Below are 57671 nucleotides of genomic sequence, written 5' to 3' on the forward strand. Positions count from 1 at the left end.
CTTCTGCAGGACATCAGTCTGGAAAAATTCGGGCTACATAACTTCTTAGAACACTTAGACCTTTCTTTATACACTTTTAAAGATACCGAGCTGGAAAAGCCGATCCAATCTTTGCGGGACATGACTTCAGAGGACTATCAGCTGACAAAGCAGCTTCTCGATCAGCTGAACGAAGAATTTAAAGGTGGACTTTCCTTTAAGACCTCCGTTCCGACCGATGAAAAAGAAGATATCGACGAACGATTAAAATTAGATACGTATGCCCCGACGGATACTCATTCCGGCAGCTCCGGGCAGTCGACCCCACAGCACAGTAAAAAACGACTCACAGTAGGCAGTTTAAAGTATTAAATTGGAGGGCTAAGACATGGATAAGACAACTTTGTTTGCAGATTCGCCATTAAACAGCAATGAATGGAATGAACTTGACCAGACAGTGTTCGAGCATGCGAAGAAGCAGCTCGTCGGCAGACGGTTTATTGATATTTACGGTCCGCTCGGTGAAGGCGTGCAGTCCTTTCCGACGGATATCTACGAGGCTCCCGGCCGCGGAGGAATGAGTCTGCACGGGGCTGATTCAGAGCTTTCGAACCCGACGAGGCGCATCAATCTTACAGTTCCACTTTTATATAAAGATTTTATCCTCTTCTGGAGAGATATCCAACAGGCGAAAACACTGTCAAGCCCAATTGACTTTTCGGCTTCAGCAAACGCCGCTCAGCAGTGCGCTCTTCTCGAGGATGACCTTATTTTCAACGGTTCAGAAGAATTTGGTTTAAAAGGGATTATGAATATTAAAGGGAAGCTTTCTCACATTCGCAGTGACTGGATGAAATCGGGAAATGCATTTACAGATGTAGTGGAAGCGAGGAATAAATTATTGAAGATGGGCCACACAGGACCATTTGCCTTAGTGCTTTCCCCTGAGCTCTATGCACTTATTCATCGTGTTCACCAGGACACTCATGTACTTGAAATCGAGCATGTGCGTGAGCTTATGACGGCAGGCGTGTTTCAGTCACCAATGATCAGGGGCAGCCGTGGTGTTGTAGTCGATGCCGGAAAACAAAACCTTGACCTTGCGATTGCCAGTGATTTTGATACATCGTTTTTAGATGAAGAAAACATGAACTATCTCTTCAGGGTTTATGAATCAATTGTTTTGCGGATCAAGCGCCCTACCGCAATCTGCACACTTGAGGATTCTGAGGAGTAATAATAAATATTCAAAGCGGTTGAATATCCAGTAACAATGCCGGTTACCAACTTTAATTGGAAAATAACGGATCGTATGTCCTCTGGGATATTCCTCCCTTATAACGCGAAAAGGTCAGGACCCGGTGTGAGTCCTGACCTTTCATCATTAAGCAATCGTATATACTTTTTCTTCGGAATAAATGGCGCTTACGTCCACTTCCTGCTTTACATTTTTTAAGCCTATGTCTTCGATTACCAGCATCGCTTCCTCTAAGAATACAGGGTTGTGGCTGCCGTTGTTCAATTCAAAAAGACGCTTTAAATACTTCTTTTTTTGGTTCATCTTTGTATGTTTAAACGCCTGGTTCTTCAGCTCGTAGATTTTTTTATGTTGCGGCTGGTAGATGATGCTGACTTCTTTTGCATTCACAATTAATTGCTGCCCGTCTTCCGTAACGCATCCTATTGAACACAATGCCGAACCAATCAGCTCGACTTTTGTGATGCAGACATTATTGTATTCATCCCCAGTCGATAAACGGAGATAATCGCTTTCAATGACACCTCCGATTTTTCTTTCATTCGCAAGGACGGTATTCATATCGTCAAAGCCATTAATTTGATTACTCATGATGATTACCTCTCCTTTTCATCATACCCGCTTTGGTGATAACGATTCTCATTATCATCATTGTAATTGATATTTCTCATTCAGTCAAGAATATTTTGAACATAATAATAAATTATTGAAAGGAGACAAATTTTGAAAAAATTAACTATTGGCTCTTTAAAACCAGGCGCTCCCCCTGTGCCTCAGGCAGAAAAGAAAAATTCCACTGCCTCCATTTCTGTACATAAACCATTACAAAATCCTGTAAGGCGTCAGCTTAAAATGGAGCAGAATAATTCTCGATTTACAGTAAATCCTGTGCAGCAGCAGACCGTTCTCGATACAGCCCTTGATCAAAAAATAAATCTTGATTATAAGTGCAAAAAAGGAACATGTGGGAAATGTCAGGTAAAGGTTTGGGAAGGAAAGGCAATGTTGCAGCCTGTTAATAATGCAGAAGAGAAAAGACTCGGCGAAAAAGTGAATGAAAATTACAGGCTGGCCTGTCAGGCGGTCTTTAATTAAGAAATGGTTTCCATCATTGTATGCAGGAAATCTACTCCTCATGCTCCCTCCTGATAAATGAAAAAGCTTCTTTCCGTCTTTAACCCTGGAAAGAAGCTTTTTCAATATTACTCCTGAGTTAGTAGAAATTTTTCCGCTCTAATATTTCTTAAAAAGGGACTAGGTTCGCCGACACTGTAAATGTGCAGGTGATGCATGGCTCTCGTACACGCAGTATAAAACAATCTGCGCAGGCTTTCCTCTCCATATATTTGAGAGGAGGCATTATAAATAATGACAGTATCGAATTCTATCCCTTTTGCCAGGTATGCAGGGATAACAACAACACCCTGTTCATACTCTTCGGTGTTTTTCTTTACGAGTTTAAGACTGCTTATCGCACCAAGAGAATCATAGGCGAAAGAACTTTCTGCAGCTGATTTACAAATTATTGCGATCGTCTTATATCCACTTTTTTGAAAGTATTCTACTTTAGAAAGTATTTTCCCGTTCAATTCAGAATGGCTCGACAACCTGGTAAGTGCCGGCATCTCTCCTTCCCGGTCAACAGCACTTATTTTTTCACCATCCGGAATTAGTTCGCGTGTAAACTCAATTATTTGCTTCGTCGACCTATAACTGCGGTGTAATGTAATACTTTCCGTTTCACTATGCCCAAATAAGCTGGTAAGAGAATGAAAGTCCACCATATTATCGGCGTGAGCAAATATGGCCTGATTAAAGTCCCCCAGCACCGTCATCCTGGCAGCTGGAAATAACCTCTTTAAAAATTCAAATTGAAAAACAGAATAATCCTGGGCTTCATCTATAAGCACGTGTTTAATAGAAGTGTTTGACTGAAAGCCTTGAATGAGCTCCTTTAACAGCAAAAACGGGGTTGCATCCTCTTGCACCAGATTTCCTTCGTCCAGCAACTTTCTTGTCGTAAAGCATATTTCACTCCACTCTGAAGGAATAATGTTCTCATTCCATAACTTAATACTGATAGAATTATCAAAAAGCTGCTTGTATAATTCTTTAATATTTATAAACTGAAGTGCTTCTACTCTCTTACGTAAAGACTTCAACTTCCTTCGTACGATCATACGGGCAAGCAATTCGTGCTCTCTTTCGTAAAACTCAAAGGAATCTTCATTAAATTCATCTGTCTTCTCTAATTGAATATATACCTTCTGAAGATCTTCTTTGCTGAGCAGTTCGATTTCTTCCTGTACCCATGGCTTTTTTAGCTCTATTTTTTCAATTTTATTAATCTCATTCATTAACCATTCTTTCAACTTATCAATTCTATTATGAAAATGAAGTGAAGTATCCTTACTATAAAAAATATCTGTAATTTGTTTAGAGGAAAAGAGCGTCTGTCCGCGAAATTTTATTCCTTTAAAAATCATGCCGGTCAGCTCTAATGATTCCCGATACCTTTTGATACCTTCAAAGAAACTGGATGACGACTTAAATTGTATACCGGCTTTTCGTATTTTATAAGAAGTGTCATCAGTGGCTTTCAGCACATACTCCAACTGTTCATAAGGATCTTCCACATTAAACGAACGACCCAGCCGGTATTCCAGATACTCCTGAAAGGTTTCCTGCTTCATATTCTCTTCTCCAAGTTCGGGAAGCACATGAGATACATAACTACTGAACATATTGTTGGGAGAAAATAAGATGATTTGATTTGCCTTTAGATTTTCCCGATACTTATAGAGAAAATAAGCGATCCTTTGGAGAGCTGCCGAAGTCTTGCCACTCCCCGCTGCCCCCTGGACAATTAATAGTCTCCCTCGAACGTGTCGAATTATTTTATTTTGTTCTCTTTGAATCGTCGCGACTATACTTTGCATATATTTATTAGAACCTTTACCAAGCACTTCCTTCAGGACTTCGTCTCCGATCGTAAGACTAGTATCAAACATTGAATCGATCGCACCATGTCTGATGTTATACTGCCACTTCTTCTCAAGTTCCCCTTGAATAATTCCTCCAGGAGTAGAATATTCCGCCGGTCCAGGAGGGTAATCATAATAGACACTCGAAATCGGAGCTCTCCAATCGTAAATCAGGATGGTTTCGCTTGTTTCATCCGTAAGCGTCGAAATTCCGATATAAATTTTCTCCGGTATACTAGTTCCCTTCTCAACGAAATCGATCCTTCCGAAATAAGGTACGTTCTCTATTCGTTTAAGACTCAAGAGCCTGTTAGAATAATGTCTATGTGTCCCTTGTCTTACTGACAAATCCTGCGCCTGTTGTCTCAGCCCGATAATCGTCTCAAGGTAATCGTCGAACGTATCCATGTTTACTTTAAGATCATCCCAAAAGTGTTTTCGGGTATTCACAACTTCTTCTTTACGCTTGGCAGTATCTGCTTTTACCTCGCTTATTTGCTCAGCAATGGTTCTCATCACCTTATCTAAATATTCCTGCTCTTTTTGAAATTCTTCGTTCAGAAAAACCACTCCTTAAGAAATCGCAAATTTAGGATTGACTTTAGAGAAACTTTGCCTTATAATTTATGATAGGGATTTTTATGATTTAATATTATATTAAAGTTTCTGTTAAAAAATAACACATATTCATTTTTAAAGCAATATGAATATTCGTTGATATAATTTTAATAAGTGTAACGTAATAAAATTTGTATATGTGGTCTTACAAACCAGCTGGATACTGACTCCAGCTGGTTTTTTCATTTTTAATCACAATCTCCTTCCCTCATAAAAAGCATAAAGTTCCGGGAAAGATTATACTCCCATATGACTGTTACCTATGTTAATTTCTTCAACCCTATACCTACTATTCAGTCAAAAAGGAGATTCACAGTTTAGACGCTGCTTCGAGGGGAATAAATTGAATAGAAAGAAATTTGAAATCCAGGAGGTTGAACGATGCCATCAACGGAAGAACTATTAGGGAAAGATGCAGAATCGCTGCTCGGCCATCAATGTGAGACGATTTCTAAAGAAGATCTTTACGTTCCCGGCCCTGATTTCGTCGACAGGGTGTACAAATCCACAGACCGGACCCCGGTGGTGCTTCGAAATCTGCAAAGCATGTTTAATCACGGACGCCTGAACGGGACCGGGTATCTTTCTATTCTTCCAGTCGACCAGGGAATCGAGCATTCGGCCGGGGCTTCCTTTGCCCCCAACCCGATTTATTTTGACCCGGAAAATATTATTAAGCTTGCCATTGAAAGTGAATGTAACGCCGTCGCTTCCACCATCGGCGCGCTCGGATCGGTGGCAAGAGACTATGCCCACAAAATTCCGTTCATCGCAAAGCTTAACCACAATGAATTATTAACGTATCCAAACACTCACGATCAGATCATGTTCGGTTCGGTGGAACAGGCATATAATATGGGCTGTGTGGCGGTGGGAGCGACGATTTATTTCGGCTCCGAGGAAAGCGGCCGCCAGATCCAGGAAGTCAGCCAGGCTTTCGAGCGTGCCCATGAGCTCGGCCTCGGCACAATTCTGTGGGCGTATCTTCGCAATCCAGCCTTTAAAACTGATGATGATGATTTCCATACTGCTTCTGATTTAACCTCGCAGGCCATTCATCTATCAGCAAGTCTGCAGGCAGACATTGTAAAACAGAAACTCCCCACTACTAATCGAGGCTACACTACCGTGAAATTTGGAAAAACACACGATGATGTCTACTCCAATTTAACGACTGACCATCCAATTGATTTAACCCGCTACCAGGTTGCCAACTCCTTTATGGGGAGGGCCGGACTTATTAATTCCGGCGGAGGATCAGCAGAAAGGGATTTAAATGAAGCAGTAAAAACCGCCGTTATCAACAAACGTGCCGGCGGCATGGGTCTAATTATGGGCCGTAAAGCCTTCCAGCGGCCCATGCAGGAAGGTGCAGACATTATCCGGGCTGTGCAGGACGTCTATGCAGATAAGTCGATTACCTTAGCTTAAGAAATAAGTATTGTAGCTTCCATCCCGTCCATTCCTCACACATGGGCGGGTTTTTTTCAATCAGCAAGGAAGGAGTGATAGGGTATGACTGCAAAAGTAACCGTAGTTGGAAGCTTAAACATGGATCTGGTAACCTCTACTGAGAAGTTTCCGCAGTAGGGAGAAACAGTTATTGGCAGAGAGTTTGTCACAATCCCCGGCGGCAAAGGATCGAATCAGGCAGCAGCGGCGGCACGGCTTGGGGCCGAAGTGCGCATGATTGGCTGTGTCGGCTCTGATTCCTTTGGAGACGTCCTATTACAAAGTATGAAAAACGAGAACATTGAACTGGATGGAGTGAGGAGCGTTCCTGACATTTCCACGGGAGTTGCCTCCATTACAGTTTCAAAAGGTGAAAATCAAATTATCGTCGTTCCAGGGGCAAACAACGAAGTAACACCAGAGTACGTACATACACACTCCTCCAGCATTGCAGACGCTGATGTGTTACTCATACAGCTTGAAATCCCTCTTTCCGCCATTCGCGAAGCAATACGCATAGCGAAAGAGAACAATGTCCTGGTAATTCTGAATCCAGCTCCAATTCAGGAGCTCCCGGAAGATATTCTATCTAATGTCGACTGGCTGACTCCGAATGAACTTGAGGCGGACGGTTTATGTAAGCCAACCAACCACTCTATTTTAAACAAATGCATTGTTACACATGGGAAAGATGGCTCTGCTTTTTATGAATATCCGAACAACGTGCAGCATGTGCCTGCCTATTCAGTTCACGTAATAGATACAACAGGAGCAGGCGATACCTTCAACGGAGCCCTTGCCGTTGCCCTGACAGAAAAAATGCCTCTAAAAAAAGCCTGTCAGTTTGCGAATGCCGCAGCTGCTCTTTCTGCCACTCAAATGGGAGCGCAGAGAGGAATGCCTGTCAGAAGTGCGGTTGAAGCACTTTTATTGAGAAATTTTTCAAATTAAATTAAATTTCTCTTCCAGACGTGGTACGATTCATAAAACACTTCCACTGCCTTAGCGGCTTCCCGCGACAATTCAACCGGCCAGCGGCAATAAGAGGACATCGGTATGCCCTGCAGGCTGGCCAGGTGTTTTGCGGTTGCTGGATAAGCGAAACGCTGCACACTGTCGAGCAGTACTAATTGTTGATGCAGTTCACTGGAGTGCCTAGAATCTGGGTTTACTGTCGCTTCTTTCCAAAAGTCCAGTACAGATTCATTAAACGCTGCCGTAATCGTTGCCATAATACCTCCGGCTCCCTGTTTGACCGCATCAAGCAGAAATGGAGTATTCGCCTGGAAAATTGTGGTGTTCCCGGCACTTCTACTAATTTTGTGTTGAATATCCTCCATCGTACACGTTGTATCCTTGATCCCTTTTATGGACGAGATTTCAGAAAGTCTGCCCCACACGTCCGCTTCTATTAGATTTGGTTGATTCTGCGGCCATTCGTATAGAAATACCGGCAGTTCCGAGGATTCGGCAAGCTCCCTTAAATAATTCTCAAGCTGCTGCTGATCCGTCCCCATCTTATCAGGCGGTACAAGAACAATGCCGCTCACACCAGTGTCACTCATTCTTTTAAGCTCCTCTTTATGCCAGTAAGACTGAGGATGAACGTTCGCGGTGGCAAGCACCGGCGTATTACCGGCACGTGCTGCTGCCTGCTTCGCAAGCTTCAGCCTTTCCGAGAGACTGAGCCAGGCCATTTCACTCGATCCGCATACACTGAATAATCCGTGCGGTCCTGCTTCAAGCTGCCAATCTACATACCTGTCGTAGCCGGCCCAATCAATTGCGCCATTTGTATTAAAGGGTGTTAGTAATAACGTAAAAACCCCACTGTATTTTTTATCGTTTACCATTATTGCCCCTCTCTTTAAATTATTCTGAGTATTCAATTTTATTATAAGATCATGCACCTGAAAAACTCTAGTGTTTCTTTCCCCCCGCCCTAATTTATTTGTTCATTTATTTCGGTTATAATCATTAGTAATACAGCGGGAAATTAAAGGGGATACACATTCTATGAAACCGAAAATTCAAGACGTGGCAAAGGTTGCCGGTGTCTCTGCAACTACAGTATCAAGGGTGCTGAACAATCGTGGATACATCAGTGAAGAGATGAAAAAAAAGGTATATGGGGCAATGGAACAGATCAATTATATTCCTAATGACCTGGCACGTTCTTTATATAATAAAAAAACTAATATTATCGGGCTGATCGTACCTACTACCAAAAATCCTTTTTTTGGTGAGCTTACTGCTGAAATAGAAAATTTTTGTTCTGAACAAGGCTACAAAGCTTTGATCTGCAACAGTTTAAACAACATTGATAAAGAAAAGCAGTACTGGGAAATGTTACGAAGAAACCAGGTAGACGGTGTTATTGTTGGCACCTACAATCGAGGTCTGCTGGATTATGATCAGCATAATTTACCTACGGTAGCCATTGATCACTATTTGTCTAAAAATATCCCGGTGGTCGGATCCAATAATTATCAAGGTGGAAAATTAGCTGTAGAGCAGCTGCTTCGGACAGGATGTAAGCGCATTATTCATCTGAACGGTCCCTTTGAGCTTCAAACTCCTGCGAACCTGCGCAGAAAAGCTTATGAGGATGTGATGAAAAAACATAACCTTCCTTATGTGACCTACGAAATTTCTGGAGTATTTGACCAAAAAGAGCAGGATGATGTAATTAATAAAATGTTTGAGGAAAAGCCAGACCTGGATGGAGTATTTGCGAGTGATGATTTATTGGCACTCGCGGTGATAAGAAAAGCGGAAAGAAGAAACATTTCGATACCAAAACAGCTAAAGGTAGTAGGTTATGATGGAACAGATATCATCCGCACCATCTTCCCAAAGCTTACAACAGTGTGCCAGCCCACAAGAAAAATTGCAGAATCGGCAGTAACGCTGCTCCTCCAGCAATTAGAAGACTCCAAACCACTCAGCCATGACGATATAAGGCACGATGTGTACTTCCATGCTGGTCAGACCATTTAAACTAGCTGCATTATCTTGTATCTAAAATTAAAATAAACCGGCTGCTTGTATTGATAGTGCAACAAACAGCCGGTTTTTTTATTATTCTATTACCTTCTTTAAACTCCATACATTCACTTCTTCAACCATGACATTTGTATTTTCCGTATAAATCTGCATCCCGGTATTCACAGGCTCAGGGTAAATGCGGTTTGTAATCCAGGCTCCGCCGTCTCCGGTACATACTTCTAACGAACAGGTATCCATAAAGAGTCGGAGAGAAATAGTATCCTGTACAACCACTTCCGTTTTACTGATATTCGGTTGTGTCGCACCTCCAGAAGCTGTCGAGTCTACTACAAGCTCATTCGTCTCCATATCGTAGTATACCAGGGTTTTTTCTTGTCCGTCGGACGAAGCACGCAGATGAAGTCCAGCCTTCCCTTTATTTTCATTTATTTTAATATCAACCTTTATCTCATAGCTGTGCGCTAACTCACCATCTCCATTAAGATCAAAGCTCTCACCAGCATTTAAAGCTACATCGCTGAATTGCTGCTGGTTACCACGCAGATTCTCTAATTCCCGCACAGGCAACAATTTCACTTTATTCTGCTCATCCAAAACTACTTCCCTTGGAATGGTCATCGCTCCCGCCCATCCCTCGGCCTTCGTAGGAAAATCTGTTTCCCACGTATCCATCCATGCAATTAATATCCATCTTCCCTTTTCATCCTGGAAAGTCTGGGCTGCATAAAAGTCTAAACCATCGTCAATTTCCTTCTGCGACTCCGGTAAAAACTTTCCAGTGCTGTAATCCATATCGCCAATCATCACAATATTTTTTCCATTTTCCATATTCATTGGAGAAAGAACTAATGCATGCTTTTCACCAAGTGGAAATAAATCCGGACACTCCCACATATCCCCCTGCGTTCCGTCACCCTCTAAAGCTATCCCTCTATACTCCCAGGTGTCCAAGTCATTCGATTGAAAGAGAGAAACCGCTCCATTTCCATTGATACTTGAGCCTATTACCACATACCATGTATCGTTATACTTCCATACTTTTGGATCGCGGAAGTCCTCGGATAGTCCGGAAGGAGGTTCTGATATGATAGGATTCTTATTTTTTTTCTCAAAATGAATACCATCCTGTGATACAGCAGCAGCCTGTACCTCCTTCGGTGTTCTTCCGCTTATATGACCTGTGTATATTAAGACAAGCTCTTCCCTGCAGGACACGGCGCTTCCTGAAAAGCAGCCAATATCCTCATTTGCTTCTTCATGATCGTATACTTCAGATGGAGCCAGCGCTGCCGGCTTGTGCTGCCACTCAATTAAATCTGAGCTGACCGCGTGTCCCCAATGCATCGGTCCCCAGTCGGCATTATAAGGGTGATGCTGATAAAACAGGTGATACAATCCGTTATGCTGAATGAGCCCGTTTGGGTCATTGAGCCAGCCGGCCGGAGCCATAAAATGATAGTTTAATCGGTAATGCGCCTTTTCAATGGTTTTTTTTTGTTTTTGTAATGCAAGCATCGCCCGCTCAATTTGTTTGCTGTGGTTTGTATTTGTCATTTTCATCTATTGTCCTCCGAATCATTTATAAGACTTTTATTTTTGTCCTGTTCCTGATGATCCCAGGCCTTGAAGAAGATATTTCTGGGCCAGAATATAAACGATGATCAGCGGAATGGTGGAGATCGTCAATATCGCCATAATCTGATTCGTATACACTGGCTCAGTTGAATTTATATTTGTAATCGCGACCTGCAAAGGAAATTTTTCAGCATCGGTTAATATCATTAATGGCCAGATATAATCATTCCAGCTGACTATGAATGACAGTGTGCCGACGGTAGCAATCGCCGGCTTGGACATAGGCATCATGATTTTCCAGAAAATAGCCCAATTTCCCGCTCCTTCTAATTTGGCTGACTCAATCACTGAATCAGGCACTGCCTTAAAGAAATTTCTAAATAAATAAATGAAAAACGCATTCGCAATTAACGGAATTACTACGGCTAAGCGGTTATTCACCAGGCCGAGGTTATGAATAATCGTAAACTGAGTAATAATGATGGTTTCTACGGGTACAATTAACATCGCGAGCAGCAGGCTGAACAGAAAATTTCTGCCGAAAAATTTAAATTTCGCAAATGCATATCCCGCCATTGCATTTATAACAATCGAACCGATCGTGACAATCGCCGCGTATAAGATACTGTTGAATAAATAATTAAAAATATCAAATCGATCGAACAGCTCCACATAAGAGGTCAGCCATTCACTTACTTGAAACGATGGAAGCAGCGCCTGTACACTATTTAAATCCTGGTAGATGCTTTCCTCAGATTTCAAAGAGGAGGAAATCATCCATAAAAGTGGAAAAATAAAAAATAGAGCCAGTAAAAGCAACAATCCATATTTCACTACTTTTTTTATTCCCGGCATTTACATATCCTCCTTTGCCAATTTGCGCTGAACGAAGGTAACAATGGCAATGAGAACACCGAATACAACCGTCATGGCACTTGAGTAGCCTACGAGCCGGTCTGTAAAACCGGTCTGATAAATGTAATAAATCGGTGTCATTGTAGAGTTTAACGGACCGCCCTGCGTCATAATCATCGGCTGGATGATTAACTTAAACGCTGCGATTAATGTTGTAAAGACAATCAGTGTAGTCGTCGGCCTTAATAACGGCAGTGTAATGTGAAGAAAACTCTTCCATTTATTCGCTCCATCAATTTTTCCTGCTTCATACACTTCCCTGGAAATGTTTTGAAGTCCAGCTAAAAATATAAGCATTTGGTAGCCCGCTCCCTGCCAAGCAGAGACGAAAACAATTGCAAAAATTGCCTGATTCGGACTCGTTAAAAACGGCTGAGCATCTATGCCTATTCCCTGAAGCATAGAGTTAATCAATCCATCCGAAGGATTCAGTAAGTAGAGCCACAATACGGAAATCACCACTAACGACATCACAACGGGTGAAAAGAAGGCCACTTTCAGAAAGATATTTCCTTTTTTCGTATTATTGATCAACAGCGCGAGGCCCAGCGCTGCCCCTACCTGAACAACAATAATACAGACCACAAAAATGGTTATATTCTGAAGGCTTTTAATAAAAACAGGATCGCTGAAAAGCTGGGTAAAATTACTGAAACCAACAAACTGCCTTGAATCAGGTGTAAGCAGATAGTAATCGGTAAATGCATAGTAAATCGTTAATAATGAAGGCAGAAACAAGAAAGTACCTAACAACACTAAGGCAGGAAGCAGAAAATAAAACGGTTGAATGTGAAATTTTATAGTTTCCAGACTGAAGGCTTGTTTTTTTTCCCGATCTGCTAATTTATTGGAGACATCCATTATTGATTCCTCCGATCTATCGCTGTCTGCATTTCTTGGGCCTTCTCATCAAGAAGCTGCTGCAGCTCTTCTTCATCCTCGTAAAAGGACAGGCCGGTAATCGTCTGCTGAAACGCTCTTGTTACCTGCGGATAAGCAGGTATTACTGGACGCGGCTGCCCAGACGCAGTATTTTGCTCAATCAATTTATTCATTTGAGGAGAAACCTGATCCTCCAATTCCTCTGCCGCCGACTTTCTGGCAGGAAGAACCGTATTGCCAAGACTTATATCTACAAGCGCTTCGGTCGTAGTCATGAAATCAATCAGCGCTCCTGCCGCCTCTTTGTTCTCCGCACTCGTCGACATCGCATACTGCCAGCTTCCGGTAGGGGAAACAAGTTCATTTGTGTCCGGAGAAACCGGGTATGGCAAAATATCATAATCAATATCCTGATAGCTCGTTTCCAGCTGCTGAATTGACCAGGAGCCGCTCATCATCATAGGATACCGCCCTGTTTCAAATCCGTTTTCTGCAGGTGAAATCGTGGTATAATTTTTATTCTGCATTTCCTGCAGGAAGGACATAGTTTTTAACCCCTCATCGTTGTTAAAGACATCTACTGCCTGCCCTCCGTCTTCAGACACCACATTTCCACCTTGAGACCAAAGAAAAGGATTAAACGCATACATTAACCATTCACTCTTATCGTCAAGACCCATATCAATTGCCGGCTCCTCAAAGGTTTCCGTCAGCTTTTTGGAGACGGCCATAAATTCGTTCCAGTCCCACGGGTTTTCCACTGTCGGCAGCGTATCTAAATCAATGTCCGCTTCTTCAAACATATCTTTATTGTAAAAAATACCGACTCCTGATTCTGAATAGCCGATCGCATAAAGCTCCCCGTCGTACGTTCCCTGATCTATAATACTCGGCAGAAAATCATCTTTGTTCGACAGATATTCACCGATGGGTGCAATAATATCTGCTTCTGCATAAGCAGCAGTATTCGGACCGTCAAGTGTCAGCACATCCGGCAGTGTCTCAGTGGAGACTGCGGCATTGACTTTATCTTCATAGCCGCCGCCGCCTCCGCTGCGAGGAATGAATTCAATCTCTGCCTCATACGTACCCTCGTATTCTTTATTAAATTGCTGGACCGTTTCATGCATCACTTCCCCTTCTGGACTTTCCTGCGACGTCTGCACCCAGAAACTGATGGTTTCTACTCCTGCAGTACCACTGCTTTCTTCTTCATTACATCCGCTTAAAATAATCAATAATAAAAATAAAACTGCAAAATAAGCAAACTTCATAGCTTTTCCTCCTCTCAGGTGTAACCGATTACTTTTAATGATTTTAACGTTCATTTTTCGATATGTCAACCGGATGACATATTGTTTATAACCGCAGCATTCCATATGATAAAACTATTTTTTTTCTTTCTATATCAGTCATTTCGCCTGTTTTCATGATTGTAATCTTTTATTTTAGACAACAAAATCCTAATTTTTCTCTTTAGTCTAAACAAAAAAAGAGCTGTCCCTCTTTTGGGGACAGCTCTTTTTAGTCTAACTTACACTTCTATTTCCATTTCCAGAAGATGCCAGGATAGTGATTTCCCGTGCGCATCAAAATCTAATGAAGCTGCAACACCCAACGGTCTCGTTTGGTTAATGACGAAATTAAATGCTCCAATTTGCGGGAGGTCATACCTTTCCACGTCTCCATCAGTAATATGAGAAAAATGGGCTTCTATTCTATCTGCTGTGACCTTCTCTTCTGCTTTTTCATACATGCCTTGTTCATAGAAAATTAGACTGATATTTGTTTTCTGACCTTTATCCCCAGATCGGGCGTGGGCGATTTCTTTCAGCTGGATTCGTGCCATTCAATCCCTCATCCTTTGTTATCATATGACTTTCGATACTTTCTCTTGCTATTAATGTAGAATAGGCAGAAATCACTCTTTTAGTGTTTTTCCTTACCCCGCCCGGTCCACCGGGGCCATTCAACCATAAAGATTCTACTTCATTCCCAATTTGTTCCGCCTGATACTTGTCCTCTGCCAATGCTGCCACTCTAAGAAGCACTTCATAAGGCTCTATTCTCTCGTTAGAGCTTGTGCTGCCGTGAAGAGCATTTAAGCCGAGTAATTCATACTTGATATCTGTAAAACGAAGTGATCGCTTTTTTATTCTTTCCTGAATGATTTTTTCAGCCAGCTTACTTCTCTCCAGAGCATGATGCCCAGCGTAGCTTATCATTCCTTCTCCGAGATAGCCTTTATCTACTCCTAACGTCACTTTTAAGGTGTCCGTTCTTTCACGTCCCGAACCGTTCTCTACTCTTATAACGTTTGGTTCTTCCTCTGTAAAATAGACATTCGAAAAATCTGCTGTGACGTCGGGAGTGATATATTCTGAAGGATTCATCACTTCATAGAGTAGCTGTTCTTTACAGGTTTGAACGGTTACATTCCCTCCTGTGCCCGGTGTCTTAGTAATAAAGCCTTCTCCGTCTTCATTAATTTCTACAATAGGCAGGCCAACATTCCATAAGTCATCAATCTGCTTGTAGTAAGTGTCTGCAAAATAACCGCCTGTCACTTGCGCTGCACATTCAAGCAGATGGGAAAAAATCGTCCCTTTCCCCAGCTTATGCCAATCATTCAGCTCCCAGCTGAATTCATATACCATCGCAGCCAGAAAGAGTGACGGATCCGCTACTCTTCCCGTGATAATAATATCCGCTCCTTCTTTTAGAGCCGGAAGAATTTGCTCTACACCTAAATATGCATCAGCCGATATAATATCAAGCTCCGTATCTGACAACTTTTCTTTCGTTTCCCAAATCTTATTATCTGTCGGCAGAATCTGTTCCAGTACATCTGATCCTGTGACAGCTGCGGCTAGTAACGAATCCAGCTTTAATTCTTTTTTTATTCGCTCCACATGCTTCAAAGCTGCTTTCGGATTAGCGGCTCCCAGATTTGTAATGAGGGTGGTGCCCTTTTCTTTGCATAGAGGCAGCAGCTCTTCCATCCGCTCTTCTAAAAAAGCTCCGTATCCTTTATCTGCATCTTCACTTTTTTGAAGTTGAGCAATTGCCGTCGTCCGCTCTGCCAATCCTTCTAAAATAAGATAATCCAGGTTCCCTTTCTTTACTAATTCTTTCGCAGGGTCAATCCTGTCTCCGGCATAGCCTGCTCCACATCCTATTCTTATCGCCTTCAATGTACCAACCCCATTTTCTTGTATTATTTAAATAACTCCTATCATAATGGCCATGATCGCCATTACCACGCTGGTTCCAAAAGCCAGGGGTATTGCTTTTTTCTGAAGATCTCCTATATGCACTCCTGCCAGCCCAACTAATAGCCAGGTAGAACCAGTTAATGGACTAATGGGAAATCCTGTAGTCATTTGGCCAATAATAGCAGCTCTTCCCATTGTAACAGGCTCGATTCCAAAATTTTCTGCAACCCCGGCCAGTACCGGCAGCACACCGAAGTAAAACGAATCCGGGTCAAATAACAAACTCAACGGCATAGCAATAAACGCCAGGATTACAGGGAATGCTCCACCCCAGGAATTCGGCACAAAGTTCACCATGGAACCTGCCATTGCTTCAATCATACCTGTTTCCTGGAGTATTCCTGTAAAGATACCGGCTGAAAATATAATTGAAGCTGTATAGATAGCGCCTTTAGCATGGTTTTCTATGAGCTTCTGCTGGATATTCAGATCTCTGTAGTTTATCAATAATGCAATAGGCACTGCGATAATGAAGGTAATGGCTAACGGGAAAAACTCGGTAACAAGACAAGCTAAAATTAATACGGTGAAAGCAACATTTACGAAAAAGAGTTTTGGTCTTTTTAAGTCCTGCTCTTCTTGATCTATTTCCCTGTTTTTAAGTTCTTCAGGTAGTTCTTTAATAACTCCAATTTTCTTTCTTTCCTGCTTGCCCAACCAATAGCTGCAAAGTAATACCCATGCAAGCCCTACAGCTAACACCGGAAGCATTGGAGAAAACAGTTCCATGACATTAACATTTAAAACAGACGCCGCCCGGAGTGTAGAGCCTCCCCATGGCACCATGTTCATCGTCCCTGCACTTAAAGCGGCAGTAACTGCAAGTGTCAGCGGACTCATTCCCAACGCTCGATAAACAGGAAGCATGGATGAGACGGTGATTAGAAAAGTACTGGAACCGGAGCCGTCTAAATGGGTAACCATTGCGATAACAGCAGTACCCATTGTAATCTTTACCGGATCACCCCCGGCTATTTTAATTACTCCTTTAATAATCGGATCGAATAAACCGGCATCAAACATAATCCCAAAAAATAAAATCGCAAAAGTAATCATAATACCTGTCTGCGCTATATTGCTTAAACCGGTTTCCATAAAACCACTTAATTCCGCTACACTAAACCCTGCAAATAAAGCGACTAGAATAGGAACGACCACCAAGGAAAAATGAATGGATGCTTTCTTTGTAAGCACCAAAAATAACAATATTCCGATAATTAAAAAGCCCGCTATTGCTAAAATAGTTCCCACCACTTTCTCTCCTATGTATTTATTCCATCTTATTAAAAACGCTTACATAAGTAAAATATATAAAAGTTATATATTTATAACTAATAAGAATAAAGTGGTACCATTTTAGACATTAAGCAGCTTCGTTTTTTTTGAAGAAATATGCCAGAAGAAAAGCATTTTCCGCGCAAGTGAAAACCTTCATAATTCCCAGACTGCTTTAAGCAAAGTCATTTACCTGCTCAAAGAAGAAATTGGACTCCGTCTTCTGGATCGCTCCACACATCCATTCTGGAAATAGATGATCATCTTCTTTATTGGCGCCTTGCCATAATCTGACGGAAGGATAGCTATCAGGTCCAGACTGCGCAAGCATGGATACAATTTGTAAAAATAGATTTCTAACTATATCACCTGAAAGTAATTGAGCCTCGGCAAAAAACTCCCTATCATACAAATATAGGAAATGTCAATTTAGTCCATAGCTTGTGGCCAAATGTCAGAGGCATGCCCCTTCACTTTTAAAGCAAGGCAGCGAAAAATTCAGTATTTCCCTCTGCAAATTTTTAAAATACACAATCCTTCAAAACAGAGCCGTCAATATTAGAACCGGTAGCAATAAGTACCGTTTTGTCTGTCAGCGTAACTTGATTTTCCATCACCGCTGCCAGTGCCACGGCACCTGAAGCTTCGACGACCAATTTTCCAGTCAGCACAAATAATTTTATCGCCTCGCGAATGGAGTTCTCTTTAACCTCAACAATATCGTCGACCCATGCATTGATAAAATCGAGCAGGTACGGCTCTGGTTTTTTCATGGAAAGGCCTTCTGCCAGCGTGTTCGTTGACGGCAGTGTCACTATTTTTCCAGACTTGTAGGTTTGGTAATAAGCGGAGGAACCCTCAGCCTGAACGGCAATAATCCGGATAGAAGGATTAATGGCCTTCGCTGCCATCGCTATACCGGAAACTAACCCGCCTCCCCCGAGCGGGACAATAATCTGATCGACGTCCGGCAGCTGTTCGAGAAGCTCGAGCGCCACCGTTCCCTGTCCGGCAACTACATCGGTGTCAGCGACATTATGAACATACATATAGTTTTTTTCCTCTGCCAGCTTACGTGCATAGTCGTAAGCATCATCAAATGTTTTCCCTACAGGATGCACTTCTGCCCCAAGAGCCCGGCAGGTGTTAATTTTGATTTGCGGAGTCGTTTCCGGAACTGCGACAACAGCCGTTACTCCTTTTACTTTAGAAGCGTAGGACACCCCCATCGCATGGTTTCCTGCCGAAGCAGTTACGACAGTGATCGGTTCTTTTTCCGTTTCGACTAAAGATGCAATCTTGTTAAATGCTCCTCTCAGCTTAAAGGAGCCGACCGGAAGAAGTGATTCAGCCTTTATATAGAGAGAAGCTCCCAGCTCCATGTTCAGTAGTTCATTTTGCAGAAGCGGAGTCGGGTGCTGAAGAATTTCATGTAGACGTTTCCTCGCTGTTTTAAAATCATCAAATGTTACTTTATCCAAACGCTGACCGTTCATATTCTCAAGCCCTTTCTCTCTGTCGTAATTTGCACAATATATGTATTATTTTTTACACATCGTCAGCCTCCACTGCTGTTCCTCTTAATTATTCCTAACTTCTTCCTCTTCCATACCAACTGACATTCAGCCAGAGACGGCATGGAGCAAAAAGATCATATTTAGTGAAACAACTAATCTCTCCGCCGCATCCGCCGCAGCAAATTAATAAATTTCTGAAAGCAAGGTAAAAAACAGGGATATCCGGCTGGAGGTGGAATAATAATAGGTATATTCCTATCCTGGGAGGTGTGGTTTCATGATTAAAAAAGTTTATATCTATGTTGTATTGTTTGCCACATTAATGATGGTCATCGGTGGAAGTGTCGGTGTGTTTTCAGCTGTTTCGGACCTGATTGCACCAGCTCCTTACTATCAGTCCTTTGAGGATTATACGAGAATGTATGAAGTAGATCGTACCGGCGAGAATGAAGACTCTTCGAAGACTACTGAAGAATTAAGGAAGGAATACGATGAAATCGCGGCTTACGAAAAAGAAAGAATGCAGCAGCAGGCGAAAAATAGTCTCATGAAAAGCTTTGCCTGGATTGTTGTCCCACTTCCTGTATTTATTTATTTTCAACGCAGGCTTTTGAAAAAAGAAGATCAATAACTAGGAGAAGAAAATTCTGCCTCTTTTTATACTTTATCAAAGACTCTTAATGTGAAAACCCCCGCTCAGCGGGGGTTTTTCTTCCTTACAAATACCATTTTAATAATATGGGTACGGACCATAAGGATAGTAAGGCGGTATTATATATGGCAGCAGAGCAATAGTGGCTAACGCAGCTAGTGGAAAATTACGGCGGCGAAAGCGCCTGAACCTTCTCCTTGGTCCCCCGTATCCTCCGTAAAACTGACGGTCTCCTCCATAGTTTTCCTCTTCCGGCTCCATCACATCTTCTCCGACGAGAACATTTACACTGTCTCCGTTTACTTCCTCGATAATGCCATCCATCTGGCTTCCGTCATTCATTGTTAACATTGCATGGTAGTTCATGTACCTTTTGCATTGTTCATATACATTTCGGGGCTCTTCTGCCGGATAGTAATATCCATATTGTTCTGGATTCACGTTCATCCTCTCCTTTCACCTCCATGGTATTCACCCAGCAGCAGAAAGTTACTGTAATTATGGAACTATGTCTTTGCAATTTTAATTTTCTAAATAGGACAACCAAGATGTCGAATTTCTATACTTGTGTATAGGTAAATCAAATTGTTGTACATTAACTGTTCGCGCGGTTGTGATGAAAGCGCATCCAAACCAATTGCTGCAGGTGCTACAATCATTTGTGAAGGGAGGACGGAACAGTGCCGCTTGATAAAAGAAGCAAGAATATTTTAAACGAGCTTGTTAGTAACCCAAGTGTCACCAGTACCACTCTGGAAAATAAATTTGAGCTTACACGCAGGCAGCTCGGCTATAGCTTTACTAAAATCAACGATTGGCTGCTGGCCAAAAACCTCCCTGTGATTGAGCGAACGCGCAAGGGTCAATTTATGATTGATCAATCTGTATTAACTAATTTATATGATGAAGAAAAAATTTCTTCTTTAGACGTCTCAGAACTTAATGAGGAGCTGCGGATATATTCTCTTCTGCTGATGCTTCTCAGCAGTGAAGAGGAGCTGTCGTTATATCATTTTACGGCGGAGCTGAAGGTGAGTAAAAATACGATACTCAGTGATCTGAAGCAGCTTCAGACCTTTCTAAACGAGTACGATGTATCAATCCGATATTCCCGACGCTTTGGTTACTTACTAGAAGGTAAAGAATTTCAGATACGAAAGCTGCTCATCACGGTAACCTATCAGCTGCTGCACATGAACATGAGTGAATCAAGGATTAGAGAGCTTGCAAATATTCCGGAGGAAAAGATTAACGAGTTTCATCTCCGGGTTGAGAAAGTGGAGCAGAACCTCAATCTGAAATTCACCGATGAAAAACTGGCCACTATGCCGTATATATTTATTTTATTATTACGAAGAATTGAGCAGGGCAGAGAGCTCCAGTTCGTCTCCATAGAATATGAAGAGCTTTCAAAAACGAAAGAGTTTCAGGCGGCGGAAGAATTGTTTCGTGAAAGTGGCAGAATTTCGATGCAGGAAAGATTATTTTTTACGCTGCACCTGCTGACAACAAACGTGTATTGGTCCAAGTATATGACAGATGATGAGCTGACTCGTGAACTTCTGTCAGTAATTGACGATATGCTGAGGCTTTTTGAAAAAAGTGCCTGCATCTATCTTCAAGATAGAAATCAGCTGATTCATAAGCTGCTGCAGCATATAAAGCCCGCCTATTACCGTATTACGTACCAGCTGACCGAAACCATCGATGTCTTGCCTTTTTTTACGAAGGAAATCAAGGAATTGCATCATTTAGTAAAACGCTCCACCGGCCCTTTAGAAGCCTATGTGGAAACGGCAATTCCGGAAAGCGAATCTATATTCATCACCATGCTGATTGGCGGCTGGATACGCAGACAGGGGGAGAGTCTGGATCAGAAAACGAAAGCAATCGTTGTCTGTCCGCAGGGGGTCTCCGTTTCGAGATTGATGTTCAGTGAATTACGAGAGCTTTTTCCAGGCTTCGTCTTCTTGGATTCCCTATCAGTCCGCGAGTTTCTCGATTACGAGCTCGATTATGATCTTGTTTTCTCCCCAACCTATTTGGAAACGCAGAAAAAGCTATTTATTTCCAAGCCTTTTCTCAGCGAAGAGGAAAAATACCGCTTTAAGAAACAGGTCATGCATGAGCTGAACGGCTATATGGAAAATGACATAAACGTCCAGCATCTCATCGACATCGTGAAAAATCACGCACAGATTCATAATGAACAGGCACTATCTGAAGAGCTGCTGCGATACATCGATCGTGATGAAGATGCTTCCGTTACTCATTCTCTAAATGAGAAAAAAATTCATTTAAAAGACTTACTAACGCCGGAGCATATCGATGTAAGAGAATCGGCCGCTTCCTGGACGGATGCCATCCATATCTGTTCGAGATCATTACTGAATACTGGAAAAATAGAGCAGCAATACGTGGAGGCAATGATTCATCGTTCAATGGACGATCCTTATATTGTTATTGGGCCGAATATCGCAATTCCTCATGCAGCTCCTGAAGAAGGTGTAAATGAAGTAGGTATGAGCCTGCTCCGGCTGAAAAAAGGTGTTGAATTCACAGAAAAATATCACATTAATTTAATCATTATCATCGCCGCCGTGGACAAACAGCAGCATATCCACGCTTTAATGCAATTAATGAAACTGGCCGGCTCCGAGGCCGATCGAAAGAGAATCATAGATACAAATTCAAAAGGCACCATTTATCAAATCATACAAGACTACTCCACTGTTTAAAAAAGCGGGGAGCATCCATTAGATCGCGAGGTTTAGCACATGAGTACTATTCATCTGGATGAATCAATCATTTTATTAGAATTAACTGGTCAAACAAAGGAGGACATACTTCAGGCAATGGGTCAAAACCTCGTCGAAAAGAAGTTCGTAAAGAAAAGCTTTGTGGAGGCTGTTATCGAAAGAGAAAAAGAGTTTCCTACCGGACTTCCGACCGCAGGGATATCTGTGGCAATACCGCACACCGATGTGGAGCATGTAAATAAGAAATCAATTAGTGTCGCAGTGCTGGCTGATGAAGTGCACTTTGGAGTAATGGGCGATGACCAGGAAACCACGCCAGTAAAAATGGTGTTTATGCTGGCAATGAATGAATCCCACTCCCAATTATCTCTGCTTCAGAAGCTGACGCAGGTGTTTCAAAATGAAGAATTGCTGAAATCTCTAATCCGTCAGACGGAAAAAACAAAAATTAAACAGCTGCTCGAAGACGAGCTGAATCTATAAAACTATTAGGAGGCATTTATCATGAAAAAGAAAAAAGTGTTAGTAGCATGCGGGGCAGGAGTTGCCACGTCGACCGTAGTAAACAATGCAATCGAAGAAATGGCCAAGGAAAATAATTTAAACGTCGACCTCGTTCAAATCAAGATTACAGAAGTAGGAAGCTATATCGATACTGCCGATCTTCTGGTTACCACCGCCATGACTAAGAAGGAATATCCATTTCCAGTCATAAACGCCCGTGCATTTTTGACTGGAATTGGCACTGATCAGACGAAAGAAGAAATTCTCACCGAGCTGAAGAAGTAATATCTCTCCTCCCGGTTTTCTATTATAGGATTTTATAATCTGGAAAACCGGGACGGTATTGCAAAAATGTAGGGAGGACGAATCAAATGCAAGGTTTTGTTGATGCGATCCAAGGATTTTTAGATTTAGGTGCTACTGTAATACTGCCTGTAGCTATTTTCTTTTTAGGATTATTGTTCGGGCAGAAGCCTGGAAAAGCATTTCGCTCCGGTTTAACTATCGGAGTTGCATTTGTCGGAATTTTCTTAGTTGTAGATCTTCTGGTAAATAATTTAGGACCGGCCGCTCAAGGAATGGTAGATCGTTTAGGGGTTGAATTAAATGTTATTGATATTGGATGGCCTGCCTCCTCCTCAATTGCATGGGCCTCTGCAGTTGCCGCATTTATCATTCCACTAGGGTTACTTATAAATGTCATTATGCTCGTAACGAAAACGACGAAAACAATGAATGTAGATATATGGAACTTCTGGCACTATACCTTCATCGCTGCCATGATTTATGCCATTTCCGGCAGCATCATTGAAGGTCTCATTGGAGCTGTCATCTTTCAGATTGTTTGCTTGAAAATTGCCGACTGGACAGCACCGATGGTTAGTGAGTTTTATGAGCTCCCAGGTGTATCCATTGCGACTGGCAGTACAATCTCATACGCACCAGGTATTTTCTTAGTACAAGGGCTGCAGAAGATTCCGGGAGTAAAAAACTGGAACGCTGATCCCAATACGATTCAACATCGTTTTGGTGTATTTGGCGAATCAATATTCATCGGATTGTTTTTAGGTGCAACCATCGGGATTCTTTCAGGATACGGCGCCGGTGAAGTGATCGAAATCGGGATGGCTATGGCTGCCGTAATGGTGCTGATGCCCCGCATGGTGAAAATTTTAATGGAAGGATTAATGCCCGTCTCTGAATCAGCCCGCGAATGGCTGTCCAAACGCTTCGGCGAACGGGAAATTTATATCGGACTGGATGCAGCTGTTCTGCTCGGCCATCCTTCGGTCATCTCCACCGCATTAATTCTCGTACCGATTACTGTTGTCCTGGCCGTTATTCTTCCCGGAAATTCCCTGCTTCCTTTCGGGGACTTAGCAACCATTCCATTCGTAGTCGCGTTTATCGTGGGAGCTGCCCGCGGAAATATTGTCCACTCTGTGATTGTCGGAACGATTATGATTGCTCTGTCTTTGTACCTGGCAACAGATGTCGCGCCGGTATTTACCGACATGGCAAATAATGCTGATTTTAATATGCCGGAAGGCTCCGCACAAATCTCAAGCATTGACCAGGGCGGTAATTTAGTGAATTGGATCATTTATCGTATATTCAGCATCTTTCATTAATTTAGGGGGCAGACCATGAAGGCATTAGTGAAAAAAGAACTCGGATTTGGAAACTTAGAAATTCAGGAGAAGGAAATTCCTGCTCCCGGTAAGGATCAGGTGAAAATTAAAGTAAAATATGCCGGCATCTGCGGTTCTGATATACACACGTACGAAGGGCATTACAAAGTCGCTGCTCCCGTAACACTTGGCCACGAATTTTCCGGCGAAATCGTAGATATTGGCGAAGGTGTGACTGAATTTACATTAGGAGACCGCGTAACCTCAGAAACTACTTTTTCCATCTGCGGCGAATGCAGGTACTGCCTGAATGGCGACTATAACCTCTGCAATTATCGAAAAGGACTCGGTACTCAGCAGGACGGCGGCTTTGCGAAATATTTAATCGCAAGAAAAGAAAGCATTCATCATCTGCCGGAAAACGTAGATTTTCAATCAGCAGCAATGACAGAGCCGCTCGCCTGCACTTATCATGCCGTTGCTAAAACGGAATTTAAAATAGGAGATGTTGTGGTCGTTATCGGCCCCGGTCCGATTGGGCTATTTACCGCCCAGGTCGCAAAGAGCCTTGGAGCAGTAGTTATTATCACAGGTCTTTCAAATGACAAGATACGGCTTCAAAAAGCTGAAGAATTAGGAATCGATTATGCCGTTGACACGCAGATTCAGAATATTAAAGATCTTATTAACTATTTAACAGACGGCTACGGAGCAGATGTTGCATTCGAATGTTCAGGCGCTGCTCCTGCTGCCAGACAGGCACTGGATTTATTGCGAAAAAAAGGACAGTACGGCCAGGTTGGAATCTTTTCCAGGCCAGAGGTGGACTTTGACCTGGAAAAAATAATTCAGAAGGAAATCCGGGTCGTTGGAAGCCGCAGCCAAAGGCCTGCAGATTGGGAGCCTTCCCTTAGTCTGCTGAACTCCGGGAGTGTAAATGCGAAGGCGATGATTACTCATCAATTTGACATTACTCAGTGGGATGAGGCGTATGAAGCAATCAAAAGCGGAGATGCAATTAAAGTATTGTTAACTCCAATTGACTAATAAAACATTTCATGCAGAAAAGAGGGATCACGATGGTCGAGATGATGCTTGATTTTATGTTAGGACCGATGAGAGGAATTGGAAGCTTCTATTATGAATATCAGCACATTTTCAACCCTATTGTAATTGGCGCTGCTGTCATCAAGATATTTTTCAATCGAAAGAATAAGCATACAGCTGAAGTCTAGAAAGGAAAGCTCAAATGAAGGCATTAAATCTATATGATGAACGTGATATTCGTTTTGAAGAGATTCCCGATCCTATCATTGAAAAAGCGGATGACGTTATTATAAAAGTTAAAGCAACAGGCATCTGCGGCTCTGATATTTCACGCTTCAAAAAGCTCGGACCTTATGTAGAAGGAATGACATTCGGCCATGAATTCTCTGGAGAAGTGACAGATATAGGCTCAGGAGCAGCAAATGTAAGTATCGGAGAACGGGTGAGCGGCTGCCCGACGTTTCATTGCGGCCATTGTATCCCCTGCCAAAAAGGGGAGCTCTCCCGATGTAAGAACCTGACGATCATAGGGGCCCGCCGCCCGGGAGCTTATGCTGAGTACGTGAAGCTGCCGGCGGCTCACGTACTGCCTCTTCCTGAAAATGTAGATTATACTGCCGCAGCACTCGTTGAACCATCAGCTGTAGTGGCCCACGGGTTCTACAGAACAAGCATGCAGCCTGGAGCAGAAGTTGCGGTAGTAGGCTGTGGAAGCATTGGCTTACTCGCGGTGCAATGGGCAAGGATCTTCGGGGCAGAAAAAGTATATGCGGTCGATATTGACGAGTCGAAGCTCGAAGTCGCAAAAAAGGTTGGCGCCGATGTGCTGATCAACGCAAAGGAATCGCCAGCGCATGTGCAAATTCAGGAGCATACGGATGGTTGCGGAGTCGATGTCGCCGTCGAATCCGCGGGGTCCCCCGCCTCCTCAGCCCAAATTTTGGCTCTTCCAAAAAAAGGCGGGGAAGTCGTGCTGATGGGAATTCCTTATGCCGACATTACTATCGAGCGTTTTTATTTTGAACGAATCGTCCGCAATGAACTGCGTGTGCTTGGCTCCTGGAATGCACTATCCTCTCCCTTCCCCGGTCAGGAATGGCACGCTTCTCTTCACTATATGAACACTGGGCAAATCAATGTCAAACCAATGATCTCGCATCGCCTTCCCCTCGAGGAAGGCCCGAAAACCTTTGAAAACATAATAAATCAAAGGGAAAAATTTGTGAAGGTCATGTTTAGTCCGGAGAAAAAAAATAATCAATGATAGAAGCTGCTGAATTTTTTAAAATAAACTTGTAATTTTCAAAGGCTTATCATAATATTAGAGAAACTATGGCACGGAAATTGGAAAACGACTGGAGGGGGCCACCTACATGAAAAAGCGGTCATTGAACTATCTGGCAAAGGGTGTAGGATACTCCACTGCTGTTTTCTTCAAAAAAATAACCTCCAGGAGAAGTGTGTCTAAAATAGATCATACGCGGCTTATATCCATGAGGCAGGTTTTTCTTAAAGGATTACAGTGGAAAACACCACGGGCCGCGTCCTGTGGTTATATGTACATATTCACACCACAGGATCGTCTGTGGTGTTTTTAATTTGGAAAGGAGTAATTAGAATAATGTACATTGAAGGAAAAGAGATCTTTGTAAAGGCAGCAGAACAAGAAGAAACTGGAGCAGTGCTTGAGTTAGAAAAAAGGAATAAAGAGTTTTTCCAGCAATTCACCGGGCTCAAAGAAGAATCGTTTTACACCATTGATGGCCAATTAAAAAGAATCCGTACTTTCATCCAGGAAGCTAAAGAGGATAAGGGATATTTATTTTTTATCTGCCTAAAGAAGACGGAAGAAGTAATCGGAGAAATTATGTTAACAGAAGTGGTCAGACAAAACCTGCAGAGCTGCTGGATTGGATATTTTTTAAATAAAGATCATAATGGCAGGGGGTACATGTCTGAAGCTGTAAAACTGGTTGTTAACCATGCTTTTCGGCAGCTCTCATTTCACAGAATTGAAGCTGGAGTAATGCCCCATAACATAGGCTCTATGAAGGTTCTTCTAAAAGCGGGATTTCATAAAGAAGGCATAGCCAGAAAAAATGTTTGCATCAATGGAAAATGGGAAGACCATCAAACTCTTGCTATCATTAACGAGGAAGAATGATACTTTAAATTAGTGGGTGCGCCTGAGATTATAATTGATATTGAAGTTTGATGGTCAGGTTAAATAAAATATTTTTAGTTAACATACAATCAGAAAGGAGGAAGGCAAGGTGTTGACTGTCGCCAATGACAATTCCTCTCCCCACCTACACTTACGTTAAGAGATGGAGGTATCCTTGCTGAAATCGATGAAAAGCTGGAGGCACGGAATGCTTTCAGCTTTAATATCCCAACATGACTATAATTCACTTTTATTTGGCTTTTATATTTCTAAAATCTTATGGGATTTAATTCTTTTCTTAGATACAGAGGATGCTTTGGTTCTCTACCGTCCTTTGTTTTTTCAATGCAATAAGGTTCATAACTGCTTAATAATGAAAGAACCTTATTTTTGCGACTGCTTACACCATTACGCTTTCCCCAGGCGAAAATCACCCTGTCCGACTCTTCCACAGCTTTTGCTATAAAGTCGTCACATTCTGGTCCAACTGGATCTACTTCAGCTTTTAATACCTTTGCATCTTTTGAAATCAAAGCAAACAAATTAACTATTGCCATGCTTCCATACCCCCAGCTCGTGCATAACCTGCACAGCGTCGGAGGGTTGGATCACAAATTTCAACATCAGCCACACTGGGGTTTAACATGACAAATGCCACTCTCTTCATCGAATCATCCCACGCACACTGAAGAAAATAGCGATATTTCCTCTGTTGATCATGATCAAAAACTGCATCCACCTTCTCTGTTGAAAGCCATGGACGATTGGGCATCAGCTTTTATGCCTCCTTCTTTTAGCCAACAGAAATATCAATGAAATTGCTGTCGTTATATAACTCCGAAGAATAATCGATATTTACCTGTTGAAACTTTACCTGGGCTGCATCGTAACACTGCTCTGATATCTTCTTCTGCTAACACTTTATTTGTTTCCATATCTACAATTCACCCTTTTGTGTGATTTACCTAACGCTTTATGTAAATTATACAATGCGATTTTACTAGTGCCAATATTCATAGTATTCACCACTCTTATCTTTTTGTGTGTTATTCTAGATAGAAAAAGGAGGGCTTTCATGGCGACATTATCACAATTTAAAGATCGATTAAGACAAAGAGAGGCTTTGCCGGCACTCTGTCCGTCCGATATTTGGGATAGGGGGCTCTCTCAAGAAATTGAAAATACGTCAGGAATCGAACTCACAGGTCAGGAGAATCCATCCACGGTATCAGTGGAGGCTGTGAAATCCGGTCTTTTATTATGGAACGACGACCTATATGGCTCTCATACATTATCTCAGCAGCTCGAAAACGATTTAGGAAGCTGCTGGCACGGATTAATGCACCGCCGCGAAGGAGATTTCAGCAATGCAAAGTACTGGTACTCCAAAGCAGGTGATCTTCCTATATTCCCATCGCTCTACGAGAAAGCAAAAGCTGTTTCTACCATCGCAGCTTCCTGGGAGCAATGGGACCCGCACCGCTTTATTGATGAAGTCGAATGGGTGACATCCAATGGCTCAGAGAACTCTAAAGAAGCTGAAGAATTGCGGAAGATTCAAGAGATCGAATTATCTCTTCTATTGGATTACAGCTTAAGAGCATAAATTGGACTCCAATAGCAATCGCATATACACAAAAAGCTCCTTACAAATCAATCATGTAAGGAGCTTTTTTGGTAATCGAAATATTAACCTGCATTAGATAGAATCTATTGCATTTTTAATTGGCGTTGGTCCTCCCACTACTTGAAATTCTTTTCCTATCGTTGCTTTATTTTCTAAGGCTGCTACTATCACACCAGCAACATCTTCTCTGGGAATCTCCCCTCTTTCCACCTCGATTGCTGCCTCTACTTTGCCGGTTCCTTCATTATTTGTAAGCCCGCCGGGATGGATAATTGTATAATCGAGATCTGTTCTTTTCAGCCACTCGTCTGCATAATGCTTGGCTGCTACGTACGGGGCAAAAGAGGAAGAAACTGCCTGGATAGCCTCACGCCTCGTGTCAAACGAGCTGATCATAATAAACCGCTTCACACCTGCCGCCTTCGCTGCCTCGATCGTTTTTACGGCTCCATCCAAATCAATCAAAATAGTTTTGTCCTTTCCTGTGTTTGGTCCAGAACCAGCAGTAAAGACAACTGCATCGACTCCTTCTGCCGCTTTTGAAATGGACTCGATATCATCTTCTAAATCGACCACTGCCGTTTCCGCACCTAACTCTTCAAAAAAGGACGCTTGCTCCTGCTTACGAATCATAGCTTTCGCTTCCAGGCTTCCGTTATCCTGAATAGATGAAACAAGATGTTTCCCAATCTGGCCATTGGCCCCTACAACTAGAATTTTCATTTTCTCCATCCTTTCTAAGTAAAAGTATCAGCCAATAAGTTTTTCTTATCTTCATCCTAAATGGAAAGAAAGCAATATGTCTAGAACTATACCTCATTACTTTTGATTCGGAAAAAATGAGAGTCCAACTGTATATTCGGCATAACTTAACTCCAAACTGCATTAAATTTTTGTTTTTATTTGATTATATTTATTTGTTAATATTATTTCAAAACTATCCATAACCCTATTTTACGGTAAAATCAGCGCTATTTTTAATGTTAAGTTATGATTTCTATTAAAATTAATTTGAATATTTCGTTGACGAACACTTAAGAAACCCCTTACAATCTTAAATATGAATTTAAAAAACACAATAACAAATACAAAAATAACAAAACAAAAATATTTTATATAAGGAGGGAAGTCTTCTACAAAAAATATTATGAGAGGATGAAATCTTTTGAAAAAGGTTGAAAAAGGCAGTCTGGCGGCTACGTTATCTGTTTCCATGTCTAACTATTTAGAAGCGGGCTCCATTGTAGCCGGAGCTGCAAGCTTAACATTATGGGTGGAATACCTCGGGCTGACGGATACTACGGTCGGGCTTCTCGGAGCCTTGAGTGCCAACGGATTCGGAGCTGCAGTAGGGGCTTTGATCAGCGGATTTCTAGTGGATCGCTACGGAAGAAAATTTATTTACAAATACAACTTATTAGTCTATATGCTTGGCATTCTGTTAATTACGTTTTCGTTTTCATTTCCAATGCTATTAGTCGGGTATATTGTCACTGGTGTATCGGTAGGAGCTGGCATTCCACCTTCCTGGACCTACATTGCCGAAGAAGCACCCAAAAATGAACGAGCCGCCCGAGTAGGATGGGGGCAATTTGCCTGGTCGATGGGGCCGGCGGTCGTCTTACTACTTTCCGTGGCACTTGCGCCTTTAGGGTTATTAGGGAGCCGAATCATTTTCTTTCAATTATTCGTAATCGCTTTCTTTACATGGTTGTTTCAAAGAAAAATTGATGAGTCTTCAATTTGGGAAGAGCAAAAGAAAAAAGATCAAGCCACGAACCAAGGTGGTATTTTTAACAAGGAAAACTTAAAGGAATTGTTTACAAATCGGGCCAACCTACAGGCTCTCACACTGCTTGTAGGCGTATACGCATTTTGGAATATGGTTGCCGGGGTTATGGGGTATTTTATGCCTTATATTTATGAAACAGTTGGAGGGCTGTCCTCTTCCCAAGCCAATCTTTTGCAAACGTTTTTGTGGGTATTGACCGTTCTCTCCACCTATTTAGTTTTCATAAAATTTGGGGATAAAGTGAACCGCAGGTTGATCTTTAGTGTTGGTGCCGGAATGGGGATTGTCGCCTGGATTATTTTATCCTATGGCGGAATGGGTACCGTCGAACTGCTCGCTTTTGTTATATTGTGGGGGATTGCTGCCGGATTTGGTGCTCAGGCCTTTTATGGCCTCTGGTCGGCAGAATTATTTCACACCAAGTACCGTGCCGCTGCCCAGGGATTTCTATTCTGTACAGCTAGGGTGCTGGTCGGCTTAATCTCACTCATCATTCCAGCGATGATTACAACACTCGGTTTCCGAACAGCAGGCACTGTCATGATTGGACTTCTTATAATTCACATGGTAGTCGGCCTCTTATTAGCACCGGAAACACGTGGTAAATCTTTAGAAGAGATTCAAACGGAACGATATGGCACAACGGGAGATTCTGCTTTTTCAAAAAAGGCGCGGTAAAATAAGTTTATTGTTGGAGTGAGTTATTCAAACCAAACGCTTCTAATTATCATTTTTGATATAATCAGAAGCGTTTTTTACTCTTCACTAACTTGTCGCCGGCTACAGCCCACGCTATTTTTACCGGCTTCCGCGACCAACAGAGACTGATTTCTTTTATCTTATCCCCGCTTGACGTCACTTACGCATCGAAATCCTGTATTTCCGGTTGAACTATCCATTGTATTTGAGCTGCGGGCAGCTACACGATATCGATTGCAGTAGGAGTGATGGCACAGGTAAGAGCCGCCTCTCATGACTTTAGACGAAGATTCACGGTTTGGCCTGCCTGGTCTTATAAACGAATCGGCGCACCATTCCCAAACGTTTCCTGCCATGTTATAAAGACCAAACCCGTTTGCAGGAAAAGACTTCACTGGTGCTGTGCCAATGTATCCGTCTTCCGCAGTATTTTTACTTGGAAAATCACCCTGCCAAATGTTGCAGTAATGCTCGCCGTTCGGCGTCAGCTCGTCTCCCCACGGGTATTTTTTCTGCTCAAGCCCTCCCCTGGCGGCATACTCCCATTCCATTTCAGTTGGCAGTCTTTTTCCAGCCTACTCACAATAAGCAACCGCGTCATTCCAGGAGACGTGGATTACTGGATTTAAAACAGCATTATAATTTTTCAATTCACTAAAATATTGAAACGTTTCGAAAAAATTGAAGAATAAAGGTAACTATATTCCATCACTTAACTTTTCAGCCCCCTTTCTAGCTTGATTGACGCGTAATAAACTCAATAGGGATTTCCTTCTCATTAAGTGCTTCCTCCTTTTCAAGCATATCGAATAAGGTTTCTGCTGCCGTTTTACCCCATTGCTTTTTCTGAACCCGAACCGTTGTCAAAGCCGGCTGTACATACCTCGCTAAATCTATATCATCAAACCCGACAAAAGCAATGTGGTGTGGAACCTTCAGCCCCTTTTGCTGGACTGCCTTGACTGCCCCCATTGCCATTTCATCGTTGGCCGATACAAAAGCTGTAGGTCGCGTCTCGTTATCTTCTAAATATTTAGACATGCTGAGCAGTCCACTTATTTCAGTAAAGTCCGCACGGATTAAATCTGATTCTTTAAAAGTAAGTCCATGAATTGCAAGAGATTCTCTAAACCCTTCCAGGCGGCTTTCCCCATCAAATGATTCCTTTGAACCGGCAATAAACCCAATCCGCTGATGCCCCTGTTCTACTAAGTGATTCACCGTGTAATCCATCCCTCGCTTATTCGGCAATAAAACCTCCTTCACATACTTGTTATCTAACTCCCGGTCAAGAACTACAATAGGAAACTTCTCACTGGCCAGACTGTCTAACAGTTCATTAGAAATATGATAATTAAGAATTATTGCACCATCCACATAACGTTCCACTAATAATCGGTGTTTGTCATCTGAAGCGCAAACGACCATCTCATACCCATTTTTAATAACCGTTACCTGAATGCCTTCCAATAGTTCATTAAAAAAAGGACCCGTAAACCCACTCAAAAAGAGACCGATAATATTTGTCTTATTTTTCTTCAGATTTTTAGCACTTCCATTGGGACGATATCCCAATTCTTTAGCTGCCTGCAAGACCTTCTCCTTAGTCGGTTTTGTAATCAGCTCACTTCCATTCATGACATACGATGCCGTAGCTACACTTACTTTTGCTTTTTTTGCAACATCCTTTAACGTCGACAAGCTTTTCCCTCTTCTCTTCCTTTATGGCTGCATTTGGCTTTTTGAAACGTTTCAATAAAAATTATAGCGGACTTTGAAAGCGATTACAATATACTTTTCTGAATTTTTTCACAAATAGTAATTTAGAAGTAAAGCCAAATGTACTACTCACAATATTCATCAGGTCCGTATAAGGTAATAACATTTAAGTGTATGATTTTCATAATCAATATCGCAACAAAAGATACGAACATTCTATATATCATTCTATTCTTTATAGGTTAACGCATTCTGCGGTCTTGGCCTCAGCCTCCTAATTATGAGTTTTCAACATATACTCCGTCAAAACACTTCGCTTTCCGCGGGCAAGGCTCAAGCCTCCTCGGCAGAAAGAACACTGGGGAAAGCGTCCGCCTAGAGGGATGAAATCAACAAGCTCTATTCTCTTATCATTTTAAAAAGAGGGGCATACCAAAAGGTTATAAACAGTTGACTTCATCCAAAAAAAATAATGGGGCTGTCTCATAAATGATACTCGCCCCTTTTTGCATGGTAAAAAAAGCAGTGGACAAGTCCTTCGCTTTCCGTGGGCAGCGCTTCCCACCGGAGTCTTCGGACTTGTCCCCCTGCTATCTTCTATTTAGGATACTACTTTTTCTATAAAAAGGGGCTTTTGCTACAGCCCCACTTGTTTTATTAGTATTTATTTGTATTAGCCTTATAGACTAATTGCTATATCATCGCTTTTTGATAAGCGCCGGTACGTCTGATCACTTCTTCAATCACAACCTCCAACGCGTGTTTACTCGGTTTTAATATCTCCATTGGAGCATATAATTCCTGGTTTTCTGTTAATACCTTTCTAAGAGCTTCCGACCAGGCAATATTGAGTTCCGTATTGTAATTGATCTTTGCATGTCCATAGGAAATGGCTTTTTGCAGATCAGCATCAGAGATCCCGGAAGCTCCATGCAGGACAAACGGAACATTAGTGAATTGACGCAGTCTCGCCATCTCTTCAAAACCAAGGTTGGGCTCCCCTTTATATTTTCCATGGACTGATCCAAGAGCAGGTGCGAGGCTGTCGATTCCTGCCTCTTCGGCAAGCTGGATGCATTCGTTCTCATCAGCATAACTGAGATCACTGTATACGCCATCTTCCGTACCTCCGACACTTCCGACTTCACCTTCTACGGTGACTCTGTGCCTGTGTGCATACTCCACAACTTTACTGGTATTATTCACATTTTCAGCGATCGGAAGCTTAGATCCGTCATACATCACTGAACCGTAGCCTGCGTTAACCGCTTCTATACAGCGATCAACCGTTTGTCCATGATCCAAATGCAATACGGCAGGTACGGTAACCCCTAAATTTTTTTTCATATTCTGAAAGACTTGTGCCAGTAGTTCAAACCCGCCGAGCTCGTCAACGATCTTATCAGTTGTCCCTACAATAACCGGCGCCCTGCATTTTTCGGCTGTTTTCAAAATAGATTCAAGCCAGATCAAACCATTCATATTGAATTGCGGAACGGCATACCTTTTCTCAAATGCTTCATCCAAAATATTATACATGTCATCACCCTATTTCGTGGTTAACTTTTACAGGTTTTCCACTATCATTTGATTGTTTAGCAGCCATAGCGATTCTCTGTGCCATAATTCCGTCTTTAAACACCACTTTTGTTTCCGTATCATTTAAAATACTGTCAACAAACTCCTGGGTTTCACGTATGAAGGACTCATTATACCGTTCCAGGAAAAAATGGAGCGGCTGATCTATTTCGACTGTATTTGAATGATAGTATTTTAGATTTGTTGCTGTCTCGTTATCAGCTACAATGGCACCGCCATTACCGAACACTTCAATGCGCTGGTCGTACCCATATACCGCTTCTCTGCTGTTGTCAATCACGCCAAGCGCCCCATTATCAAATGTTAATGTAATTACTGCTGTATCAATATCCTCCATTTCACCAATCTCCGGGTTTACTATAGCCGCTCCTTTCGCATACACTTCAACGACTTCAGAGCCGACTAAATATCTGGCCATATCAAAATCATGAATACTCATATCCATAAACAACCCACCAGACGTTTCAATATAATCCAGATGCGGAGGCTTAGGGTCCCTTGAGGTAATTTTCAGGACATGAACGTCCCCGACCTTTCTGTTTTCTACTCTGCTTTGCATCTCTTGAAAATTTTTATCAAAACGTCGATTAAACCCAACCTGGAATTTTACTCCTGCTTCTTTAATTTGCTCGTAAGCTTCAAGCGTTTCTTCATCATTGAAGCTGATTGGCTTTTCGCAAAATACATGCTTCTTATAGCTTGCTGCTAATTTAATTAAGTCAGCATGTGTGCTTGTAGGTGAACAAATAAATACAGTATTAATGTCTTCATCTTCAAAAATATCCTGATAATCTTTTGTGATCTCTTCTACTCCGCTGTCTTTAAACCATTCTTGTAAATCATCTGCAAAGAGCTCTGAAACCATCTTCAAACGGACATTTTGATTTGTTTTCAAGTTATTAATGTGTAATTTCCCAATGCGTCCTGCACCTATTACACCTGCTACTACTTTTTCCATCGGTTCAACTTCCTTTCTTTATTTCGCTAACACCAATGGAGAAAATATAATATACATTGCGACAACGGTCAGCAATATTATAGTTCCAACCCATTTAGAGTGCTTCCATGGTGTCAAATCCACTTTGTTCTTATATTTCTCAAATTCAAAGTCTACTTTATCCGGCTTTAATGAACTGAATAGATACAAAATCACTATGTCTAAAATGAACAAAACGCTCCAGACATAAAGGTAATGGATATCCTCGAGCACCACTTTGGATAAGCTGTACGTAATAACGTGAAAAACGAACGTGACTTTCGCACCCAAAGCTGATGTTTTCTTCGAGAAGAAGCCGATTAATATAATGGCAAGCAGCGGCATATTATATAAGCCATTGAATTCCTGGATGACTGCAAACAAGCCCTGCGGAAACAGTGAAATCAATGGGGCAATAATGATTACGACAATACCCACTGCAATCGTCAGAATCCGGCCCATTCTTGCGATCTGGCGGTTATTCGCCTGTTTATTGATAATCGGTTTATAAAAGTCGAGACTAAACAGTGTCACCGTGGCATTCAGTGCGCCAATGAACGAACTCATTATCGCTCCGAACACGACAACTCCGAAGATTCCAAATGCCCATTGCGGCAGTACTTCAGCCAGAAGCGCAGGGTATGCCATATCCATTTGCAAATCGTTGCCAAACATGCTGAAAGCGATAATCCCTGGGATCACCAGGAAGAAAATACCGAATACTTTAAAGAAGCCGACCAGCATCGTCCCTTTTTGTGCTTCCTTTAAGTTTTTGGCAGCCAACGCTTTTTGAACGATCATCTGATTGGTACACCAAAAATATAAATTGTTAAAAAACATCCCAAAGAAAAGTGTCGGCCATGGTACAATCTCTGAATCCACAGCTCCCCACGCATTTAATTTATCGGAAGATTCAGACACAAAACGGTCCACCCCGCTTAAAAAGCTGCTGTCTCCTAATGCCATAATGCCTAAAATCGTCACGGAAATTCCGCCTATAAACAATCCAATTCCATAAATGGAATCACTATGGGCTACAAGTGACAGACCCCCGACGAATAAATAGAAAACTCCGATGATCCCGATAAAAGATGCGATAATCACCACAGAGGTCATCGTGGAGACCCCAAGAAACCCTCCAATATTGAACAAGTCATTAAATATCAAAGACCCTGAGTACAGCACCACGGGCATAAAACTTACCGTGTATGTAAACATGAATAGGATTGACACAATCCTTTTTGTCATTGTGTCATATCGCACTTCAATAAAATCTGAAATGGTGTTTACACCATATTTGAAGTATCTCGGAAGAAAAACCCATGCAGAAAGAACAATCGCTACTGCAGCAGTGACTTCCCAGGCCATCACTTCGACGCCTGCTACATAACTCTGCCCATTCTGGCCGACGAGATGTTCTGTCGAAAGGTTTGTCATTATAATTGACATTCCGACTGTCGTGCCGACTAAAGAGCGGCCGCCTAAGAAATAACCTTCTGAATCGTGGGTATTCACGTTTTTACTTCTGTAATATGCGTATAAGTAAATAGCCACTAAAACGACCGCAAAACTTACTATCGCAAACCAGTTCATATTAATTCCCCTTTATTCTAAGTTGTCAAGATACCGTTTCGCTTTTAAGGCATATTCGAACGCATTGCAGATACTCGGGTCCTGTTCTGCTTCCACAACAATCCAGCCATGATAATTATTATCTTTCAAATAATTCATAATCGGCTTAAAGTCAATGTATCCATCACCAGGAACAGTAAAAGCCCCTTTTTTTACACCGACAAGAAAACTATCCTTTTCTCTTATAATTTCTTGAGCAACTTCTTTCCTAATATCCTTGAAATGAACATGTTTGATTCTTTCAAAATATTTATCAAGAATATAAAGTGGATCTTCACCTGAAAATACAAGATGCCCTGTATCATACAACAGGCTGACCTTTTCTGGGTCCGTCTCCTGCATCAGTCTATCGATTTCCTTCGTCGTCTGGACGCCTGTTCCCATATGATGATGATAGACTACCGTCATTCCTTTCTCTTTTGCTAATTCTCCAAGCTTGTCGAGACCGTCAGTAAAACGCTTCCATTCTTCCTCAGTAAAAATTGGCTTGTCATCAAATAATGGAGTGTCCATCTTTTTCTGAATGCTGCTGCCTTGTTCAGAAACAACAATCACTTCTGCTCCCATTGCATGGAGAAAATCTCTATGCTCAAGGAAAGCCTCCTTTACTTCTTCAAAATCCTGCGTTGTCAGAAAGGAACTGAACCAGGCGCTGGCTACTTCCAGCCCTCTGATATCCAGGAATTTCTTTAACGTTTGAGGGTCTCTTGGATACTTGTTACCAATTTCCGTTCCCTTATATCCTGCAAATGCCATCTCACTGATGCACTGTTCAAATGAATTCTCCGCTCCCAGCTCAGGCATATCATCATTAGTCCAAGCAATCGGGGCGCAGCCTAATTTTATATTTTCCATGCTACGAATCACCCTTCGTATTTAATTTCCACGAGCTTATCCTCTTCAAATGAATGCTGGCAGGCAATTGCAACTTCTGTGCTTCTCAGCCCATCAACAGCTGTCACTTCCGGTTTCGTTTGTTCGCGAATGCATCTAACAAAATCTTTAATTTCTTCTACATAGGCTTCTTTGAATCGTTCAGGAAAGCTCTGCGACGTTGGCCTGACGACTCCATAATTGTTAAACACTGTCACTTTATTTTTATCCGGGGTAGCTGCAACGCGCACCATTCCTTTTGTACCAATAACTTCCGTCTCTACATGATATCCATGGCTTGCGGTGCGGCCTGCGACTAAAAATGCTGTAACATTGTTTTCAAGCTGCATCGTCACGGTCCCCATTTCTACCTCATTCAGCTGATTCAGTTCAGGAGCGGCTTTATTATTGCCTGTCGCCCAGACTTTTTTGACCTCAGAGTTTGTGAACCAGCGAATCACATCAATATCATGAACACTCATATCTAAGTAAATGCCGCCGCTTGGGCTTTTTTTAGCAAAATGAACAAAGCTGTCCAGGCCGGCTATCGGATCAATTCCATAAGAGCGGATAATAGAAATGTCACCAAGCTCGCCGCGGTCGATCATTTCTTTCGCATACAAATAATCCTCATCATATCTACGCATAAAGCCTAAATGGAAAACTTTATTGCTTTCGTCGATTACCCGGCATGTCTGTTTAATACTTTCAACTTCGAGCCCGATCGGCTTTTCACAGAAAACATGCAGATCATGCTCAAGCGCCAATTGTATATGCCTGGTGTGAAAGCTGGAAGGTGTCACGATACACACAGCTTCCAGGTCATCATTTTTTATCATATCTTCAAAATTAGTATAGGCGTAAGGGACATTGTATTTTTCCTGAATTCTCTTATTGACGCTTTCATCCAGGTTTGAGACGGCGGCCAGCTCAACATGTTTCATATTATGAATGTTTTCCGCATGGATCAGGCCAAGGCGGCCTAATCCAGCGATACCCATTTTAATTGTTTTCATCATAATCACTCTTACCCTTTAATATTGTTTTGCTTTGCCTCTCATACTAACGACATCCTTTACTTTATCCATTACCTGCCTGCTGGAAGAATGTTCTGAGATACCGACATTCCAAAAGCTCTCATAGCCATCTGTCATTGTCTTAGGAAGGACTTTTAAATGGATCAATGTTGAATTCTCGCTCTCTTTCACTCTTTTAATTGCTTCCTCTAATTCTTGATTGTTGGCAGCTGTATAGGTTTCAAAGCCGTAACCCGCGGCCACTTTTGCATAATCGACAGTCAGGATGCTGTCATCTGATTTTGTGAATTCTGTACAGAAGCTTTCACTGCCGTGGCCCATTTGAAGGTTGTTAATGCAGCCATAACCGGAATTGTCAAACAGAACGATGTTGATTTTATAGCCATATTGAAGGGCAGTTACCATTTCCGTGTGAAGCATCAAGAAGCTCCCATCTCCAACCATACTGTATACTTCTTTGTCAGGATGAGCCATCTTTACTCCTAACGCTCCGGCTATTTCGTAGCCCATAGCGGAGTATCCGTATTCGACATGATAGGTATTTTCAACCGTAGGACTCCAAACTCGATGCATATCTCCCGGCAGTGATCCTGAAGAAGTAATGACATAACTTGCTGGATCAATCAGCTCATTAACCTTAATCAGTGCCGTAGTCTGGGAGTAAGTCGTTCCCAAAGTATCAGCGTAGTTCTTTAATTTCTCACGCCCGAATGCATCCTTGATTTCCGGCTGATATCCTTCATCATCCAGATCCACATCAATCGCTGCAAGTCGGTTTCTTTCATCGAGCCATTCTTGTTTATAGTTTTCCAGTTTGCCGCCGAACTCGCTTTCGTAACCAGTTAACTGTTTATCAAGCCTCTGGATGGCTGCCTTTGCGTCCCCTATCACCTGGATGGCGTCCATTTTATACGTCTGCATTCTGCTTACATTGATATTGATAAATTTCGACTCATCAAAATTAAAAGCGGTTTTAGAAGAAGATGTAAAATCAGTATACCTAGTGCCAATTCCAATAATCAGGTCCGCCTCTTTTGCGGCTTTATTTGCCGCAAGTGTACCTGTCACTCCCAATCCTCCCATATTATAAGGATGGTCAGAGGAAACAGTTGATTTACCTGCTTGTGTTTCAGCAAATGCGACTTGATATTTTCGTGAGAAGTCTGCGATTTCATTGCCAGCAAGCGAATATTTCGCACCTCCGCCGACCACAATCAGCGGTTTCCTGGAAGCACGGACCGCTTCTCCCGCACGCTTTAACGCTTCTTCAGAAGGAACGATCCGATCGACATAATGAACCCTTTTCTTGAAGAAGGATTCTTCAAATTCAAATGTCTCCCCTTCGACATCCTGGGAAATCGATAAGGTGACTGGGCCAGCGGTCTCAGGGTTTGTCATCACTTCAAAAGCTCGCAGCAATGCCGACATCAACTGCTCCGGCCGTTCAATTCGGTCCCAATAACGCGACACGGGCTGTAGTGCATCATTTGTTGTGATTTTATGACTATGAAAGTGTTCAATCTGCTGCAATACAGGATCAGGCTGACGGGTTGCAAATGTGTCCCCTGGTAGAAATAAAACAGGGAGATTGTTAGCCAGAGCTGTGGCACTGGCCGTCACAAGGTTTGCTGAACCAGGGCCGACAGAGGATGTTACGGCAAAGATCTTTCTTCTGAAATTTTCTTTAGCGAAAGCAGCAGCTGCATGCGCCATCCCTTGTTCATTTTTCCCCTGGATCACCTTCAATCGGCCCGCTTCTTCCTGAAGTGCCTGTCCAATCCCAAGAACATTCCCGTGGCCGAATATATTGAAAACCCCCTCCACAAACGGAGTTTCTTTTCCATCAAAGTGAATGTATTGGTTGTTCAAGAATTTAAACAGTGCCTGTGAGGTTGTTAATTTAACTCTTTTTGACATAAAAACTCACCCTTCATGATTATTCATTAAGTTTTCAATGTCTTGAACTGTAGGCATCGCGTCTGATGAGCTGTGTTTAGAAACAACGATCGATGCGGCAGCACTTCCATATTGTAAAGCTTCCTTAATGCTTTTCTCTTTTTTCAGGGCATAGATGAACCCGGAAGCAAAGGAATCCCCGGCACCAAACGTTTTCAATACTTTCGATTTGTAGATTGTCCCTTCAATTACTTCACCATCTTTGGTGAATGCTCTTGACCCCTTCACTCCATGCTTGACAACAATTAACCGTGGAGAGTATTCGAGCAGGTGTTTCACCGTTTCCTCGTCGTTATTGCCTTCACTTTTTTCCATCACATCGAATTCATCTCTTGTCCCAATAACAATATCAGCCATCCTTGCGACGGTGGTCATATAAATGGCAGTCTCTTCTTCGCTTTTCCATGTATATGGACGGTAATCCAACTCGACAATCACTTCAACTCCATGTTTTCTGGCCACGTCGACCGCATGGAGTGCCGCTTCTCTTGAGGGGGATTGACTCAATGACGTACCGGAAATAAGCAGAGTCTCAGCATTTTTAATGTAATCATCGTCAAAGTCCTCAACACTTAAATAAAGGTCGGCAACATTGTCCCGATACATGAGGATGCTGCATTCTTCCGGACTTTTGATTTCAGTAAAGGTCAAGCCAAGCTTTCTGCCCTGGGTGTCCTTTTTGATATACTGCGTATCAACGTCAGAGTCTTTCATATAATTAATGACAAACCTGCCATGCTGATCATCGGAAACTTTAGCAATCATCCCCACGTTCAAGCCTAATTTCGAGGTGCCAATGGCAATATTCGCCGGCGATCCACCTACATATTTCGAAAAAGTCATCGTCTCTTCCATAGGACGGTTATATTCTGTGGCGTTTAAGTCTATGGCGGCTCTGCCAAATGTAATTAAGTCTAATTTATTCATTATTAATCCCTCTCTAAGATCCATTCATGATCTTTATCATTATGAAACTTCCATTTTCTTTTAGGGCCGGCCATAACATTTAAATAGTAGAGATCATATCCATCAGGTACGCCTACCGGGTGATAACCTTTGGGAACCGAAACACAGTCCTGGTGTTCCACTGCCATCGTTTCATCGAGATGACGGTCATCAGTATACACTCTTTGGAAAATAAAACCCTGTGCTGGGTCCACTTCATGGTAATACGTTTCTTCGAGTAAAGATTCCTCGGGAAGATTATCCTGATCATGCTTGTGCGGTGGATAACTCGAGAAGTTGCCACTATCAGTGTATACTTCAACAACAAGTAGATTTTCTGGCGTATCGACGTAATCAGGCAGAATATTATGAACGAGCCTCTGGTTGGAATATTTCCCCCGCTGTTCGATGTCATTATCTTTGGCACGAATCACTTTTGTTTCCAGCACTTTCGTAGAATTCGAGTAGCAAAGAGCAAGCTTCGCCTGTTTATTTGACTGGACATTAAACGTTTTTGTGGAAGGTATATAGAGACTGTCTGTTGGTTTCTTCTCGAATACAGAGTCTCTTGTTCCAAGTTCCTTATAAGAGTCTCCATCCACATATACATCTACATTACCCGTCAAAACTACCGCACATAGTTCTGTATTCTCCAATGTTTCTTCGTACTGTGCTCCTTCCTCCATTTCAATTACTTTGAACTGGACATATTCAAGACTGGTATTCGACTTGTTCAAATCCTGAAGTACCGTTACCCCCTTGGATAAAGATTCTTCTCTTTTCTTATATAAAAGATCAGCCATTATCTTCCCTCCTCAGAAAATTCTGGTTCAAGATACCGCGCTGTCACGACTTTTTTTCTTGTGAAAAACTCTACCCCGTCTTTTCCATTTGCGTGCAGGGAACCAAAGAACGAAGACTTCCAGCCGGAGAATGGAAAAATCGCCATAGGTGCGGGGACACCCAGGTTGATTCCCAGCATACCCGCATCGATGTTTTCACGGAAATAACGAACGCTTGAAGCACTGTCCGTGAACAGGCAGGCACCGTTTGCAAATTCTGATTGATTGGCAATGGTAATGCCTTCTTTCAAGTTTTTCACTCTGACGATTGACAAAACAGGGGCGAAAATTTCATCTTTCCAAATCTTCATGTCAGTTCTTACATCTTCAAAAATGGTAGGCCCTACAAAATAACCTTCATCAGAGCTGAGCTCACGTCCATCCAGAAGCAGTCTGGCTCCTTCCTTCTGCCCATCCTCAATATATTGAATTGTTTTTTCTTTGTTCTCTTCTCTTATAACTGGACCAAGAAATACACCATCTTCTAAGCCGTTGCCCATTTTAATGTTTTCCGTTTCGGTTTTCAGTTTCTGAATAAATTCCTCATAGATACCTTCCTCTACTGTAATGACGGCTGCAGCCATACAACGTTCACCTGCGGAACCGAAGGCTGCGCTGATGACTTCTGTTACCGCCTGTTCCAGCTTTGCATCATTCAGGACAATGGTATGGTTTTTAGCGCCGGTCAGCGCCTGTACTCGTTTGAGATTGTCCGTTCCCTTCTTATACACATATTCGCCTACTGGTTTCGACCCTACAAAAGAGATAGCCTTGATATGTTCGTTCTCCAGAATCCCGTTCACTACATCGTGCGCACCGTTTACTACGTTGAATACTCCCTTTGGCAATCCGGATTCCTGCAGCAGTTCTACAAGCTTTTCGATAAGTAAAGGGGTTTTTTCTGATGGCTTGAGTACAAATGTGTTCCCTGTAGCTATTGCCATTGGAAACATCCAGCACGGCACCATCATCGGGAAGTTGAATGGGGTAATGCCGCCGACAACACCTACTGGATAACGATAGTTCACACCTTCGATATCTGTAGCAATTGATGGCAGTGAATCCCCCATCATCAGACTCGGAGCACCAGCTGCAAATTCAACGTTTTCTATTCCACGCTGTACTTCTCCAAGTGCTTCATTAAAGCTCTTCCCGTTTTCTTTTGTAATGATTTCGGCAAGCTCCTCTTTGCTTTCAATCAATAACTGCTGGAATTTGAACAATATACGAGCTCTCTTAGGCACAGCAACATTCTTCCACTCATGAAAGGTGTTCTCAGCAGCCTGTGAAGCCTGATCCAGCTCTTCTTTCGTAGATAAAGGAACTCTTGCCATAATTTCTTTCGTCGCCGGATTATAGACATCAATGGTTTCTGTGCTATTGCTTTCCACCCATTCCCCATTTATAAAGTTTTTTAATATTTTGACTTCAGACATTTCATATCCTCCCCATCTTCGTAATCGTTTACATAAAGTTATGGTTAAACATTATCAATTATTTATTTTTTAGTCAAGTCTTAAATATATTTTGGTTAACTTTTGGTATAATGTAGTCAATTATTGTGAATTTCATCATAAATTGTGATACAATATCACTACAGTTACATTAAATGACGATTACACAAGCTGTCTCTTGAGCATAATATGACTAATGGAGTATCAGCAAAAGTAAACGCGGGGGAGGTGATTTTCCATTGAAAGTAAAAAGAATCACTCAAATTGAAGAGTATTTAAAAAACAAGCAGGAGGCATCCCTGGAAGAACTGAAAGAACATTTCAATGTATCTCTCAACACCATTAGAAGAGATATTAATGAATTATCAAAATCCTCCACTATAAAAAAGGTATACGGAGGAGTCATTTACAATAAAAACAACCAGGCAACCAAGGCTTATGAAGACCGAAACATTAGTCACCTGGCGGAAAAGCGAGAAATTGGCCAGCACAGCGGTCAATTCATCGAACAGCACGACATCGTTTTTCTCGACTCTGGGACTACCACCCATTTCGTTCTTGACCAGTTGAACGAAAATATCGACTTCACATTGATTACAAACAGTTTGGAAGTAATCAATAAAGCTGTAAAATTTCCAAATGTCAACCTCATCGTAATTGGAGAAACGTATAAACGATCCACGAAATCATTTACCGGGATTACAGATGACCAGACGATAAGCAAGTTCAATATCAACAAAGCTTTTATGTCAGCAACGGCATTCTCCCTTGATAATGGAGCCTCTAATTCCGATTTATTAGAAAACAGAATCAAGAAGCTTGTTTGTAAAAGAGCTCAGGACATCTTTTTGTTAATTGATTCCTCAAAGTTCGGGAAAACTTCCCTGTATACTTATTGCAATTTAGAGGATATTGACACCATTATTACTAATAATGATGTTGCTCAAGCTTACGTCAATTTCATAAAGGAAACCAATACGAATATTATTCTATTATAAGAAGGGAAAAAGCCATGCCATTATTAAAATTTCATTTATTGGAAGGAAGAAGCGAAGAGGACGTTAAAAGGATTCTCGATGTAACTCATGAGATTACAGTCGACGCTTTTGAAGTACCGCAGAGAGACCGCTATCAAGTTGTCCATGAGCATAAAAAATATCAAATGATTATGGAAGATACAGGATTAGGATTTGATCGAACGGAGGATTTTTTACTCATTCATATGATCTCAAGAAAAAGGACACAAAAACAGCTGACCAAATTTTATGAAAACCTGGCGGAAGCTCTCGAAAAAAAATGCAGCATCAGTCCATCAGATTTAATGGTTTCCATTTCTTCGAACGCGGATGAGCATTGGAGTTTCGGCGGGGGGAAAGCTCAATTTCTGACAGGGGAACTATCATAGCAAAAGGCATCTGTAAATCAGATGCCTTTTTTATATAAATGTATTTCCGCTAATTCTTTTGTAAGATCATACATCATTTGAGCATTCGACACATGATCCATTGCATGAATTAAATACACTGTTACCGGAACTTCCTCATCTCGTGCATTTAGAGTTAATACGTTCGTCTGCTCTTCGTGGGCCTTAATCAAAAAATCCCTGGACTTGTTGATTTTCTCCTTATATCCTTCTACATCATTGTTTTTCGCACAGGCCAATGCTTCGAAAGCGTAATTCTTCACCTGAGCAGATTCAGTAATTAAAGGCATGAACCCAGAGATATCCATTATGCTAATGCCTCGTTCAGCTGTTCAAAAATACTGTAGGAGTTCATATTATTATAATCCCTTACTGAGATCTTAAGGATTTCACCATTGGATGCCTCACTGTATTCTGTGGCTTTATGATGAATTTGAGGGACCAGAAGCACAGCATCGACTGGTTCATCTTTTACATACTCCAGTCCTTCTTCTGTATTTTTCGAAGAAATATTGTAGCTTTCGTCCTCCGCTCCGGCCAGCTCTTTCAGCTTTGTCACCAATAAACTTGTTGTAATACCAGCTTCACATACAACGATAACATTTTTCATCGTACTTCCCCCCTCGATTATATATTCCATACCATATACATCTACTTAATCTCTGTCAAACCACTAGTTTCTCTTTATTGTTTAGCCAGGTATTATATATTTTAAACAGGAATCAGCAATTTTGCTGGTTCCCATTAAATGGGCTGGAACATACGCGGAAATGAAAAAAGCTTCTCTAAAGTTTTGTCAACTCAAGAGGAGCCTTTCGTTATGCTCAATATATTTTAAAGAGACTGTTTATAACAATTAAGAACCTCTTTTAGTAAAGTCTAAATATCAGTAACTAATTTTGATTTTCGTTTTTTCGAGATTCTAACTTTATTAAGACTTTTTCACCGGTGTACCTCTTGATTAACGCATACACAATATTACCTATCCCGAATGTCCACCAAACTGTCAAAAGAAACCATAACGCATGACCGCCAAGTGATCCCCATCCCCCATGTTTTCTAATTCTTATAGATGCTTCCCCACGTGATAAAACTTCATATCCCATGGTTATAAAGTCATCTACAACTCTTTCCATTTCATCCTCAGAATATGTTTTCCTTACACGGTCCACGTTAGCCACTTCCATCAAACCTCCCTTGATCAGCTCAACTTGAATGTCAGCCATGTTCCCAGAACCACACCAGGGACCTTAAGGATGACCGTTTTTACACTGTGTCATCCACATCCAAAGCTCGTTATATTTCAGTTTATTGTGCCAGCAGGCTATATATGTAAATACAATTAAAAAAAGAATGTGTTACCTGACTCATTCAGATAATCACATTCTTTCCTTTACTTATGTTCTTCTCTCATTCAAATGTTTAATATCCTAAGCAGTTTTCTTTTTCATAAAAGTAATAAATAAACTCAATACTCCGGTCGCAGCAAATATCACTATTAGACTTTGCATTAAAAATGCTATGTCCGGTGTCCAGATCTGAACGGCTTCCCATGGAGTTCCCATACTATATACAAATAAAGGAATCAATCCCACAGCCGCCAGGATGGATAAAATACCAATAGAAAACGAGACTTTGTGACTCGAATGCTTATGACGCTTCAATCTGAGTAAATAAAACACAGATAGTGCAGCAATAAATATGTTTACGCCTAGGAGTGTCCATTGCAATGTAAGGTTTTTCGGCGGAAGGTCTTCTGGTTCCTCCCCGTTAATAATGGACCGAATCCCGTTCATCATGTGATAAACCTGCTCATCCTCTAAGGCGTTGTATTTGTTAGTTAACAGAACTGCACCATAGTCTCGTTCAGGCATAAAGAACATTTCTGCTCTGAAATCTGACACTGCACCTCCATGATAAAGGTAGTGATCAGTCTCAGAAAAAAACCACCCTAAACCGTATTTCCTGCCTTCTTCTGGAGGTGTTTTGATTAATTCCAGGCTTTTGTCCGTTAATAACTCCCCGCCATGCATCATAAATCTCAAAAACTCCACCAAATCATTTGAGCTGGATGACATATACCCGTACGGAGCTCCTGCTAAATCATACAGTCCCTTACTTTTTACAGGGCTGCCTAACCATGATTCAAATCCAGGAAGATAACCGGTATCAACTGCGCGATCGTATTCAGCAGCTGAATGGTCCATACCAAGAGGGAGAAAAATGTTCGATTGCACAAATTCCGAAAATGGTTGATCCGCGGCTTCTTCAACAATAGCCCCTATTAATAAATAATTAGCAGAGTTGTATTCATAATTTTCACCAGGTTCACTTGATAGTGTGACACCACTCAGTTCTGTTACCGCTTGAGAAATTCCCCAATCCCTGGTTTTATTCACATCCGTAACTTGAAAACCTTCGAATTCACTAATGCCGCTTGTTTGTTCTAATAGATGCTTTACAGTTATTGGTACCTGACTGTCTGTTTCATAGTGGAACGACGGAATATAAGTCTGTATCGGTTCATCCAGCTTTATTTTCCCATCTTCTACTAACATCATAGCAGCAAGGGAAGTAATTGGTTTACTCAAGGAACCAATAAGAAATGGTGTCTCAGCTGTTACAGAAGTCCCGTCGCTCAGAACGCCCCAGTTGTCCTGATAAACGGTTTCCCCATTTTCGGTAATTGCTAATGATGCACCTGGAATATTGTACTTTTCTATGGCTTCTTCGACATATGTTTGTATTTTTTGATTCGTATCCTTCGTATCGGCCAGAACAGAAAAAGGGACAATTAGGAGGAGCATCAGTAACACCCCTACAAAAACAGAAACTTTAGTCATTACTTCTTCTCCTTACCAGCAGATGTATTCAAATAAATCATTAAAAAGTTATAAGCTCGGCATTTGTTGGTGGTTTCCCCGCTCCATATATACTACTTGTGCTGGTACAATCCGTTCACGTACCTTTCTATATGATGCTTTACCAGTTCTTCTTTGTGTCCCCAATAAAAGTATTAAATTTGATAAAAAGAGCAGATATTCCATGGATTAACGCCCATAACGATTCACTTACCATGAATGGATCTTTATTGATAAGACCTTCTTTTTCAACTGCTTCTTTTGATAATTCAAGCAGCAAATAAAAACCTTTCATTCGATCACTTTCTGGAACTATAACCGTATCCTCACTTTCGAGATTATGTATGAATATAAAATTATAGTAGTCTGGATGATCCAGGCCTTGTTATCGTTCATTTGTATCCTGTCACCTTTTTGGAAAATTATATATATACAACATACCCTCGGGCAGCGATGATTATCATTAAATAATGATGATAAATACTGATCAACATGGTACCTTAAAGAGAAATAATTGATGATGCGAAAAAAATCCTCACAGGGAGGAAGAACAGTGAAAATTACGTTAACAAATGATGAAACACTTGCTTACAACGTAAGACCTGGCGGAGATACCAACCTACTTTTGATTCACGGAAATATGGCCTCTTCTGCACAGTGGGATGTTTTAATAGATCAGTTGTCACCGGAATATACGAATATACCGTGTATGCCGTCGATTTACGTGGCTATGGAGACTCTTCTTACCGTTCTCCCATCCAATCGATAAGTGATTTTTCCGAAGATATCAAATTATGGTTGGACCAGTTAGGAATAAAGACTGCTAACGTGGTTGGCTGGTCTAACGGAGGAGGAGTAGCCATGCAGCTGGCAGCAGATTATCCAGAACGTGTGGAGAAAGTAGTCTTGTTAGCGTCGATGTCTACCCGAGGTTATCCCGTTTATAGTGCAGATGGCCACAGATTGCATACAAAAGAAGAAATCGCATCGAGTTGTGGTATAGAAATTTTGAGCCATGCTCAAAAAAGTCAAAACAACATCTTTATCAAGACTGCGATGGATAAAATGCTTTATGAAAATAACCAACCAGAGGAAATCAGGTATAACAACTATGTAGACAGTGCTTTGAAACAACGTAATATCATAGACGTTGCCTATGCTGCTAACCGGTTCAATATAAGCACCATATTCAATGGAGTAGTGAATGGCTCTGGAGGCGTATGTCGAATTAAAGCTCCTGTTCTGGTGTTATGGGGGAAAGAAGATCTCATCACTACAGTGGAAATGACCAACGAGATCATTCTAGATCTGGAGAAAAATGGTGTTAAAGTCACCTACTCCTTTTTTAGTGCTGGACACGTTGCTCTTATCGATAATCCAGAAGCTGTGCAGAATGATATTTTTAAGTTTTTAAAAGGTTAAATTACCTTGGTAACTTCAAAGAAACTTTAGATCAGGAAGAAGAGCGGTCACCATTGCTGAAGAAAAGGGATGGCTTACTTAGCTGCATCTAAAGTTAATTTACAATCTTTAGGTTATTCGATCACAAAATCTAATTTAGTGTCTTATGCATGGTCTACACCAATAGCGAGCAGCGAAAACCACGGGCAGCGTAATAGGAGTCTGCTCCATTATGATAAACAAATACATGACCGAAGCGGTAATCGCAAAAAAGGGCACCGCCGCGTTCTCTAATATCAGGTGGTGTCTGCACCCAACTCGAGGTTTTCTTATCAAAATTCCCAAGCTTCTGCAGCTCCCGGTATTGTTCCTCAGTCAAAAGTTCTGCACCCATGGACTCCGCCATATCTACAGCGCTATTTTCAGGTTTATGTTTTTTTCTTGACTCCAGTGCTTCACGGTCGTAACAGACACTTCTTCGCCCCTTCGGACTTTCCACTGAACAATCATAGAAAAGGTATTGATCGTTCTTTTTATCATATCCCACAACATCCGGTTCCCCTTCAGTTATTTCCATTTCATGGAGCGACCATAATTTTTCAGAATCAGCCTCCAGCTTAGCTTGAATTTTATCCCATTCAAGCTCTTCATGACGATTCATGTTTTTCTCAAAACGGGCTTTCAATGTCCCGAGTAATTCTTCACGTTGTCCTAATGACAACTCCTTATTACTTTTTGCCATATTAATTCCTCCTTGTGTATAGTCACTATAAAGCTGCAGTCCATATTAAAGCTTCTCTCACTATAGATTAAACCATTATCATGTAACTTTCCATATAGAATTAAAGAAGGACTATTAAACTATTAATAGAATATATATATTGTTTGAGTGAATTCTGGAATATTCATTAAAATTGGAATAACAGGAGGGTGTCATGGGTAAAGTAATTCATTTCGAAATTCATGTGGATGACATAGAACGGGCAAAGTCGTTTTACGGGGAGGTATTTGGATGGACATTTGAAGATTGGAGCGAGTATGCCGGCATGCCATATTTTGGTGCCGTTACGGGCGATGAAAAAGAGCTGGGCATCAACGGAGCATTAATGCAGCGACAAAGTGCTGCTCCAGAAGCAAATCAGCCTTTGAATGGTTTTACCTGCACAATGGGTGTGGAAGATTATGATTCTATTGAATCTAAAATTATGAATAATGGCGGGAAGGTCGCCATGCCAAAATATGCTCTGCCCGGAATGGCCTGGCAGGGATACTATATGGATACAGAAGGAAATCTCTTTGGTATCCACCAACCTGATGAAAATGCAAAGTAGCATCTTAAGGTCAGCGTAGTCTTCATGAGCTTTTTGAAAGCAGCTCTAGATTTTCCCCAGGCCATATGAGTTAATATCAACATCAAATGTTAGATAAATCAAAAAAATGGTTTAAGCAGGAGAAATACAGCCCGGATATCTAAACAGATGTCCAGGCTGTATCTTTTTTCCTTGGCAGGCTCACTTTACTTCCGCAAAAGTTTATGGAAAGAGACTCATCTGGAAATTTTTATCTTTTGCAATACCCACCATTACTTCTTTCAATTTAGTTCTATCTAAAAACGCCTGCTGCATGGACAGAAACGCTGCGGAAAATTCTCTCGTTTAATAAAAAAGAAATGGCGGGTATACGTTTATGTACCATGAAAGAAAAAGGAGGAAAAATCAATGTTGCTCTCTGGAAAATCTCTTGCTCGTTATTCAGTGGAAGCAACAAATGGTTCCATCGGTCGGATTGAAGATTTCTATTTTGACGATAATTCTATGGTGATCCGCTATTTAGTAGTGAATACTAACCCGTGGATACCTGGAGAAAAGAAACTGTTGTCTCCTATTTCAGTGGATCGTATTGACCCTGTGGAAAATAAAATTTCTGTCGATTTAACAAAAGAACAAATTCAAAATGCACCGCCGATGGAAACAAAGCTTCCGGTCTCCCGGCAGCAGGAAAGAGAATTCTACGATTATTACGATTATGGCTTTTATTGGCCGGCAATAAGTGACAGCGGCTGGTGGGGAGGCGCTCCCTTCGCACGGGACCTTGTAAAACTGGCGAAGAATGAAGAAAATAAGGAAGATACTGCAGATGAGAACCCTAACCTAAGAAGCGTTCGAGAAATTATCGGAGAGTTTACGGGATATGATATTGTTGCAATCAATGAACAGGTTGGGCATGCTGATAATATATTAATTAAAAATGAGTCGTGGGATATTCAATATGTCATTACCGATACGCGCAAGCTGTTACCTGGAGACCATGTTATTCCGAGTAAGGCCATTCGAAATATTGACTGGATTCAGGAAAAGATTGAAGTTGCAATGACGAAAGATGAAATCCAGGAAGCACCAAAGTATGATCCAAAAAAATTTACTAGTGATGAAGAAAAACTTGATGAGCACTACCGTTTACTGCCCAGATTGTAAAAGCAATCTCTCATCCCGGGAAAGTGATAAAATTAGCGGGCATACTATTTAATTCACCTATACTATTAAGATTCACCTTCCTATTTAATAAATGTGCATCAAAAGGATGTCATTTTATTATATAGGAATTTTTTTGTGGTATTATTCGATTTAGTTTGAATAACATGTAAAAGGTCTTAAAGATGCTTACGAACAATAGCCTCATGGAAGTTTAGAGAACTAACGGAAGACCTGAAAATTTAAACTCTCTATTTTACAATACGAAACAGAATACTCGTTCTTTCTCCGACCTCCCTTACACTCAACTTTTCCAATTCAATCTGGTTTTCGCCTATGTGCTCAAACAGCTTAAGACCCGCCCACAAAAGAACCGGCATGAGATCGATCTGCAGCTCGTCAACTACTTCCGCTTTTAAACACTGCTGGGCTGTGCTTGCTCCACCAATGACCGTCACCTCTTTCTCTCCTGCGGCTGCTTTCGCCTGGGCAATTGCACTTTCGATACCCTGTGTGACGAAGGTAAATGTTAATTCCTTTGACTCTTTCGGATGATGCTTCGGTTCGTTTTCACACAGCACAAAGATAGGTACCTGGAATTCATAATTATCCGCGTACAGATCCGGATCATCTGCCATATTAAAGGTGTTCCTACCCATGACAACCGCTCCTGTATTTCGTAATGATTCTTGCAGTAAATCGCTGTGGCGCACGGTACAGCCGATCTACACTACCGTCCCGGTCATTGATGTATCCGTCTATTGACATGGTCATTCCTAACACAACTTTCGCCATATTAAACCCTCCTTCTGTTCTCACTAAAGATAAGCTGCTTATTGCAGGCAATCTATTTAGATATTAGTAATAGCTGCGGTTAATTTTCTCTTTGTACTATTTAACTTGACCTCTTCTTCTATAGTTACATCATGATCAGAATAAAAAGTGGCGAATGATTGATTTTTGTATCTAGGTACAACATGCATATGATAATGAGTTAGTTCATTGAAAATTCCACCGTTTTGGCAAATGGTTATTCCATCAGGGTTACATACTCTATTTATTGCTTTTGAAATAAGTTTTGATGCTTTCATAATTGAAAGTGCAGTAGCATCATCTAGTTCTTCAACGTCAAAAATATCTTTTTTTGGTAAAATTAATACATGACCTTCGTTGAAGGGATCATGGTCTAAAATACAACATACATGTTCATCTTCAAATACTACATTAACCGGTTCGTGTTTATTAGCTAAATTACAGCCTAAACAATTCATCGATATTCATATCCTCCATTAAATAGGCATAAGAACGGTTTCCTATAATAGGCACCCGCCCCCATATCAAGATTTGCATTCGAATTCGTTCGATATTCTTTCAAATTAATTCAAAGCTGAATACATTTGGGGCAATTTCTTCTAAATACGGTGCCGCATGAATCGTTTCTAAACTGACTTCGACCGTTTTTGGAAGGCATATATTGCAACGTTCTAAATAATGGTAAAAAAAAAAGCCCTTTACTTCAAGCAATAATTTTTACTGCCGCGTAAGGACTTTTCGTTATTTAGAAACTTTATTTAGTATGGAATTATTTAATGGCCTGGTCGAGTTTCGTTCCACCAGCTCTGGTTCAAAAATTATCGGTTCTAGCTCTGGCATTTTATTGCGCTGGGTGCCACTGCTCCTTTTAATCATATCAAGCATTAATTTACCTGCAGTTTCTCCGAGCTTGCTTTTCGGGTGCTTAATTGTTGTGAGCTTTACTTCTGAAGCACGAGCTAAGAAGGAATCATCAAATCCTACTATGGAAAGATCACTCGGAATCTGGAGGTCACGCTCCCTTAACACATCGAGAAGGCGGACTACCAGCTCGTCGTTATAGCAGACTATGCCGGTCGGCATACTGGAAGACGACGATAGCAGCCTTTTTAATTCTTCGAGCGGCTTTGTCCGCTTTTCCTCTGTATTATAGGTAATGATATTGTTTGGCTCCATCGGCACTTTATTTGCCCGATGTGCCTTTACATAGCCTTTCATTCGCTTAATCCCTTGAAGGTCATCAGTTTTGAAGAAGCCGCCGATATTTCTATGACCTGCTTTGAGGAGATGATCAGTCTGCATAAAGCCGCCTTTTTCATCATCCATGGCTATATATAATGGCTCTAACTCCTCGTAATACGCATTAATCATTAAATAAGGAATACCAAGCCGTTCGAGGTTTAAATAATAATTGATATTTGGATTACTAACCGCACTCCTGGTAGGTTCTATGATCACACCATCAAAATTTTGACTTATAATTCTTTCGAGAAAATGTTTTTCGTTCATATGATTATTGTTAGTACTTAATAGGGTCACGTGAAAATTCTGGTTACTTAAATAGGACTCGGCTCCCCGAATAATCGACGGAAATATATAGTTGGAAATATAAGTTGTAATAATAGCAATATTTTTTGAACTTCCTTGATCAATACCTTTCTGTACGGTAGATCGATCCGCACAAAAAGTGCCGGCTCCCTGCTCTTTATAAAGCCAGCCCTGGCTGACCAATTCCCCGACGGCCAGACGGACCGTGTGGCGGCTTACATCAAACTGTTTCATCAAATCATTTTCAGAGCCTATTTTCTGGTGGGGGCGAAATGTTCCATCCAAAATTTTTGATTTTATAGCCTGCTTAACTCTATTATATTTGGTCTGCAATATTTTCCACCTCAATTTGCAACTATTTTAAAGAATACATCCTTGTTTTTATTTGTTTTATCACATTCTAACATAGTAGCTGTTTCAGCCACATAAAACCAACATAGCATAATCATACTGCAGACATATCTATTAACTTTTCACCAGAATATTTTCATTTTTTCTTTTTTCGAGTTTATTCATTGCATGTGTTACTATCCACATTTGGGCATAAGCTATTAAACTTCCTGAAAAGAATAGAAGAAACACAGGAAAAGCAAAGATTAAATATATTAATAAAGCTATTAAAACTCCCATTCCCAATACAAGGTGTAAATTTAATACTCCAATTAATAGTGAAGACCTGATATTAACGTACCATGGCGCGTCGAAATTCACATATACCGGAAAGATATTTAGAATGACAAGCACATAAAAGAATAAAGTAATATAAAAACAAAATACGATCCAAGGTTGAAAATTAAACTCTGTGCTGATAAGCACCTGGTAATTAATAAATAGGATTATTCCAGTTATCGTTAAACTCCATCCATATAAATTACTTTTGATAAAATTACTTTTAAATTCCGATAAAAACCTTTGAAAGATGGGGACTTTCTCACCTAATATCCATCTCCTTACCACTGCTAGCATAGCAACAGTTGCAGGGAAAAAACCTCCAATTAAGAGACCCGCCATGCTAAAGATAAGCCATAACAAATTCACAAAAGCAAAGTTAGCCATCCATCGGAAATAAAAATTTAAATTTTCCTGGATACTAATCAGCCCCTTTTTCATTAAATATGGGATTAAGCATAGAAATGGAGCTGGTGCCAATTCTATGCTCAAAACCCTGCATTATTTATGAAGGATCCAGTTCAATAACTATCACTGATTTAGGTGGAATAGTTATTGATAAACCATTTCCTTCAACTTTCATATCATTAAATTCCTCTGGTTTAACGCGATCGGTCATTTCAAATGTGTTATGGTCATTGATATTCTCTGAAGTTAGAATGCGGCCGCCTGCGCTGGAAAAAGAAGAGATCCCATCAATATTACAAGTAATTTCTTCTGATTGAGTTGGATGTATATTGCATATGGAGATGTGAACTTTTCCATTGTCATCCTGTGAAGCAGATACATTTAACTGATCGATACTGTCTCCATCCATTGAGTACGATTTGCTTTCCACTTCTGTCGGCAGTAAAACAGCGTTTTGGTGAACTTTGAACATTTCAAATACATGATAGGATGGAGTTAATACCATTTTTTCTTTATCCGTTAATATCATAGCCTGAAGGACGTTAATCATCTGAGCAATGTTTGCCATTTTAACGCGGTCACAATGGTTATTAAATATATTAAGATTAATGCCTGCTATTAGAGCATCTCTCAAAGTGTTCTGCTGATATAGAAATCCTGGATTTGTTCCTGGTTCTACCTTAAACCACGTCCCCCACTCATCTATAATTAAGCCTACATTTTTATCTGGATCATGCTTATCCATAACTTCCCCATGTTTAATAATCAGCTCTTCGATAAAAAGGGTTCTTTTCATATATTCGAACCATTGTTTTTCATCAAAATCAGCAGCTAACGTATAATTGGCGCGATTTCGTGTGTAATAATGGAGTCCAATGCCATGCATGGACGGACGATAATGATCCCACGTAGAATCTATGACTCTATCGACAGGTGGTGTGTATTTCCCCACACCTTCCCGCATAATAACATCTGTCCAATGATAATCTGCTTCACTTGGTCCACATGCAATTTTGTAAATTTCATTCCCAGAGAAATTCTTAACGAAAGATTGGAATTGACGATACTCATCTGCATATTTTTCTACACGCATCGTACCCCCGCAGCCCCAGTTTTCATTTCCAATACCAAAGAATTTTAACTTCCAGGCTTTTTCCCTCCCATTTTTTCTTCGTAAGTTGGCCATTGGAGACTCACCATCAAAGGTAATATATTCAATCCATTCCTGCATTTCTAATACAGTCCCGCTTCCAACATTTCCGCATATATATGGTTCACATTCCAATTGTTCACAAAGATCCAAAAATTCATGGGTGCCAAAATGATTGCTTTCAGTGACCTTCCCCCAGTTAGTATTTACTATACTTGGCCTTTCTTCCCGAGGACCAATCCCATCCTTCCAGTGATACTCATCCGCAAAACATCCTCCC

The 57671-nt window shown here is 41.3% G+C and carries 59 protein-coding genes and 2 pseudogenes (2 of these 61 only partly in view); 24 read left to right on the forward strand and 37 right to left on the reverse strand.

Annotation, left to right across the window (positions count from 1 at the left end; all coding sequences use genetic code 11):
• Positions 1–351 carry the 3' portion of an IMEF encapsulin system ferritin-like cargo protein gene (locus ACE4RR_RS05310; RefSeq protein WP_375534361.1) on the forward strand. The gene continues 252 nt to the left of window position 1, outside the view, so 351 of the gene's 603 nt are visible here — the last part of the coding sequence; the start codon falls outside the window, past its left edge; its stop codon occupies positions 349–351.
• A 16-nt stretch (positions 352–367) separates the two neighbouring features.
• Positions 368–1216 (forward strand): family 1 encapsulin nanocompartment shell protein, encoded by an 849-nt coding sequence (locus ACE4RR_RS05315; RefSeq protein ID WP_375534362.1) that lies wholly within the window; start codon positions 368–370, stop codon positions 1214–1216.
• 147 nt (positions 1217–1363) lie between these two features.
• Here the strand turns inward: ACE4RR_RS05315 and ACE4RR_RS05320 are convergent, their stop codons facing one another.
• Positions 1364–1828 carry a hypothetical protein gene (locus ACE4RR_RS05320; protein WP_375534363.1) on the reverse strand — a complete coding sequence of 155 codons (465 nt, stop codon included), beginning with the start codon at positions 1826–1828 and terminating at the stop codon, positions 1364–1366.
• A gap of 132 nt (positions 1829–1960) precedes the next feature.
• Here ACE4RR_RS05320 and ACE4RR_RS05325 point away from each other — a divergent pair, with 132 nt between their 5' ends.
• A complete protein-coding gene (locus tag ACE4RR_RS05325; RefSeq protein WP_375534364.1) occupies positions 1961–2332 on the forward strand; it encodes a 2Fe-2S iron-sulfur cluster-binding protein in 372 nt (123 codons plus the stop codon).
• 107 nt (positions 2333–2439) lie between these two features.
• Here ACE4RR_RS05325 and helD read toward each other — a convergent pair whose 3' ends face one another.
• Complete coding sequence (gene helD / locus ACE4RR_RS05330) at positions 2440–4782, reverse strand: RNA polymerase recycling motor HelD (protein ID WP_375534431.1); 2343 nt, start codon at positions 4780–4782, stop codon at positions 2440–2442.
• Between the two features lie 438 nt (positions 4783–5220).
• Between helD and ACE4RR_RS05335 the strand changes: the two genes are divergently transcribed.
• Both ACE4RR_RS05335 and ACE4RR_RS05340 read left to right on the forward strand, forming a co-directional pair.
• On the forward strand, positions 5221–6270 hold the full coding sequence (locus ACE4RR_RS05335; RefSeq protein ID WP_375534365.1) for a class I fructose-bisphosphate aldolase: 1050 nt from the start codon (positions 5221–5223) through the stop codon (positions 6268–6270).
• Between the two features lie 171 nt (positions 6271–6441).
• A complete protein-coding gene (locus tag ACE4RR_RS05340) occupies positions 6442–7242 on the forward strand; it encodes a PfkB family carbohydrate kinase (RefSeq protein ID WP_375534432.1) in 801 nt (266 codons plus the stop codon).
• Here ACE4RR_RS05340 and ACE4RR_RS05345 read toward each other — a convergent pair.
• On the reverse strand, positions 7239–8144 hold the full coding sequence (locus ACE4RR_RS05345; protein WP_375534366.1) for a dihydrodipicolinate synthase family protein: 906 nt from the start codon (positions 8142–8144) through the stop codon (positions 7239–7241). The two genes, ACE4RR_RS05340 and ACE4RR_RS05345, sit on opposite strands and share 4 nt — an antisense overlap.
• Before the next feature lie 163 nt (positions 8145–8307).
• Here ACE4RR_RS05345 and ACE4RR_RS05350 point away from each other — a divergent pair, with 163 nt between their 5' ends.
• The gene (locus tag ACE4RR_RS05350; RefSeq protein ID WP_375534367.1) at positions 8308–9291 is read left to right on the forward strand and encodes a LacI family DNA-binding transcriptional regulator; all 984 of its coding nucleotides are present in this window, start codon (positions 8308–8310) and stop codon (positions 9289–9291) included.
• A gap of 81 nt (positions 9292–9372) precedes the next feature.
• Here the strand turns inward: ACE4RR_RS05350 and ACE4RR_RS05355 are convergent, their stop codons facing one another.
• The 7 genes from ACE4RR_RS05355 to ACE4RR_RS05385 all read right to left on the reverse strand — a co-directional run bounded on the left by ACE4RR_RS05355 (position 9373) and on the right by ACE4RR_RS05385 (position 17198).
• On the reverse strand, positions 9373–10860 hold the full coding sequence (locus ACE4RR_RS05355; RefSeq protein WP_375534368.1) for a glycoside hydrolase family 32 protein: 1488 nt from the start codon (positions 10858–10860) through the stop codon (positions 9373–9375).
• Between the two features lie 30 nt (positions 10861–10890).
• Positions 10891–11730 carry a carbohydrate ABC transporter permease gene (locus tag ACE4RR_RS05360; RefSeq protein ID WP_375534369.1) on the reverse strand — a complete coding sequence of 280 codons (840 nt, stop codon included), beginning with the start codon at positions 11728–11730 and terminating at the stop codon, positions 10891–10893.
• Positions 11731–12651: a carbohydrate ABC transporter permease gene (locus ACE4RR_RS05365; protein ID WP_375534370.1), complete on the reverse strand. Its 921-nt coding sequence runs from the start codon at positions 12649–12651 to the stop codon at positions 11731–11733. It abuts the gene before it with no gap.
• A complete protein-coding gene (locus ACE4RR_RS05370; RefSeq protein ID WP_375534371.1) occupies positions 12651–13946 on the reverse strand; it encodes an ABC transporter substrate-binding protein in 1296 nt (431 codons plus the stop codon). The genes ACE4RR_RS05365 and ACE4RR_RS05370 overlap by 1 nt, the downstream gene beginning before the upstream one ends.
• Before the next feature lie 260 nt (positions 13947–14206).
• A complete protein-coding gene (locus tag ACE4RR_RS05375) occupies positions 14207–14521 on the reverse strand; it encodes an AtuA-related protein (protein ID WP_375534372.1) in 315 nt (104 codons plus the stop codon).
• Positions 14472–15866, reverse strand: a complete 1395-nt coding sequence (locus tag ACE4RR_RS05380) for an acyclic terpene utilization AtuA family protein (RefSeq protein WP_375534373.1) — start codon at positions 15864–15866, stop codon at positions 14472–14474. Before ACE4RR_RS05380 ends, ACE4RR_RS05375 begins: the two co-directional genes overlap by 50 nt.
• A gap of 27 nt (positions 15867–15893) precedes the next feature.
• Positions 15894–17198: a CitMHS family transporter gene (locus tag ACE4RR_RS05385; RefSeq protein ID WP_375534374.1), complete on the reverse strand. Its 1305-nt coding sequence runs from the start codon at positions 17196–17198 to the stop codon at positions 15894–15896.
• 133 nt (positions 17199–17331) lie between these two features.
• Here ACE4RR_RS05385 and ACE4RR_RS05390 point away from each other — a divergent pair.
• Positions 17332–17478 (forward strand): annotated as a pseudogene (locus ACE4RR_RS05390) (helix-turn-helix domain-containing protein); the annotation flags it as partial.
• A 265-nt stretch (positions 17479–17743) separates the two neighbouring features.
• On the opposite strand, the gene ACE4RR_RS05395 reads toward ACE4RR_RS05390, so the two are convergent.
• On the reverse strand, positions 17744–18718 hold the full coding sequence (locus tag ACE4RR_RS05395) for a threonine ammonia-lyase (RefSeq protein ID WP_375534375.1): 975 nt from the start codon (positions 18716–18718) through the stop codon (positions 17744–17746).
• A gap of 298 nt (positions 18719–19016) precedes the next feature.
• Here ACE4RR_RS05395 and ACE4RR_RS05400 point away from each other — a divergent pair, with 298 nt between their 5' ends.
• A complete protein-coding gene (locus ACE4RR_RS05400) occupies positions 19017–19370 on the forward strand; it encodes a hypothetical protein (protein ID WP_375534376.1) in 354 nt (117 codons plus the stop codon).
• 99 nt (positions 19371–19469) lie between these two features.
• Here the strand turns inward: ACE4RR_RS05400 and ACE4RR_RS05405 are convergent, their stop codons facing one another.
• Positions 19470–19832 carry a hypothetical protein gene (locus ACE4RR_RS05405; protein ID WP_375534377.1) on the reverse strand — a complete coding sequence of 121 codons (363 nt, stop codon included), beginning with the start codon at positions 19830–19832 and terminating at the stop codon, positions 19470–19472.
• Positions 19833–20071: 239 nt separating this feature from the next.
• Between ACE4RR_RS05405 and ACE4RR_RS05410 the strand changes: the two genes are divergently transcribed.
• From ACE4RR_RS05410 to ACE4RR_RS05445, 8 genes are all read left to right on the forward strand, one after another.
• Positions 20072–22129 (forward strand): BglG family transcription antiterminator, encoded by a 2058-nt coding sequence (locus tag ACE4RR_RS05410; protein ID WP_375534378.1) that lies wholly within the window; start codon positions 20072–20074, stop codon positions 22127–22129.
• A gap of 39 nt (positions 22130–22168) precedes the next feature.
• Complete coding sequence (locus ACE4RR_RS05415) at positions 22169–22633, forward strand: PTS sugar transporter subunit IIA (protein ID WP_375534379.1); 465 nt, start codon at positions 22169–22171, stop codon at positions 22631–22633.
• 21 nt (positions 22634–22654) lie between these two features.
• Complete coding sequence (locus ACE4RR_RS05420; protein WP_375534380.1) at positions 22655–22939, forward strand: PTS sugar transporter subunit IIB; 285 nt, start codon at positions 22655–22657, stop codon at positions 22937–22939.
• Between the two features lie 86 nt (positions 22940–23025).
• The gene (locus tag ACE4RR_RS05425) at positions 23026–24285 is read left to right on the forward strand and encodes a galactitol-specific PTS transporter subunit IIC (protein ID WP_375534381.1); all 1260 of its coding nucleotides are present in this window, start codon (positions 23026–23028) and stop codon (positions 24283–24285) included.
• A gap of 15 nt (positions 24286–24300) precedes the next feature.
• Positions 24301–25332, forward strand: a complete 1032-nt coding sequence (locus ACE4RR_RS05430) for a zinc-binding dehydrogenase (RefSeq protein ID WP_375534382.1) — start codon at positions 24301–24303, stop codon at positions 25330–25332.
• 32 nt (positions 25333–25364) lie between these two features.
• On the forward strand, positions 25365–25520 hold the full coding sequence (locus tag ACE4RR_RS05435; RefSeq protein WP_375534383.1) for a hypothetical protein: 156 nt from the start codon (positions 25365–25367) through the stop codon (positions 25518–25520).
• A 14-nt stretch (positions 25521–25534) separates the two neighbouring features.
• Positions 25535–26596: a galactitol-1-phosphate 5-dehydrogenase gene (locus ACE4RR_RS05440; RefSeq protein WP_375534384.1), complete on the forward strand. Its 1062-nt coding sequence runs from the start codon at positions 25535–25537 to the stop codon at positions 26594–26596.
• A 357-nt stretch (positions 26597–26953) separates the two neighbouring features.
• Positions 26954–27496: a GNAT family N-acetyltransferase gene (locus ACE4RR_RS05445; protein WP_375534385.1), complete on the forward strand. Its 543-nt coding sequence runs from the start codon at positions 26954–26956 to the stop codon at positions 27494–27496.
• 269 nt (positions 27497–27765) lie between these two features.
• On the opposite strand, the pseudogene ACE4RR_RS05450 reads toward ACE4RR_RS05445, so the two are convergent.
• Positions 27766–28268, reverse strand: a pseudogene (locus ACE4RR_RS05450) (DUF1643 domain-containing protein).
• A 303-nt stretch (positions 28269–28571) separates the two neighbouring features.
• Between ACE4RR_RS05450 and ACE4RR_RS05455 the strand changes: the two are divergent.
• On the forward strand, positions 28572–29102 hold the full coding sequence (locus ACE4RR_RS05455) for a hypothetical protein (protein WP_375534386.1): 531 nt from the start codon (positions 28572–28574) through the stop codon (positions 29100–29102).
• Between the two features lie 93 nt (positions 29103–29195).
• Here ACE4RR_RS05455 and ACE4RR_RS05460 read toward each other — a convergent pair whose 3' ends face one another.
• On the reverse strand, positions 29196–29846 hold the full coding sequence (locus ACE4RR_RS05460) for an SDR family oxidoreductase (RefSeq protein ID WP_375534387.1): 651 nt from the start codon (positions 29844–29846) through the stop codon (positions 29196–29198).
• Positions 29847–30336: 490 nt separating this feature from the next.
• On the opposite strand from ACE4RR_RS05460, the gene ACE4RR_RS05465 reads away from it, so the two are divergent.
• Positions 30337–31593 (forward strand): MFS transporter, encoded by a 1257-nt coding sequence (locus tag ACE4RR_RS05465; protein ID WP_375534433.1) that lies wholly within the window; start codon positions 30337–30339, stop codon positions 31591–31593.
• Positions 31594–31754: 161 nt separating this feature from the next.
• Here ACE4RR_RS05465 and ACE4RR_RS05470 read toward each other — a convergent pair whose 3' ends face one another.
• The 11 genes from ACE4RR_RS05470 to ACE4RR_RS05520 form a co-directional block, all read right to left on the reverse strand.
• Positions 31755–32177: a formylglycine-generating enzyme family protein gene (locus tag ACE4RR_RS05470; protein ID WP_483860816.1), complete on the reverse strand. Its 423-nt coding sequence runs from the start codon at positions 32175–32177 to the stop codon at positions 31755–31757.
• Between the two features lie 169 nt (positions 32178–32346).
• The gene (locus ACE4RR_RS05475) at positions 32347–33315 is read right to left on the reverse strand and encodes a LacI family DNA-binding transcriptional regulator (RefSeq protein ID WP_375534388.1); all 969 of its coding nucleotides are present in this window, start codon (positions 33313–33315) and stop codon (positions 32347–32349) included.
• Positions 33316–34026: 711 nt separating this feature from the next.
• The gene (locus ACE4RR_RS05480; protein WP_375534389.1) at positions 34027–34872 is read right to left on the reverse strand and encodes a ketose-bisphosphate aldolase; all 846 of its coding nucleotides are present in this window, start codon (positions 34870–34872) and stop codon (positions 34027–34029) included.
• A gap of 4 nt (positions 34873–34876) precedes the next feature.
• Entirely contained in the window at positions 34877–35890 is a 1014-nt protein-coding gene (gene iolG, locus ACE4RR_RS05485; RefSeq protein WP_375534390.1) for an inositol 2-dehydrogenase, read from the reverse strand.
• An 18-nt stretch (positions 35891–35908) separates the two neighbouring features.
• Entirely contained in the window at positions 35909–37501 is a 1593-nt protein-coding gene (locus tag ACE4RR_RS05490; protein ID WP_375534391.1) for a solute:sodium symporter family transporter, read from the reverse strand.
• A 12-nt stretch (positions 37502–37513) separates the two neighbouring features.
• Complete coding sequence (iolE, locus tag ACE4RR_RS05495; RefSeq protein WP_375534392.1) at positions 37514–38395, reverse strand: myo-inosose-2 dehydratase; 882 nt, start codon at positions 38393–38395, stop codon at positions 37514–37516.
• An 8-nt stretch (positions 38396–38403) separates the two neighbouring features.
• Entirely contained in the window at positions 38404–39429 is a 1026-nt protein-coding gene (locus tag ACE4RR_RS05500; RefSeq protein ID WP_375534393.1) for a Gfo/Idh/MocA family oxidoreductase, read from the reverse strand.
• 18 nt (positions 39430–39447) lie between these two features.
• The gene (gene iolD / locus ACE4RR_RS05505; RefSeq protein WP_375534394.1) at positions 39448–41367 is read right to left on the reverse strand and encodes a 3D-(3,5/4)-trihydroxycyclohexane-1,2-dione acylhydrolase (decyclizing); all 1920 of its coding nucleotides are present in this window, start codon (positions 41365–41367) and stop codon (positions 39448–39450) included.
• 6 nt (positions 41368–41373) lie between these two features.
• Positions 41374–42333: a 5-dehydro-2-deoxygluconokinase gene (gene iolC / locus ACE4RR_RS05510; protein ID WP_375534395.1), complete on the reverse strand. Its 960-nt coding sequence runs from the start codon at positions 42331–42333 to the stop codon at positions 41374–41376.
• Between the two features lie 2 nt (positions 42334–42335).
• The gene (gene iolB / locus ACE4RR_RS05515; RefSeq protein ID WP_375534396.1) at positions 42336–43154 is read right to left on the reverse strand and encodes a 5-deoxy-glucuronate isomerase; all 819 of its coding nucleotides are present in this window, start codon (positions 43152–43154) and stop codon (positions 42336–42338) included.
• Positions 43154–44629, reverse strand: a complete 1476-nt coding sequence (locus tag ACE4RR_RS05520; protein ID WP_375534397.1) for a CoA-acylating methylmalonate-semialdehyde dehydrogenase — start codon at positions 44627–44629, stop codon at positions 43154–43156. The genes iolB and ACE4RR_RS05520 overlap by 1 nt, the downstream gene beginning before the upstream one ends.
• Positions 44630–44886: 257 nt before the next feature.
• Between ACE4RR_RS05520 and ACE4RR_RS05525 the strand changes: the two genes are divergently transcribed.
• Both ACE4RR_RS05525 and ACE4RR_RS05530 read left to right on the forward strand, forming a co-directional pair.
• Positions 44887–45645, forward strand: coding sequence for a DeoR/GlpR family DNA-binding transcription regulator (locus ACE4RR_RS05525; protein ID WP_375534398.1), 759 nt, complete (start codon positions 44887–44889; stop codon positions 45643–45645).
• A 14-nt stretch (positions 45646–45659) separates the two neighbouring features.
• The gene (locus ACE4RR_RS05530; RefSeq protein ID WP_375534399.1) at positions 45660–46052 is read left to right on the forward strand and encodes a tautomerase family protein; all 393 of its coding nucleotides are present in this window, start codon (positions 45660–45662) and stop codon (positions 46050–46052) included.
• Between the two features lie 17 nt (positions 46053–46069).
• Here ACE4RR_RS05530 and ACE4RR_RS05535 read toward each other — a convergent pair whose 3' ends face one another.
• From ACE4RR_RS05535 to ACE4RR_RS05555, 5 genes are all read right to left on the reverse strand, one after another.
• Positions 46070–46378, reverse strand: coding sequence for a PTS sugar transporter subunit IIA (locus ACE4RR_RS05535; protein WP_375534400.1), 309 nt, complete (start codon positions 46376–46378; stop codon positions 46070–46072).
• Complete coding sequence (locus ACE4RR_RS05540) at positions 46378–46680, reverse strand: PTS sugar transporter subunit IIB (RefSeq protein ID WP_375534401.1); 303 nt, start codon at positions 46678–46680, stop codon at positions 46378–46380. Before ACE4RR_RS05540 ends, ACE4RR_RS05535 begins: the two co-directional genes overlap by 1 nt.
• A gap of 283 nt (positions 46681–46963) precedes the next feature.
• Positions 46964–47296, reverse strand: a complete 333-nt coding sequence (locus tag ACE4RR_RS05545; RefSeq protein ID WP_375534402.1) for a DUF8108 domain-containing protein — start codon at positions 47294–47296, stop codon at positions 46964–46966.
• Positions 47297–47500: 204 nt separating this feature from the next.
• Positions 47501–48913, reverse strand: a complete 1413-nt coding sequence (locus ACE4RR_RS05550) for a serine hydrolase domain-containing protein (RefSeq protein ID WP_375534403.1) — start codon at positions 48911–48913, stop codon at positions 47501–47503.
• Between the two features lie 139 nt (positions 48914–49052).
• Complete coding sequence (locus ACE4RR_RS05555; protein ID WP_375534404.1) at positions 49053–49226, reverse strand: hypothetical protein; 174 nt, start codon at positions 49224–49226, stop codon at positions 49053–49055.
• Between the two features lie 258 nt (positions 49227–49484).
• On the opposite strand from ACE4RR_RS05555, the gene ACE4RR_RS05560 reads away from it, so the two are divergent.
• Complete coding sequence (locus ACE4RR_RS05560) at positions 49485–49700, forward strand: alpha/beta fold hydrolase (RefSeq protein ID WP_375534405.1); 216 nt, start codon at positions 49485–49487, stop codon at positions 49698–49700.
• Positions 49637–50353, forward strand: coding sequence for an alpha/beta fold hydrolase (locus tag ACE4RR_RS05565; RefSeq protein ID WP_375534406.1), 717 nt, complete (start codon positions 49637–49639; stop codon positions 50351–50353). The genes ACE4RR_RS05560 and ACE4RR_RS05565 overlap by 64 nt, the downstream gene beginning before the upstream one ends.
• Before the next feature lie 154 nt (positions 50354–50507).
• Here ACE4RR_RS05565 and ACE4RR_RS05570 read toward each other — a convergent pair whose 3' ends face one another.
• Positions 50508–51074 carry a DUF4256 domain-containing protein gene (locus tag ACE4RR_RS05570; protein WP_375534407.1) on the reverse strand — a complete coding sequence of 189 codons (567 nt, stop codon included), beginning with the start codon at positions 51072–51074 and terminating at the stop codon, positions 50508–50510.
• A gap of 193 nt (positions 51075–51267) precedes the next feature.
• Between ACE4RR_RS05570 and ACE4RR_RS05575 the strand changes: the two genes are divergently transcribed.
• Complete coding sequence (locus tag ACE4RR_RS05575; RefSeq protein ID WP_375534408.1) at positions 51268–51663, forward strand: VOC family protein; 396 nt, start codon at positions 51268–51270, stop codon at positions 51661–51663.
• Positions 51664–52050: 387 nt separating this feature from the next.
• The gene (locus ACE4RR_RS05580; RefSeq protein WP_375534409.1) at positions 52051–52806 is read left to right on the forward strand and encodes a PRC-barrel domain-containing protein; all 756 of its coding nucleotides are present in this window, start codon (positions 52051–52053) and stop codon (positions 52804–52806) included.
• 248 nt (positions 52807–53054) lie between these two features.
• On the opposite strand, the gene ACE4RR_RS05585 is transcribed toward ACE4RR_RS05580, so the two are convergent.
• The 6 genes from ACE4RR_RS05585 to ACE4RR_RS05610 all read right to left on the reverse strand — a co-directional run.
• Positions 53055–53462 (reverse strand): dihydrofolate reductase family protein, encoded by a 408-nt coding sequence (locus ACE4RR_RS05585; RefSeq protein ID WP_375534410.1) that lies wholly within the window; start codon positions 53460–53462, stop codon positions 53055–53057.
• Positions 53455–53598 (reverse strand): dihydrofolate reductase family protein, encoded by a 144-nt coding sequence (locus ACE4RR_RS05590; RefSeq protein WP_375534411.1) that lies wholly within the window; start codon positions 53596–53598, stop codon positions 53455–53457. The genes ACE4RR_RS05585 and ACE4RR_RS05590 overlap by 8 nt, the downstream gene beginning before the upstream one ends.
• A 56-nt stretch (positions 53599–53654) precedes the next feature.
• The gene (locus ACE4RR_RS05595) at positions 53655–54074 is read right to left on the reverse strand and encodes an HIT family protein (protein WP_375534412.1); all 420 of its coding nucleotides are present in this window, start codon (positions 54072–54074) and stop codon (positions 53655–53657) included.
• A gap of 283 nt (positions 54075–54357) precedes the next feature.
• Positions 54358–55497: a GntR family transcriptional regulator gene (locus tag ACE4RR_RS05600; RefSeq protein WP_375534413.1), complete on the reverse strand. Its 1140-nt coding sequence runs from the start codon at positions 55495–55497 to the stop codon at positions 54358–54360.
• Between the two features lie 132 nt (positions 55498–55629).
• Positions 55630–56313, reverse strand: coding sequence for a YesL family protein (locus ACE4RR_RS05605; protein WP_375534414.1), 684 nt, complete (start codon positions 56311–56313; stop codon positions 55630–55632).
• A 25-nt stretch (positions 56314–56338) separates the two neighbouring features.
• A protein-coding gene (locus ACE4RR_RS05610) for an alpha-N-arabinofuranosidase (protein WP_375534415.1) crosses the window boundary here: on the reverse strand, positions 56339–57671 show its 3' portion. Its footprint extends 206 nt past the window's final position; 1333 of the gene's 1539 nt are visible here — the last part of the coding sequence; the start codon falls outside the window, past its right edge — the gene reads right to left on this strand; its stop codon occupies positions 56339–56341.

Source organism: Alteribacillus sp. HJP-4 (genome assembly GCF_042139015.1).
Classification (GTDB): Bacteria; Bacillota; Bacilli; order Bacillales; family Marinococcaceae; genus JBHIKY01.

Coding starts and splice junctions, on each gene's coding strand:
- ACE4RR_RS05315 (WP_375534362.1), top strand. CDS start 368: ATGGATAAGACAACTTTGTTTGCAGATTCGCCATTAAACAGCAATGAA.
- ACE4RR_RS05320 (WP_375534363.1), bottom strand. CDS start 1,828: ATGAGTAATCAAATTAATGGCTTTGACGATATGAATACCGTCCTTGCG.
- ACE4RR_RS05335 (WP_375534365.1), top strand. CDS start 5,221: ATGCCATCAACGGAAGAACTATTAGGGAAAGATGCAGAATCGCTGCTC.
- ACE4RR_RS05345 (WP_375534366.1), bottom strand. CDS start 8,144: ATGGTAAACGATAAAAAATACAGTGGGGTTTTTACGTTATTACTAACA.
- ACE4RR_RS05350 (WP_375534367.1), top strand. CDS start 8,308: ATGAAACCGAAAATTCAAGACGTGGCAAAGGTTGCCGGTGTCTCTGCA.
- ACE4RR_RS05355 (WP_375534368.1), bottom strand. CDS start 10,860: ATGAAAATGACAAATACAAACCACAGCAAACAAATTGAGCGGGCGATG.
- ACE4RR_RS05360 (WP_375534369.1), bottom strand. CDS start 11,730: ATGCCGGGAATAAAAAAAGTAGTGAAATATGGATTGTTGCTTTTACTG.
- ACE4RR_RS05365 (WP_375534370.1), bottom strand. CDS start 12,651: ATGGATGTCTCCAATAAATTAGCAGATCGGGAAAAAAAACAAGCCTTC.
- ACE4RR_RS05370 (WP_375534371.1), bottom strand. CDS start 13,946: ATGAAGTTTGCTTATTTTGCAGTTTTATTTTTATTATTGATTATTTTA.
- ACE4RR_RS05375 (WP_375534372.1), bottom strand. CDS start 14,521: ATGGCACGAATCCAGCTGAAAGAAATCGCCCACGCCCGATCTGGGGAT.
- ACE4RR_RS05395 (WP_375534375.1), bottom strand. CDS start 18,718: ATGAACGGTCAGCGTTTGGATAAAGTAACATTTGATGATTTTAAAACA.
- ACE4RR_RS05400 (WP_375534376.1), top strand. CDS start 19,017: ATGATTAAAAAAGTTTATATCTATGTTGTATTGTTTGCCACATTAATG.
- ACE4RR_RS05415 (WP_375534379.1), top strand. CDS start 22,169: ATGAGTACTATTCATCTGGATGAATCAATCATTTTATTAGAATTAACT.
- ACE4RR_RS05420 (WP_375534380.1), top strand. CDS start 22,655: ATGAAAAAGAAAAAAGTGTTAGTAGCATGCGGGGCAGGAGTTGCCACG.
- ACE4RR_RS05425 (WP_375534381.1), top strand. CDS start 23,026: ATGCAAGGTTTTGTTGATGCGATCCAAGGATTTTTAGATTTAGGTGCT.
- ACE4RR_RS05430 (WP_375534382.1), top strand. CDS start 24,301: ATGAAGGCATTAGTGAAAAAAGAACTCGGATTTGGAAACTTAGAAATT.
- ACE4RR_RS05435 (WP_375534383.1), top strand. CDS start 25,365: ATGGTCGAGATGATGCTTGATTTTATGTTAGGACCGATGAGAGGAATT.
- ACE4RR_RS05440 (WP_375534384.1), top strand. CDS start 25,535: ATGAAGGCATTAAATCTATATGATGAACGTGATATTCGTTTTGAAGAG.
- ACE4RR_RS05445 (WP_375534385.1), top strand. CDS start 26,954: ATGTACATTGAAGGAAAAGAGATCTTTGTAAAGGCAGCAGAACAAGAA.
- ACE4RR_RS05455 (WP_375534386.1), top strand. CDS start 28,572: ATGGCGACATTATCACAATTTAAAGATCGATTAAGACAAAGAGAGGCT.
- ACE4RR_RS05460 (WP_375534387.1), bottom strand. CDS start 29,846: ATGAAAATTCTAGTTGTAGGGGCCAATGGCCAGATTGGGAAACATCTT.
- ACE4RR_RS05465 (WP_375534433.1), top strand. CDS start 30,337: ATGTCTAACTATTTAGAAGCGGGCTCCATTGTAGCCGGAGCTGCAAGC.
- ACE4RR_RS05480 (WP_375534389.1), bottom strand. CDS start 34,872: ATGTATAATATTTTGGATGAAGCATTTGAGAAAAGGTATGCCGTTCCG.
- iolG (WP_375534390.1), bottom strand. CDS start 35,890: ATGGAAAAAGTAGTAGCAGGTGTAATAGGTGCAGGACGCATTGGGAAA.
- ACE4RR_RS05490 (WP_375534391.1), bottom strand. CDS start 37,501: ATGAACTGGTTTGCGATAGTAAGTTTTGCGGTCGTTTTAGTGGCTATT.
- iolE (WP_375534392.1), bottom strand. CDS start 38,395: ATGGAAAATATAAAATTAGGCTGCGCCCCGATTGCTTGGACTAATGAT.
- ACE4RR_RS05500 (WP_375534393.1), bottom strand. CDS start 39,429: ATGAAAACAATTAAAATGGGTATCGCTGGATTAGGCCGCCTTGGCCTG.
- iolD (WP_375534394.1), bottom strand. CDS start 41,367: ATGTCAAAAAGAGTTAAATTAACAACCTCACAGGCACTGTTTAAATTC.
- iolC (WP_375534395.1), bottom strand. CDS start 42,333: ATGAATAAATTAGACTTAATTACATTTGGCAGAGCCGCCATAGACTTA.
- iolB (WP_375534396.1), bottom strand. CDS start 43,154: ATGGCTGATCTTTTATATAAGAAAAGAGAAGAATCTTTATCCAAGGGG.
- ACE4RR_RS05520 (WP_375534397.1), bottom strand. CDS start 44,629: ATGTCTGAAGTCAAAATATTAAAAAACTTTATAAATGGGGAATGGGTG.
- ACE4RR_RS05530 (WP_375534399.1), top strand. CDS start 45,660: ATGCCATTATTAAAATTTCATTTATTGGAAGGAAGAAGCGAAGAGGAC.
- ACE4RR_RS05535 (WP_375534400.1), bottom strand. CDS start 46,378: ATGGATATCTCTGGGTTCATGCCTTTAATTACTGAATCTGCTCAGGTG.
- ACE4RR_RS05540 (WP_375534401.1), bottom strand. CDS start 46,680: ATGAAAAATGTTATCGTTGTATGTGAAGCTGGTATTACAACAAGTTTA.
- ACE4RR_RS05545 (WP_375534402.1), bottom strand. CDS start 47,296: ATGGCTGACATTCAAGTTGAGCTGATCAAGGGAGGTTTGATGGAAGTG.
- ACE4RR_RS05550 (WP_375534403.1), bottom strand. CDS start 48,913: ATGACTAAAGTTTCTGTTTTTGTAGGGGTGTTACTGATGCTCCTCCTA.
- ACE4RR_RS05555 (WP_375534404.1), bottom strand. CDS start 49,226: ATGAAAGGTTTTTATTTGCTGCTTGAATTATCAAAAGAAGCAGTTGAA.
- ACE4RR_RS05570 (WP_375534407.1), bottom strand. CDS start 51,074: ATGGCAAAAAGTAATAAGGAGTTGTCATTAGGACAACGTGAAGAATTA.
- ACE4RR_RS05575 (WP_375534408.1), top strand. CDS start 51,268: ATGGGTAAAGTAATTCATTTCGAAATTCATGTGGATGACATAGAACGG.
- ACE4RR_RS05580 (WP_375534409.1), top strand. CDS start 52,051: ATGTTGCTCTCTGGAAAATCTCTTGCTCGTTATTCAGTGGAAGCAACA.
- ACE4RR_RS05585 (WP_375534410.1), bottom strand. CDS start 53,462: ATGGGTAGGAACACCTTTAATATGGCAGATGATCCGGATCTGTACGCG.
- ACE4RR_RS05590 (WP_375534411.1), bottom strand. CDS start 53,598: ATGGCGAAAGTTGTGTTAGGAATGACCATGTCAATAGACGGATACATC.
- ACE4RR_RS05595 (WP_375534412.1), bottom strand. CDS start 54,074: ATGAATTGTTTAGGCTGTAATTTAGCTAATAAACACGAACCGGTTAAT.